This is a genomic window from Thalassoroseus sp. (genome assembly GCF_984380535.1).
Window position 1 is genome coordinate 1 of record NZ_CFHRBF010000024.1, and the last position, 57,671, is coordinate 57,671.

47 protein-coding genes (1 of these 47 running past the window's edge) are annotated in these 57,671 nt (G+C 54.8%); 22 read left to right on the plus strand and 25 right to left on the minus strand.

The features are described from left to right. Window positions 1-1,029 (minus strand): phenylacetate--CoA ligase family protein (locus AC5DDB_RS26850; RefSeq protein ID WP_491742851.1); only part of this gene is annotated, 1,029 nt, incomplete at its 3' end. A 170-nt stretch (window positions 1,030-1,199) separates the two neighbouring features. Next, window positions 1,200-1,871, minus strand: coding sequence for a hypothetical protein (locus tag AC5DDB_RS26855; RefSeq protein WP_491742852.1), 672 nt, complete (start codon window positions 1,869-1,871; stop codon window positions 1,200-1,202). Between the two features lie 285 nt (window positions 1,872-2,156). Here AC5DDB_RS26855 and der point away from each other — a divergent pair, with 285 nt between their 5' ends. The 4 genes from der (at window position 2,157) to AC5DDB_RS26875 (ending at window position 7,163) form a co-directional block, all read left to right on the plus strand. Next, on the plus strand, window positions 2,157-3,515 hold the full coding sequence (der, locus tag AC5DDB_RS26860; protein WP_491742853.1) for a ribosome biogenesis GTPase Der: 1,359 nt from the start codon (window positions 2,157-2,159) through the stop codon (window positions 3,513-3,515). Window positions 3,516-3,868: 353 nt separating this feature from the next. Then, window positions 3,869-4,738: a pantoate--beta-alanine ligase gene (gene panC / locus AC5DDB_RS26865; RefSeq protein WP_491742854.1), complete on the plus strand. Its 870-nt coding sequence runs from the start codon at window positions 3,869-3,871 to the stop codon at window positions 4,736-4,738. A gap of 41 nt (window positions 4,739-4,779) precedes the next feature. Then, complete coding sequence (locus AC5DDB_RS26870) at window positions 4,780-6,366, plus strand: prolipoprotein diacylglyceryl transferase family protein (RefSeq protein ID WP_491742855.1); 1,587 nt, start codon at window positions 4,780-4,782, stop codon at window positions 6,364-6,366. A 221-nt stretch (window positions 6,367-6,587) separates the two neighbouring features. Continuing rightward, window positions 6,588-7,163, plus strand: a complete 576-nt coding sequence (locus AC5DDB_RS26875; protein ID WP_491742856.1) for an RNA polymerase sigma factor — start codon at window positions 6,588-6,590, stop codon at window positions 7,161-7,163. An 11-nt stretch (window positions 7,164-7,174) separates the two neighbouring features. On the opposite strand, the gene AC5DDB_RS26880 is transcribed toward AC5DDB_RS26875, so the two are convergent. The 6 genes from AC5DDB_RS26880 to AC5DDB_RS26905 form a co-directional block, all read right to left on the minus strand. After that, window positions 7,175-8,923 (minus strand): serine/threonine-protein kinase, encoded by a 1,749-nt coding sequence (locus AC5DDB_RS26880; protein WP_491742857.1) that lies wholly within the window; start codon window positions 8,921-8,923, stop codon window positions 7,175-7,177. A 3-nt stretch (window positions 8,924-8,926) separates the two neighbouring features. Further along, window positions 8,927-9,766, minus strand: a complete 840-nt coding sequence (locus AC5DDB_RS26885; RefSeq protein ID WP_491742858.1) for an MBL fold metallo-hydrolase — start codon at window positions 9,764-9,766, stop codon at window positions 8,927-8,929. Between the two features lie 54 nt (window positions 9,767-9,820). Next, the gene (locus AC5DDB_RS26890) at window positions 9,821-10,786 is read right to left on the minus strand and encodes a hypothetical protein (RefSeq protein ID WP_491742859.1); all 966 of its coding nucleotides are present in this window, start codon (window positions 10,784-10,786) and stop codon (window positions 9,821-9,823) included. Window positions 10,787-10,856: 70 nt separating this feature from the next. Then, window positions 10,857-11,906, minus strand: coding sequence for a Gfo/Idh/MocA family protein (locus AC5DDB_RS26895; RefSeq protein WP_491742860.1), 1,050 nt, complete (start codon window positions 11,904-11,906; stop codon window positions 10,857-10,859). Between the two features lie 82 nt (window positions 11,907-11,988). Further along, a complete protein-coding gene (locus AC5DDB_RS26900; RefSeq protein WP_491742861.1) occupies window positions 11,989-13,008 on the minus strand; it encodes a hydantoinase/oxoprolinase family protein in 1,020 nt (339 codons plus the stop codon). Window positions 13,009-13,019: 11 nt separating this feature from the next. Then, the gene (locus tag AC5DDB_RS26905; protein ID WP_491742862.1) at window positions 13,020-13,946 is read right to left on the minus strand and encodes an ExeA family protein; all 927 of its coding nucleotides are present in this window, start codon (window positions 13,944-13,946) and stop codon (window positions 13,020-13,022) included. 40 nt (window positions 13,947-13,986) lie between these two features. Here AC5DDB_RS26905 and AC5DDB_RS26910 point away from each other — a divergent pair, with 40 nt between their 5' ends. After that, complete coding sequence (locus AC5DDB_RS26910; RefSeq protein WP_491742863.1) at window positions 13,987-14,694, plus strand: 16S rRNA (uracil(1498)-N(3))-methyltransferase; 708 nt, start codon at window positions 13,987-13,989, stop codon at window positions 14,692-14,694. A gap of 1 nt (window position 14,695) precedes the next feature. On the opposite strand, the gene AC5DDB_RS26915 is transcribed toward AC5DDB_RS26910, so the two are convergent. Together AC5DDB_RS26915 and AC5DDB_RS26920 are read right to left on the minus strand one after the other, a co-directional pair. Continuing rightward, complete coding sequence (locus AC5DDB_RS26915) at window positions 14,696-15,478, minus strand: hypothetical protein (protein WP_491742864.1); 783 nt, start codon at window positions 15,476-15,478, stop codon at window positions 14,696-14,698. A gap of 20 nt (window positions 15,479-15,498) precedes the next feature. After that, window positions 15,499-16,146: an RNA polymerase sigma factor gene (locus AC5DDB_RS26920; protein WP_491742865.1), complete on the minus strand. Its 648-nt coding sequence runs from the start codon at window positions 16,144-16,146 to the stop codon at window positions 15,499-15,501. A 152-nt stretch (window positions 16,147-16,298) separates the two neighbouring features. On the opposite strand from AC5DDB_RS26920, the gene argB reads away from it, so the two are divergent. Together argB and AC5DDB_RS26930 are read left to right on the plus strand one after the other, a co-directional pair. Then, a complete protein-coding gene (argB, locus tag AC5DDB_RS26925) occupies window positions 16,299-17,198 on the plus strand; it encodes an acetylglutamate kinase (RefSeq protein WP_491742866.1) in 900 nt (299 codons plus the stop codon). 109 nt (window positions 17,199-17,307) lie between these two features. Then, window positions 17,308-18,522, plus strand: a complete 1,215-nt coding sequence (locus tag AC5DDB_RS26930) for an aspartate aminotransferase family protein (protein ID WP_491742867.1) — start codon at window positions 17,308-17,310, stop codon at window positions 18,520-18,522. A gap of 98 nt (window positions 18,523-18,620) precedes the next feature. On the opposite strand, the gene AC5DDB_RS26935 is transcribed toward AC5DDB_RS26930, so the two are convergent. Both AC5DDB_RS26935 and AC5DDB_RS26940 read right to left on the minus strand, forming a co-directional pair. Then, entirely contained in the window at window positions 18,621-20,465 is a 1,845-nt protein-coding gene (locus AC5DDB_RS26935) for a 30S ribosomal protein S1 (protein WP_491742868.1), read from the minus strand. 251 nt (window positions 20,466-20,716) lie between these two features. Next, window positions 20,717-21,649: a formylglycine-generating enzyme family protein gene (locus AC5DDB_RS26940; protein WP_491742869.1), complete on the minus strand. Its 933-nt coding sequence runs from the start codon at window positions 21,647-21,649 to the stop codon at window positions 20,717-20,719. Between the two features lie 160 nt (window positions 21,650-21,809). On the opposite strand from AC5DDB_RS26940, the gene AC5DDB_RS26945 reads away from it, so the two are divergent. The 3 genes from AC5DDB_RS26945 to AC5DDB_RS26955 all read left to right on the plus strand — a co-directional run bounded on the left by AC5DDB_RS26945 (window position 21,810) and on the right by AC5DDB_RS26955 (window position 24,670). Then, window positions 21,810-23,126, plus strand: a complete 1,317-nt coding sequence (locus AC5DDB_RS26945; RefSeq protein WP_491742870.1) for a DUF58 domain-containing protein — start codon at window positions 21,810-21,812, stop codon at window positions 23,124-23,126. A gap of 119 nt (window positions 23,127-23,245) precedes the next feature. Then, window positions 23,246-23,863: a peptidylprolyl isomerase gene (locus AC5DDB_RS26950; RefSeq protein ID WP_491742871.1), complete on the plus strand. Its 618-nt coding sequence runs from the start codon at window positions 23,246-23,248 to the stop codon at window positions 23,861-23,863. A gap of 93 nt (window positions 23,864-23,956) precedes the next feature. Beyond that, window positions 23,957-24,670 (plus strand): Imm5 family immunity protein, encoded by a 714-nt coding sequence (locus AC5DDB_RS26955; protein ID WP_491742872.1) that lies wholly within the window; start codon window positions 23,957-23,959, stop codon window positions 24,668-24,670. Window positions 24,671-24,758: 88 nt separating this feature from the next. Here AC5DDB_RS26955 and AC5DDB_RS26960 read toward each other — a convergent pair whose 3' ends face one another. From AC5DDB_RS26960 to AC5DDB_RS26970, 3 genes are all read right to left on the minus strand, one after another. Then, window positions 24,759-26,051: a Gfo/Idh/MocA family protein gene (locus AC5DDB_RS26960; protein WP_491742873.1), complete on the minus strand. Its 1,293-nt coding sequence runs from the start codon at window positions 26,049-26,051 to the stop codon at window positions 24,759-24,761. A gap of 161 nt (window positions 26,052-26,212) precedes the next feature. Continuing rightward, complete coding sequence (locus AC5DDB_RS26965) at window positions 26,213-27,040, minus strand: aldo/keto reductase (protein WP_491742874.1); 828 nt, start codon at window positions 27,038-27,040, stop codon at window positions 26,213-26,215. Between the two features lie 45 nt (window positions 27,041-27,085). Further along, window positions 27,086-28,432, minus strand: a complete 1,347-nt coding sequence (locus AC5DDB_RS26970; RefSeq protein WP_491742875.1) for an O-antigen ligase family protein — start codon at window positions 28,430-28,432, stop codon at window positions 27,086-27,088. Between the two features lie 241 nt (window positions 28,433-28,673). Here AC5DDB_RS26970 and AC5DDB_RS26975 point away from each other — a divergent pair, with 241 nt between their 5' ends. Beyond that, a complete protein-coding gene (locus tag AC5DDB_RS26975; protein ID WP_491742876.1) occupies window positions 28,674-29,483 on the plus strand; it encodes a hypothetical protein in 810 nt (269 codons plus the stop codon). Window positions 29,484-29,493: 10 nt separating this feature from the next. Here AC5DDB_RS26975 and crcB read toward each other — a convergent pair whose 3' ends face one another. Then, window positions 29,494-29,904 (minus strand): fluoride efflux transporter CrcB, encoded by a 411-nt coding sequence (gene crcB / locus AC5DDB_RS26980; protein ID WP_491742877.1) that lies wholly within the window; start codon window positions 29,902-29,904, stop codon window positions 29,494-29,496. Window positions 29,905-30,109: 205 nt separating this feature from the next. Here crcB and AC5DDB_RS26985 point away from each other — a divergent pair, with 205 nt between their 5' ends. Together AC5DDB_RS26985 and AC5DDB_RS26990 are read left to right on the plus strand one after the other, a co-directional pair. Beyond that, window positions 30,110-31,519 carry a metallophosphoesterase family protein gene (locus tag AC5DDB_RS26985; RefSeq protein WP_491742878.1) on the plus strand — a complete coding sequence of 470 codons (1,410 nt, stop codon included), beginning with the start codon at window positions 30,110-30,112 and terminating at the stop codon, window positions 31,517-31,519. A 71-nt stretch (window positions 31,520-31,590) separates the two neighbouring features. Further along, window positions 31,591-34,845: an ATP-binding protein gene (locus AC5DDB_RS26990; RefSeq protein ID WP_491742879.1), complete on the plus strand. Its 3,255-nt coding sequence runs from the start codon at window positions 31,591-31,593 to the stop codon at window positions 34,843-34,845. A gap of 154 nt (window positions 34,846-34,999) precedes the next feature. Here the strand turns inward: AC5DDB_RS26990 and AC5DDB_RS26995 are convergent, their stop codons facing one another. After that, window positions 35,000-35,788, minus strand: coding sequence for a VOC family protein (locus AC5DDB_RS26995; protein WP_491742880.1), 789 nt, complete (start codon window positions 35,786-35,788; stop codon window positions 35,000-35,002). A 176-nt stretch (window positions 35,789-35,964) separates the two neighbouring features. On the opposite strand from AC5DDB_RS26995, the gene AC5DDB_RS27000 reads away from it, so the two are divergent. Continuing rightward, window positions 35,965-36,726 carry a BPL-N domain-containing protein gene (locus tag AC5DDB_RS27000; RefSeq protein ID WP_491742881.1) on the plus strand — a complete coding sequence of 254 codons (762 nt, stop codon included), beginning with the start codon at window positions 35,965-35,967 and terminating at the stop codon, window positions 36,724-36,726. A gap of 733 nt (window positions 36,727-37,459) precedes the next feature. Here AC5DDB_RS27000 and AC5DDB_RS27005 read toward each other — a convergent pair. The 3 genes from AC5DDB_RS27005 to AC5DDB_RS27015 all read right to left on the minus strand — a co-directional run bounded on the left by AC5DDB_RS27005 (window position 37,460) and on the right by AC5DDB_RS27015 (window position 41,685). Continuing rightward, complete coding sequence (locus AC5DDB_RS27005; RefSeq protein WP_491742882.1) at window positions 37,460-38,869, minus strand: UTP--glucose-1-phosphate uridylyltransferase; 1,410 nt, start codon at window positions 38,867-38,869, stop codon at window positions 37,460-37,462. A gap of 54 nt (window positions 38,870-38,923) precedes the next feature. After that, window positions 38,924-40,384, minus strand: coding sequence for an extracellular solute-binding protein (locus AC5DDB_RS27010; RefSeq protein ID WP_491742883.1), 1,461 nt, complete (start codon window positions 40,382-40,384; stop codon window positions 38,924-38,926). A 152-nt stretch (window positions 40,385-40,536) separates the two neighbouring features. After that, entirely contained in the window at window positions 40,537-41,685 is a 1,149-nt protein-coding gene (locus tag AC5DDB_RS27015) for an FAD:protein FMN transferase (protein WP_491742884.1), read from the minus strand. A 29-nt stretch (window positions 41,686-41,714) separates the two neighbouring features. Between AC5DDB_RS27015 and AC5DDB_RS27020 the strand changes: the two genes are divergently transcribed. The 4 genes from AC5DDB_RS27020 (at window position 41,715) to AC5DDB_RS27035 (ending at window position 45,715) form a co-directional block, all read left to right on the plus strand. Beyond that, the gene (locus AC5DDB_RS27020) at window positions 41,715-42,860 is read left to right on the plus strand and encodes a formylglycine-generating enzyme family protein (protein WP_491742885.1); all 1,146 of its coding nucleotides are present in this window, start codon (window positions 41,715-41,717) and stop codon (window positions 42,858-42,860) included. A gap of 30 nt (window positions 42,861-42,890) precedes the next feature. Next, the gene (locus AC5DDB_RS27025; RefSeq protein ID WP_491742886.1) at window positions 42,891-43,064 is read left to right on the plus strand and encodes a hypothetical protein; all 174 of its coding nucleotides are present in this window, start codon (window positions 42,891-42,893) and stop codon (window positions 43,062-43,064) included. A gap of 145 nt (window positions 43,065-43,209) precedes the next feature. Next, on the plus strand, window positions 43,210-44,166 hold the full coding sequence (locus AC5DDB_RS27030) for a bestrophin family protein (protein WP_491742887.1): 957 nt from the start codon (window positions 43,210-43,212) through the stop codon (window positions 44,164-44,166). A 217-nt stretch (window positions 44,167-44,383) separates the two neighbouring features. After that, complete coding sequence (locus tag AC5DDB_RS27035) at window positions 44,384-45,715, plus strand: Gfo/Idh/MocA family protein (protein WP_491742888.1); 1,332 nt, start codon at window positions 44,384-44,386, stop codon at window positions 45,713-45,715. 106 nt (window positions 45,716-45,821) lie between these two features. Here AC5DDB_RS27035 and AC5DDB_RS27040 read toward each other — a convergent pair whose 3' ends face one another. Continuing rightward, window positions 45,822-46,424, minus strand: coding sequence for a hypothetical protein (locus AC5DDB_RS27040; protein WP_491742889.1), 603 nt, complete (start codon window positions 46,422-46,424; stop codon window positions 45,822-45,824). Between the two features lie 408 nt (window positions 46,425-46,832). Here AC5DDB_RS27040 and AC5DDB_RS27045 point away from each other — a divergent pair, with 408 nt between their 5' ends. The 3 genes from AC5DDB_RS27045 (at window position 46,833) to AC5DDB_RS27055 (ending at window position 52,302) form a co-directional block, all read left to right on the plus strand. Further along, window positions 46,833-49,844 (plus strand): MMPL family transporter, encoded by a 3,012-nt coding sequence (locus AC5DDB_RS27045; RefSeq protein WP_491742890.1) that lies wholly within the window; start codon window positions 46,833-46,835, stop codon window positions 49,842-49,844. A gap of 254 nt (window positions 49,845-50,098) precedes the next feature. Continuing rightward, entirely contained in the window at window positions 50,099-51,118 is a 1,020-nt protein-coding gene (locus AC5DDB_RS27050; protein ID WP_491742891.1) for an AAA family ATPase, read from the plus strand. Between the two features lie 443 nt (window positions 51,119-51,561). Then, a complete protein-coding gene (locus tag AC5DDB_RS27055) occupies window positions 51,562-52,302 on the plus strand; it encodes a hypothetical protein (protein WP_491742892.1) in 741 nt (246 codons plus the stop codon). A 2-nt stretch (window positions 52,303-52,304) separates the two neighbouring features. Here the strand turns inward: AC5DDB_RS27055 and AC5DDB_RS27060 are convergent, their stop codons facing one another. The 3 genes from AC5DDB_RS27060 to AC5DDB_RS27070 all read right to left on the minus strand — a co-directional run bounded on the left by AC5DDB_RS27060 (window position 52,305) and on the right by AC5DDB_RS27070 (window position 54,597). Next, window positions 52,305-53,189 (minus strand): alpha/beta fold hydrolase, encoded by an 885-nt coding sequence (locus AC5DDB_RS27060; protein WP_491742893.1) that lies wholly within the window; start codon window positions 53,187-53,189, stop codon window positions 52,305-52,307. A gap of 120 nt (window positions 53,190-53,309) precedes the next feature. Further along, window positions 53,310-53,723 (minus strand): hypothetical protein, encoded by a 414-nt coding sequence (locus AC5DDB_RS27065; RefSeq protein WP_491742894.1) that lies wholly within the window; start codon window positions 53,721-53,723, stop codon window positions 53,310-53,312. Window positions 53,724-53,769: 46 nt separating this feature from the next. Then, window positions 53,770-54,597: a manganese catalase family protein gene (locus AC5DDB_RS27070; protein WP_491742895.1), complete on the minus strand. Its 828-nt coding sequence runs from the start codon at window positions 54,595-54,597 to the stop codon at window positions 53,770-53,772. A 337-nt stretch (window positions 54,598-54,934) separates the two neighbouring features. Here AC5DDB_RS27070 and AC5DDB_RS27075 point away from each other — a divergent pair, with 337 nt between their 5' ends. Next, the gene (locus AC5DDB_RS27075; protein ID WP_491742896.1) at window positions 54,935-56,761 is read left to right on the plus strand and encodes a phospho-sugar mutase; all 1,827 of its coding nucleotides are present in this window, start codon (window positions 54,935-54,937) and stop codon (window positions 56,759-56,761) included. 10 nt (window positions 56,762-56,771) lie between these two features. On the opposite strand, the gene ggt is transcribed toward AC5DDB_RS27075, so the two are convergent. Further along, a protein-coding gene (gene ggt, locus AC5DDB_RS27080) for a gamma-glutamyltransferase (protein WP_491742897.1) crosses the window boundary here: on the minus strand, window positions 56,772-57,671 show its 3' portion. It continues 774 nt past the right edge of the window; 900 of the gene's 1,674 nt are visible here — the last part of the coding sequence; the start codon falls outside the window, past its right edge — the gene reads right to left on this strand; its stop codon occupies window positions 56,772-56,774.

Consider the following 57,671-nt stretch of genomic DNA (forward strand, 5'->3'; position numbering starts at 1 on the left):
TGGGAAGACATTGTTCCCGCGGATTGTGACCATGTCCTCTGCCCGTCCGAGGATGCCGCCTTCCAAATGAATAAAGTTGCACCCACTTTCGGAGGGGCCTTCGGCAGCTTGGACCAAATCACCAGTGCGATAACGGATCAGCGGCGAACCAAGTCGACCGAGGTTCGTAATGACTAACTCGCCTTGTTCGCCGGGTGAGACGGGTTCCATTGTCTCGGAGTCAAGAATCTCTGCGATGCATTGGTGTTCGAGCATCGTCAATCCGCCGCGACGATCCAGCGGTTCTACGGCCAACGCGCCGATTTCCGTCATTCCCCAATGGTCGAACAGATCCGCTCCCCACGCCGATTCGATGCGTTGTTTCGTGGCGGGAATGCTGGCACCGGGCTCGCCGGCGACAATGAGTTTCTGCACACTGCCGCCTGCTAAGTCAACGCCTTGCTCAGCCGCGACTTCCGCAAGTCGTAGCGCATACGTTGGCGTGCAACACACAACGGTCGCTGAGTTTTCCGCGATGAGTTGCAGGCGGGCTTGGCTGCTCATTCCGCCACCGGACAGACACAAGTTGCCAAGCCGTCCGGCTCCTTCGAAAGCTGCCCAAAACCCAATGAACGGTCCAAACGAGAACGGAAACGCGAACACGTCATGTTCGGTGATTCCCGTGAGCCGATAGATACACGCCCAACAGTCCATGAACCAGTTCCAACTGGCGGGGGTATCCAACCAACGCATCGGCCGCCCCGTTGTGCCAGACGTCTGGTGCAACCGCGAGTAGTCCGATTTCGGATAGGTCAAATTCGTACCATAAGGCGGGTGAGCCGTTTGGTCGGCTACGAGTTCTGACTTCGTGCAGATGGGCAGACGATGCAAATCATCGACCGTTCGAACGGTATTCAAATCGACCGATTCGTATTTGCGAGTCCAAAACGGATTCTTGCCTATAACTTCATCAAGCAACTCTCGCAAGCGTTGCGATTGCAGGTCATGAATTTGTGAACGAGACAACTGTTCGGGCAGCAGGTCCGGCATGGATCAATCTTGCGGTTCGCGGTGGGCGAGCGTCGGCTGTGGAATTCAAAGGCTTGGATGAAGCCTAGTATGTCAGCCCACTTCCGGGAGAGCAAACGATCGGCATCAACGAAAACAAACCGGAAGCCGAAGCCGCCGGTTTGTTAGGAAGTTTGAATGAATCTGCGTTTTCAGTTACCTGTTTTCTCTGTCCCGGCGGTTTCCGGGTCCTGGCTGAGATCGATGTCGTTTTCGCTTTCCTCAGCCAATGCACCGAACGAACTGCGGAAGGCGGCGTATTCCGCGTCGACTTTGTCTTTGGGGCCGACAATAGAGATCACATAGATTCCCGAATCGGGAACACCAATGATCGCACCGAGCAGCCGTCCATTTTCGACCGAGCCATTATGGTTCAAAAGTGGTTCCGACGCTCCTTTGAAGTTCCCCGAGACGTCCACGAACACATACCGCTTCTGCGGGGGAATGATTGCCGATCGCGTTTCTTCCGTTTTTTCTTGGGCACCGTCGGTGAATTGTCCGGTCCAATTATTCACGCTTTTCCGCACTTCATCGCCGCCGCCGGACAGCAAATACACTGGTACGGACAAACCGTTTTTGGTTTTGAAGCGTTGCAGCAAAATCGTTTTCTGAGTGTTCGCGGCCGTTTCTGGTTGTTTTAATTCTGCCGTCCAACCGTCCGGCACGCTGATCTGCAGACCGGCATCTTGTTCTGCGATGGCAGCTTCTGAAACGGGGCGTTTGAGGGTGATTGTCTTCGAGTCTTGAGCAGAACCGCTCGTCGCCGCACTCGCCATGATCGTTCCGGCCAACAAAGCCAGAGAGAGTCCCGACCGAATCCGCATGTTCATTTGTTGCTGCCCCGCAAGTTGATCACGCGCGAGGAGATTTTCCTCGCATGAATATCGTAAGCCGTGCCGTTCACGGCGGTTCGTTTGGTGCTCCATTCTCACCAATGACCAAGCGAGTTGCAAACAAAGAATCGTCCAAACGGAAACAAATGCCCATTGGAGGCCGGTTCGGTGGGATTCTCGCGGCTGAATCGATTCGTTATGATTGGCAACGTTCAGTGATTCGGAGACTGTCCGACACTTGATTTGTCCAGACTCCGTTTTGATGCGACCAGTCTTATGTCGATTCCTCGTGTGGTCATCGTTGGACGCCCCAACGTTGGCAAAAGTTCTATTCTCAATTGGTTCGCCGGGAAACTGGTGTCGGTTGTCGATCCGACGTCCGGCGTGACCCGCGATCGCGTGACGTACTTGATGCACCATCGCGACCGGTATTTCGAAGTGATCGACACCGGCGGGATGGGCGTCGAAGACACGGACGACCTCACCGCCGATGTCGAACGACAGATCGAAGTCGGTTTGCAAGATGCGGATTTGATCCTATTCGTCGTCGATGGCAAGACCGGCGTTGTGCCGTTGGATCGGTTGGTAGCCGACCGATTGCGGAAGGTCGAGAAGAAGTGCGTGTTGGTCGTCAACAAGTGCGATTCGACGAAACTCGACGCCGAAGTTCCTGAGTTCCTCGGGTTGGCGCCCGATGCCCCGGTGATCGTCACGAGCGTCATCGGCGGACGGAACCGTAGAGAATTGTTGGACGTGGTTGTCGAAGAGTTGCCCCCGGCGGACGAAGACGAGGAACAATCCGCTCAGTCGGAAACGACCGATCCGCTGATGAAGTTGGCGATTGTCGGGCGGCGGAATGTCGGCAAAAGCACGTTCATTAACTCGCTCGCCAACGAAGAACGCGTGATCGTCAGCGAAGTGGCAGGCACCACGCGGGACAGCATTGATGTGCGGTTCGATGTCGACGAGCAATCCTTCCTGGCGATCGACACCCCCGGCGTACGGAAGAAGAAAAGTCTCGCGAACGACATTGAATTCTACGGTCTGGTGCGAGCTCAAAAGAGCATTCGCCGAGCGGATGTGGTGTTGATGTTCTTCGATGCGTCGCAAACGATTTCCAAAGTCGACAAGCAACTGGTCGACGAAATCCACGAACGCAGTAAACCGTGTATTTTCGTGGTCAACAAATGGGATCTCGGTCTCAAGGAAGACATGACGACCGAAAAATGGGCGGAGTATTTGTTCGAAACATTCGCTTCGATGCGGCATGTGCCGGTCGCGTTTATCACTGCGATGGACGGCAAGAATATTCGCCAATTGATCAACTTGGCCCAGTCGATTTTCAAGCAGGCCCACGAACGAGTCGGCACCGGCGAGTTGAACCGCATCGTCCAAGCCGCGATCGAGAACCGCAACCCGCCCTACCGTCGCAATCGTCGTCCGAAAGTCTTCTTCGCCACGCAAGTCGCGACCGATCCGCCGACAATCGTGCTGAAAGTCAACGACCCGCGGCTGTTCGATCCCTCATGGAAACGTTACCTGCTAGGGTTTCTGCGGGAATCCACACCATTCGAGGAAGTGCCCATCCGCTTGTACTTCCGTTCGCGTGTACGCGAGGATGAAGACGAAGCGTAAAGTGTTTCATAGGGTGCGTTGTATAGGAAATTGCATCTGTCAGAGATGGCGTGTGCCACTGCTGGCTTGTCCAGCAGTGTTTTCAGCGGTTCCTGAATGGCTGGTGACTCGCACTGCTAGGCAAGCTAGCAGTGGCACACAACTTCTTTCTTTGTAATAGTTTGTGTTCCTTGTAATCTCACGAATGCGCAATCGTATTTAGCGCATCAAGTTGAATGGGGCTGTGCTGGTGGTACTACCCGACGCACCCGACGATTGGGGCAAGGCCTTCGCGTCGCTGTTCCCCTGAATGATTGAACCGACTAAAATTCGGGCATCGTAAAAACCTTTCTGCTTCTTGATCGAAAACCTTCATGCCCGACGAAACGCCTGAGTTAATGGTCCTTGAACAGCCGGACGCGGTGCGGGCACGGATTGTGTCGGCGCAACGGCAAGGCGAGCGTGTCGGGTTGGTTCCGACCATGGGAGCATTGCACGACGGGCATTTGCGGTTGGTCGAGGAAGCCCGGAAGACGTGTGATTTCGTCGTGGTGACGATTTTCGTCAATCCCACGCAATTCGCACCGAGCGAAGACTTGGAAAAATATCCAAGGCCGTTTCGAGACGACGTCGAAAAGTGTCGGGCGGCGGGTGTGGACGTGATTTTCCACCCTGCTCCCGAGGTCATGTATCCGAAAGAGTTTCAAACCACCGTTTCCGTCGGCAAACTCTCGCGGGTGTGGGAAGGTGCACATCGCCCCGAGCACTTCGATGGCGTAACGACAGTCGTGCTGAAACTCTTCTCGATCGCACCAGCGGATATCGCGTTCTTCGGCCGCAAAGATTATCAGCAACAACTGATTATCCGGCGAATGGTGCGGGATTTGAATTTGCCAATCGAGATCGAAACCGTCGACACCGTTCGCGAACCTGATGGATTGGCGCTGAGCAGTCGAAATGTCTACCTCTCCGCCGAGGAACGCCAGTCCGCATTGGCGCTTTCGGAAGCCTTGCACATCGCACGCGATCGGTTTGCAGCCGGGGAGACGGATGTTGCTCGTGTTCGGCAAGCGATGCACGACCGGCTTCAAACGGACCAGCGGATTCAGCTCGATTATGCGGTTATCGTGAACCCAGATACGCTTGAGGAACTGACAGAGCCCAAAAGTGAAATGGTGGCTTTAATCGCGGCTCGAGTTGGGCAAACGCGTCTGATCGACAATTTACCCATCACACGTTCGTAGCGGATCAGAACTGAACAGTACAGAACGGAAGCACTCCTGACATGCGACAAACGCTTTTTCGAATTCCGATCGACGTGGGAATTCCGTTCGGCTCGTGGGAACTGCCGCTGTTCGGGATCGGGATCCTGTTGGTCTTGTGGTCCCTATACGGCGTGGTGCGAGTTTGGCAGTACCGGAAAGATTTGAGTTTGGAGACGCTGGGGTTGCCCGCTGTCATTTGGCTTGTCGGAATTTTTGTGATCGTACAAGCTCCCAGCTGGGCGACGCGGCCGTTGCATCAGCGTGTCGCTGAGTTATCGGCACAGATCGATTCTCCACCCAGCGGTGTCCCAGTTGCCGCGCTGCTGGTCGAGCTTGGTGATGCTCATCTCGATCTGCGTGATTACAAGGCCGCGAACGCCGCGTATTCCGTGGCCATTCAGACGGACCCGAATTTCGCGGACGGTTATCAACGCTTGGGGTGGATACTGGCGACCGCGCCGGATGCCGATATCCGTGATGGAGACCACGCTTTGCAAGCCGCTCAACGTGCGATTGACGTCGCGCGAGTGCAAACGGCTAGCATGTACGACACGTTGGCCGCTGCCTATGCGGAAAACGGCGACTTCAAGAACGCACTCGCCGCCGGGAAGAAGGCAGCGAACATTGCGTTTTTCTCCATCGATAGCCAAACCAACGTCGCGGATGTTCGCGAGCGAATTCAGTTGTATCAATCCGAGCAACCGTATCGAATCAGCCGAATTGCCAAATCGTTTCCTCAATCGTTACCCGTGTACGGGTACGGCTTCATGCTCTTTATCGGCTTCGTGTTGTGCATGTTTCTGGCAACGCGACTGGCAAGCCGAGTTGGAATTCCCCGTGAGTTCATCTGGGATATCGGTGTCTTCGGACTACTCGCGGGGATCGTCGGAGGCCGATTGTTCTACATTGTGCAGTACAGTGATCGCGTTTTTGGAGGGAAATCGGGAACCGAGTTATTGATCGCCCCCTTCCAATTGCAAGAAGGCGGATTGGTTCTGTTGGGGGGGGTGATCGCCGGTTCGTTGACCATGATCTGGTACTGCTGGAAACAAAAAGTGAGCCCGCTGCTCCTCGCAGATGTTGCCGTCCCGGCGTTCTTTCTTGCACTTGCGTTTGGTCGTCTGGGGTGTTTGATGAACGGTTGTTGCTATGGCGACCGTTGCGAACTTCCGTGGGCTATCCAGTTTCCGATGGGGAGTGTTCCCGATATGGCGATGGTGCACCGCGGATTTCTCAGCCCCGATTCGACCGAGGTGATTTCACTGCAACCGTCTCAGCTTTACAGCACAGTCAATGCATTGATCTTGTGCGGCGTTTCGTTGATCGTGTTCCGCTACCGCACGCGGAATGGACTGGTTCTGGCGGTGGGAATGCTGTTGTATCCGATTGCCCGTTTTATCATCGAATATTTGCGAGGTGATGAAATGGGCAAGTTCGGGACTTCGTTTACAATCTCTCAATGGGTCAGCATTGCCATGTTTGTCTCTGGTGTTATGTACACGTTTTGGCTGTTGAAGCGACCCGGAAAATTAACGACTTCGCGAAAATTATCCTCCCCGCCCGAAAATGTGATCAAGAAACCGGTAGCAGGAGCGTCTATCTCATAGCAGACCGTCCGGCAGCATTTGTTGCTTCGAACACTCCCTGCGAAAGTCGACGACGTAAACAAGGTGAGACTCCTTGACAGTATTCACTGGTCAAGGGAGGATGGCTTGCTCGCGAGCAATTGAACTCTAAAGTCAGTTGAGATGACAACTCATACTCTGGCGGTCAGCGGTCGTTTTCTGCCGAACTTCGCCAGGGATTCCTGTAGTCCGCAACGGTTCCCGTGAACGCAGACGACCAGCGACTGATCACGGAATGTCTGGAAGGCCGAACCGAAGCGTTCGGCGACTTAGTGCTGCGCCATCAGAATCGCTTGCACAATACGCTCGCCAAGATGCTTGGCTCGGTGGAAGACGCCCGCGATATCTCGCAAGAAGCGTTCGTGTTGGCTTTCACCAAGTTGGACACCTTTCGTGGCGAGTCCGCTTTTTATTCGTGGTTATTTCGCATTGCGTACAATGTGCTTGTCAGTCGAAAACGAAAAAAGCGTCGGGCGACGACTTCTCTCGACGCTGCCCGCGAAAAAGCCGGAGTCGACCCGACCGATTCCCACCCGGAAACGCATCCCTCGCATGCCATGGAACTGGCCGAGCAACAAACGCAGGTTCGGCGAGCACTTGCGGAGTTGTCGGAGGAATACCGCGAAGTGCTGGTGCTCAAGGAAATGGAAAACCTCAGTTACGAGGAAATCGCCGAGATTGTCGGTTGCCCCATCGGTACTGTTCGCAGCCGCATTCACCGGGGACGTACCGAACTTCGTGAGAAACTTCGCATCATCCTGCAGCCTGACAGCGTTTGAGCAACGACGATTCAGTCGGTCTCACTGCGTTGGCGTTGTCGCCAGTATTTCCAGCCCGGAACGAAAAAGCACCCTGCCGACACAATCCCATAAAGCGTCAAACCAAGATCCGGCCAGCCCCGCGAAACGGCGAGCATCCGCAAACCGGCCATCCCGACACCGGTGAAATACAAAATCAACGCTTGCACGTAAAAGTGTCCGGATAAAATCCCGGCTTTGATCACGAACACCATTGCCGCGATCAATGGCAACACACACGACATCGACAACACCGGCAATTCGAGCACCGCTTCCACCCAAAACAAGAACGTGCTAACGCCGATCGCACCCGCCCACACATGCGCGACTTGTCTCTCCACAAAAGTTACCGGTCCCGAGAGGTGTCGCAATCGCCAGAAGCAGGCCGCCCAAATGCCAAGTCCAACGGTCCAAAGCAATACGTACGGCCAACGGGCCGTCACATCGGCGATCTGAAAAACGTTGGTCACCACGCACAGCCCCAGCAAGACCAAGCTGTGCCACATCCACAACAAGCCCCAGTTTTCCAGAATGCCCGCGTGGTGGGTCTCACGAAACATCCGACTGAGCACCTGCGTGAAATGCGACGAACGAACCGAAGGGACTTCACCTCGCCTGGCAGAGATCAAGTCACTACGAAGCGCATAGACCGTTGGATATCGCAGGTCAGTCGGTTTCTGCAGACACTTCAGTGTGATCATCTCAAGATCGGAGTCGACACTCTTGTTCAACAACCGCGGCGGAAGCGGATCTTGTTCAAGTACCGCCAGCACAGTATCGACTGGCGAGGCTGCTTGAAACGGAGCGCGACTAGTCACCATCGCGTACAGAATTGCCCCCAAGCTGTAGACGTCCGTCGCCGCGCCGATTTCTCCCCGCCGACCAGCAGCCTGTTCGGGAGCCATGTACGAAGGTGTTCCAAGTATTGCACCGCTCTCGGTCAGACTCGGTTGAGGGCCACTAACAATATCTGACGGTTTCGAGACTTGTTTCGCGAGGCCAAAATCTGTGATGAACGGTCGGCCTTGACGATCCAAGAGAATATTCGATGGTTTGAGATCCCGATGCAGAATCCCCTGCCGATGGGCGTGTTCGATCGCTTCGCAGATCGGGATCATCAATTCCATCGCTTCATGATTCGACAGCGGTCCGTCGATCAGTCGCTGCGAAAGCGTCGGTCCATCGACGTAACGCATACTGAAAAATGGCTGCCCTTCCCACTCGCCGACTTCATAGATTGGCACGATATTAGGGTGATCGAGTTTGGCGATCGCCTCGGCTTCTGCGCGGAATCGTGAGAGTTCCTCATCGGTTGCCATATTCCCGCGCAGAATCATTTTGAGGGCCACGATCCGACCCAAACTGATCTGTCGAGCGCGAAAGACAACGCCCATGCCGCCGCGGCCGATCTCCTCCAATAATTCGTAGTCTCCGATACAACCCAGTGACACATCGGGAAGCACTTGGAGTTGACGGTTTCCTTGCGATGGCGTCGGAGTCAGCGGCGAGACACTCAACGTCACTTGCAGATCACTGTTGGCGAGCCTTCCGAATTCATCGGCCACCATCGCGGTGGCGTATAGCTCGCGTAACTCTTCGACGTATTCCGCATGCTCGGTCGCGACTTCCGACCAGTTCGGCTGGCGATCCCCATTAGCCTGAAGTAGCGATTCCAACAGACTCCATAACACGGCTTCACGTGAGGAATCGGTCTGCTGATTGGCATCGGAGTTGGGGTTCACTGTTTACATCCAGAGATGAACTCGTTCCTGCAATTCCGGCGACATGCGTTTTTCGACCGCACGTTTGACCTGTCGTTCGTGATACCGGGTGCTAAAGTGCGACAGAATGATCAATTCATTCTGAAAACGATCGGCGCGTTCTAAAATGTCGTCGAGGTGTGTGTGACCGTGCTTATGGATTTTCTCTTTGCGATGTTCGGGACGAAAAAAAGTCATCTCGGTAATGAGTACTTGCGCTTCATAGATAGCGGGGTCACTATCGAGTCCGGCAGGAGATGTATCGCCAGTGTAACAAACAAGCGGGAACCGAACTTCCTCGCTAACATCTTCGCCAGAAAGTCGAATGTCGCGAATTTGATCTTGTGGCAGTCCTTGATATTCCGTTTTTAACTTACGACGTCGATCCCAAACGATGAAACCAACACTAGGGACCGTGTGAGTCGTGGAAAAAACAGTGACGACATGCTCTCGCGAGAGTTCGATTTCATCACCGGGTGAGACACCAACAAGTTCACACAGCATCCGTCCCCGGTCGAGTTTTTGCCAAGCACGGAGCATGCGTGAAACATTCTCGACAACGTCTGCAGGAACGTAGATTGTCGGTGGTTCCATTTTCATCATTTTGCGGCGTGCCACTAGCACTGGCAATGCCGCCATGTGGTCTAGGTGCGGATGGGTGATGAAATACGTACCGGTTCCCATGAACGCCCACGGACTCGCTCCCAAGTCGAAGCCAAGTTTCAATTCCGGAATCCGCCAATAAGTCTGAACGGCCGCCCGCGAATAGCCTTCAATCGTCAATGCCTTGTGCTGCAAAGTCAGCAACGGGAGATTCTCTAACATAAAAACAACTATACTTCTTCGGGGCTAGCATTCGCAGCGGAGCGTGTGTGAGTGTCATTGGCCGCTAAAATCGTAGCCTAGTAATCGTTCAAGCGAAAAAATAAACATGCCCGCATTGGCCAGGCTACCATAGTTAAATGTGAACTTGCCTTTAGAGCTGAACCACTTGGCTTCGTTCGTATGAATTGCAAAAACGCCATTGTTGATCGAAAGATTCTTGATGGCATGCGCGGGGACTCGCTCCGTCCGGCCTTTGAAACAGAACTCAATGAACTGAGGTCCGACACGCACCGCGTCGTTCTTGTTCACGGGAAACTCGACATAACCATACTCATCGAGGTCTTTTTGCAAGCGATCAGTCAGGTGGATGTTCCAAGCATATTCGCCCATCCGGGCCAGGTGAAACGGTGATTTGGCTTTTGGGTTCCCGGTCTTGGAATGATAGTTTCCGTTGAGTCGCATCAGCCGCCCTCCGGCACCATCTTTCCAAGTGAAATCATAGTTGGTTCCTGTGTAAATACCATTGGTATAATTGCGAGTTTGGGCGGCATTCAAAGTGACAGCATCTTCGAATACCAAAATTTGCTCTTTGATAGGCGAATTCCAGTTACCCTTGATTTTGAAAATCGCAATTCCATGTTCGCCAACGTAACTACATTGATGACTAAACCGAACAACGAAATAGGCGATCAAGCCAACAAGAAGACCAAAGCCCCCGGCGAGTACGACCGTTTCCGATTCGAGGCCGCCGAACGTCGATGCTGCGATGACTAGTATTAGTAATGCAACACCAACTGCAATCATGCCTGCAATCAAAAGTTGAACTAAAGCAGACCGTGGCTGCTGGCCTTCCTTGAGACTCGACCAAACGCTGATCACGTTTCCAATTTCACGAGGTGGTGGTTCAAAGAAGACCATGTTCTCCGGGACTGGCTCTCCGGCGTGTGTGACCGCGTCCTCAGATGGCTCCCACCACTCCGGTCCGTGATCGTCGTCATCAAATTCATCGAACTGACTCATAGTGTTCTCAGTCCTTGTTTCTAACGGTGACTCGGAGTGGTGCGAATGTCGCGCGGATACGTATCGAATGTCACACGAGACTGACGACTTTGTTGCTAGCGATACTCTCAGCCTCCGCATAACAGAGTTTCAATGCATCGAGAGCAAGTTCGCCACTTAAAGCTCGTGGTGTTGTCTTTGATTGGAGACCGTCGACGGCAGCCTGAAGTTCGGCCGTGAATGCGGAGTACCATTCGGTACCGCCGGTCAGTTCGGGTTCGGTAACGCTGCCATCTTGCTGAACGAGCGAAAGCGGTCGGTCGATCACCCATTCCCCGCCGATTGTACCTGCATGGTACAGCACGGTGGCATTCTCTAAATACAGTTCGAATCCGTGGGCAAACTGCAATCCTTGGGCTGCGATACCACCACTCACACACGAGACGGCTAAGTCTGGCGTTTCATAGATGTATTGAGAATGAACGTGGTTCACAAACCCATCGACTAACATCCCCCGTGAGAACACGGCTTGTGGGACGCCGCAGAGTAGTGAGAGAAAATGATTGTCATGAATGTGCAGATCGATTCCCCACCCACCGAGATTTCGGAAGTCGCTCATGTCGTCCGACCAGTCCGGCGGACAGATCACCCGACGGAAGTGAGCCGCCTTAAGTTTTCCGTACCGTCCACTGCGAACGGCGTCGGCAGCCCAGCGAAATTGCGGAAAAAATGGTAACACCTGACCGACCATGAGGGGCACGTTCGCTTCATTCGCAGCGGCGACCATTCGTTCGGCAGCATCGAGTTCCACTGCAATTGGCTTTTCGACGAAGACGGCTTTGCCCGCTTTCGCTGCCGCCACCGCAACTTCTTCGTGCATCTCCGGCGGAAGACAGATATCGATCAGATCGATATCCGGATCGGCCAGCATCTCGTGAAAGTCGGTGTACTTTTTGAGATTGGAGGTGTCAATTTGGCCGGCGGGTGGTCCGAAGTTACCTTGAATGCCGGTCCAGTCACCATCGAGTTTTTTCTGGCTCCGTGTGCAAATTGCGGATACCTTCCCACCGTTAAGATGTTCGGCGGCGGTGAAGTGGGTGTACCCCATGAAGCCGATGCCCACGATACCGATGTTAACCATGTCTCTATCCGTTTCCGATGAAGTCGCGTATTGTCTCTGGAGTGATCTTGAGAGACAATTCTGGCGGGTCGGTTCGCAGGCGTCAAACGTCGCGTTCGACAGCCAACCGAGCGACCGCAAATGCACACGCGGCTTCAGAAACACGATCGGCGAACATCCGAGCCAGATCCGTGTGTTCGCAGGTTCGGAGTTGTGGATGAGAAGTCGCAAGACGTCGAGCCAGAAACGAACCCGATCCAGACGTTAGCACCTGGGTCGGAACGCGTTCTTGCGACTGTAAGACCTGATCAATCGCCGCTCCGATCATGATCGCTTGCTTGTTCGCCAAGTGACGGGCAATCTCGTCGATCTCGTCCGGCGTGATCTCGGTCGTGTCGGCACACAGCATTCTTGCCATGCGGTCGACACTGGCCTTACGCGTGAAGGGGCGATTGTTGGCGGTATCGGTGTCGTCTTCGTCTTCGGGAAGATCGCCGGTGAGAATGTAGATGTCCTGCGTTGTCGCGAAGAGTTCGGCTGCGAGTCGACAACATCCGTCGCGGAAAGGAATCTCGTGAGCCAATGAGACGAGCGGTGTACGACGAACGCCGGTGTAAACCAACTCGCCGGAGCAAAGCCGATCGGTGTCGGTCAGTCCAACCGGAGTGGGCACGCCGTCTGTTAGCGGAATGACGTCCGTCGTCGTGCTGCCGATGTCGAGGAGAATCGCGAACGACGGGGTCGGAAGGATCCGTCCAACCCACGTCGCCAACGCATGCCAATTGGCGGCAGCGACAAGCAGCGGGATATCACGGGCAACTTCTGGCGTTACAAACTCCGCACCGGTTTGCCAGACGACGATCGGGCGATCTTCCGCCACGGTTTCGACGGCCGTCAGAATTCGGTCGACGCCTTCTGCTTTCGTGCGAAAGCAGTCAGCGAGTTCGCCCGTCATCGTGATCGCAAAGCGATCGGGTGTCGGAAACTGTTTCAGAAGGTCCCGGAGTGCATCGGCCAAACGGTCGGGCTGTTTCCACATGGGAAAGAACATCGAACGAGCCAAACCGTCGGCGTCGGCAGCTTTGATGTTCGCGCCACCGATGTCTAAGCCGAGCGTCCGCATAAATGACTCAATCAACCAAAGTGGATCGGCTGAGAAACCCGTTCTGTTTCCGGCTGCAATTCGGCTGCAACTTGTTCGAGGACAGTTTCATCGACGAAGGGCAACTCGTCACTCATTGCAGCCAACATCGACAAGTCCGCCAAGCGATCGATGGCACGCGGAATGCCCTCGGAAAGTTCCGCCAGACGCCGTAAGGCTTCCGGGGTGAACGTAACATCCGTCCGTCCGCATTGGGTGAGAATGTCGGTGATGTAATCTGCTGTCTGGATGGTATCGAGCGGCAGCAAGTCAGCCCGCAAGTCGATTTGTTCGGCCACACGGGCAGCTTCAATTGGCAAGCGTTCAGATCGTGTGGCGAGAATCACGGTCAGTCCGCCAGAGACGTTGTCTGCAAGCTGAACCAGACGTTCCACGGCTTCCAATCCGCCGCGACCGGCACGCTCCAACCCGTCAAACATGATGACAGCTTGATGCTCGAACGCCAACATCGACAGCAAATGGTCTTCGACGGCACGCCACGCGGAGTAGACGTCTGTCGGAAGCGGAAAGATGCCGAGTTCCTGGGCCAGCCGACGTGGAATCTCGTCGCCTGTCAGTCCCGGCAGATTCAGCAACACACTTTGGCGTTGGGAACGACGGACTTGATCGTCGATAATCTTCAAAAGCATCGACTTTCCCGTCCCCGGGCCACCGCATAGTAGACCGCAGCGACGACGTTCCTCGATCAGATATAACAACCGCGACAGGGCCTCTTCGTGAACTTCGCTTTCATGGAAGTGCCGAATGTCGTGGGACTTCGAGAAAGGAGCCGTCTCCAACCCCCAGTAGCTGGCGTACATTCCAAACCCTCGAATCGGGTTAAGCGTCTTCAAATCGATCACGCCGATGGCATCCAAATCCATCGTATTGGTATAATCGGTACAAATTCGCGCGCCCATGAACTTCTTCCCCTGATTCCCACGAATTGACCAGAGATTGATGGATCGATTTTTTGCCGCAGAACTGAACCAGTCGGATGTGTCAGTGACGCTCGATGAAACAGAGTCGCACCATTTGGCCAAGGTGTTGCGGAAGAATCTCGACGATGTGGTCGAACTGTTCGATGGACACGGGGCCAGTGCAACGGCTGTGGTCGAACGAATCGAGAAACGCAAAGTCCACCTGCGAATTCGTGACAGGTTGGAATTCGAACCAGTACCCGCGTCCACATTGACGCTTGCGGTGGCTCCGCCAAAGGGCGACCGTTTCCGCTGGTTGGTCGAGAAAGCGACCGAGTTGGGCGTCGATCGGTTAATTCCGCTCAATACCGAACGCAGTGTGGTCAATCCGCGAGATGCGAAACTGGAGAAAATGCGACATGCGGTGATCGCCGCTTGCAAGCAGTGTCGCCGAAACCGATTGATGGAGATTGCCGAGCCGATGACGTGGAGCGAATTGCGGGAGCATGCCATCCCGCAAAGTTCGACTTGGATTGCTCATCCTGGCGGGCAAGAATGGAGTGAACTTTCTTGGAAATCTCCTGAGACCAATTACCTATTCATCATCGGTCCTGAAGGCGGACTGACGGATGCGGAAGTCGAATCCGCGATTGCCGCCGGTGCAAAATCGATCTCCCTGGGACCGAGGATTCTTCGCATCGAAACCGCGGCCATCGCGATCGCGGCGGTCTTGGGAGCAAACCGATAGTTTATCGCGAGACGACAATGGCGTCGTTGAGTGTCAACAAATCAGGTGTCTCGTCGGCGGACGCCGGATCGATTTCCAAGATGCCCACGACATCGAACGGGCGGCCTTCGATATAGTTGGTGGTTGATCCGTCACGTAATGTCACGCGAATAATGTCACACATCTTCGGATTTGGCCCGAAGCAGCAGAACTGATTATCGCGTGCCAACCAAAACCCCGTCAGGTCGGATTCCTCGAAGCTTGGTCGCATGAATCCACGAATACGGATGCGATGTCCAAACAACGGTTGAAGCTTCTCGACGGCCGGAGTCGTTGCATCCGGTCGCGGTTGATAGACAAGATCATCGTAAGATAGACAGACTGCGTTCTCTGGGCCGACTGTGGTCAGTTGGCGGTCAAACGCAATCTGCATTGAAACGGGATCGGCGTGTTGTTTCGCCGAATGAACGATGCGGTTCGAGTCAGGTTCGGTCACCGTGAGTAACGTAACTGGGCGGACTGCAGGAGTCGGTTGTTGCAGTCCCCACCAAAAACCCAGGAGAAACACAGCCGAAATCGCGGTTGCTGTTTGCAGAACAACGCCCCATCGAAACGGCCGCGACGAGGCAAGTTTTACCGTCCGCGATTGGGCCAACCGCTTGGCTTCCTGACAGAGTTCGCGTTGTACGCGAGTGACGAATTCGTCGGCCGGTTGGTCGGCGGAACTCATACGCGACAATAATCGCTCGACATTGACGAATGTCGAATCCGACTCATTTTGCGGGTTCGGTTGCGATTCAGGCATGAAGAATCAGTTCCCTCCCATCAAGGGCCAGCGAATGGTACCGTGCCGTCGAATTCCAAGTTCATCGATTGGATCAAAGTGGTAAACGCCTTGCGAAATGCGTCTCGGGCACGTGTCAGTCGCGATTCGACGGTTTTTTCTGTGACTTGCAATTCTGCAGCGATCTCTCGCACACTCCGACCATGCAAGTACTTGTCAGCGAGCGTATCTCGATAATGTGGCGGAAGTTGTGACAAAGCTGCATTGACGAGTGTTTCCGTTTCCTCTCGTTCGATCAGTGATTGATCCAGCGGTTCTGACTCCATGCTGGCCAAGTCAGTGAACAAGTCCTGGTCGATCCGCTGCCAAACCGCTTGCCATCGGGCAGATTGTTTTTCCTGGTCGAGTTTGCGACGAATCTCGTTTCGTGCGAGACCTTGCAGCCACGGAAAAATCTCGTTGTTCGCTCGATCCGGGTCATACTTGGGCAACTCACGAAGAGCCCGCATGAGAACTTCTTGGACGACCTCCTCACACAAATGCCGATCGCCACGTAAGCGGTGTAGGCAAAAGGCAAACAAGGGGTGAATCGTCCGCTGAACCAACTGCGCAACGGCCTCCTCTTCACCGGCGAGTGCTCGTGCATGCCAGCTCTGGTCGAACGCAAAGGAATCATCGGGAGAGGACAACAGGGTCTCCCCTCGTGTCAAATTGGATGTCGGAACCGTCCTTGGTTTCCAGAAGTGTATGTCTCGGCGTGCTAAAGATCCTTCGGCGAAAATTGACACCGGACCACCGGACTCTACAATAGGCGGTTTTTCCCGGTCTGGGGAGAGTGGTTGTGGCGAACACCGAAGTCGAAACGCACGACGAAGCCATCCGCAAAGCGGGCGTGCTGATTGAAGCCCTGAGTTGGATTCGGCGATTCCGTGGTCAACATGTCGTTATCAAATTCGGCGGAAGTGCGTTGGAACAGGCTGATGCCGTCCGCAGTTTTCTGACCGATGTGGTCTTTATGGAAACCGTGGGGATGCGGCCTGTGCTCCTACATGGTGGCGGCAAAGCGATCTCCGCCGCAATGACAGCCGCCGGAATCGCACCGCGTTTCGTTCAGGGACGTCGCTACACCGACGACGAGACATTGGATATTGTCGCCGAAGTTCTCGCGCGTGATATCTGTCGATCGCTGGTCAAGTTGGTACGCCAGTCCGGAGGACGAGCGGTCGAACTAAGTTATCTCACGCAGAACGCCCTTGTTGGCGAACGCATTAAACTTCCCGGCGAAAACGGCGAAATGTTGGATTTGGGAGCCGTCGGTCAGGTGGTTTCGATCGATCGTGCTTTGATTGAAGATACCTGTCGATCGGGTTGTATTCCGGTGATTCCCTCGGTGGTACTGGATGCAGACGGGGGCAAGTTGAATGTCAACGCCGACACCGCCGCCGCTGCCGTCGCGGGTCTGATGCAGTCCGAGAAACTCGTGTTTCTTTCCGATGTGCCAGGTATCTTCCGCGACAAAAACGACCCGACCACACTGATTTCCCATTTGACTGCAGACGAATGTCGACAGCTGATTGCCGAGGGCGTCATCGATGCTGGTATGGTTCCGAAAGTCGACGCGGCTATCGAAGCACTACAGGCGGGCGTGAAAAAAGTTCACATTGTCGACGGACGTATGCCGCATTCGGTGCTGCTCGAGATTTATTCGAACACTGGGGTCGGTACGGAAATCGTGCTCTGATTCCACAGCCTGTCTGCTTGGAAACTCGCTGAACCTTTTCGCGTTCGGTCCTGTCCGTTTAAGATCGTTCGACTTTGATCCCTCCTTTTCAGACTCCGAAGGAATCGCCGTGACTACCACCGAAGTGACCAGTTCCAACGTCATCGCCCAATTCGAGCAATACGTGATCCCGAATTACGGGCGTTATCCGATCTGCTTGGTGCGGGGTGAAGGGTCGCGTGTGTGGGACGCCGAGGGAAATTGTTATCTTGACCTGTTTCCCGGTTGGGGCTGCAATGTGCTGGGATATTGTCCGCCGCGTGTTGTTGCAGCGTTGCAGGATCAGGTTTCCAAACTGATTCACGTGCCGAACACCTGGTACACGGAAGCGCAAGGGCGGTTTGCCGAGATTCTCTCCACCCGTGCCTTCGGGAAAGCGTTTTTCTGTAACAGTGGGGCGGAGGCAATCGAAGGAGCGATCAAGCTGGCACGTCTGCATGGCGGACCAGGACGACACCGAATCATCACCTTTGAAAACAGTTTTCATGGCCGAACGTTTGGTGCGATTTCCGCCACCGGCCAACCGAAGTATCACCAGGGAATTGGCCCCCTGCTACCCGGTTTTCGGTACGCGCCGTTCAACGATTTGGAAGCAGTGCGATCGCTTGTCGATGACGAAACCTGTGCGATTCTTGTCGAACCGATTCAAGGGGAAGGTGGCGTCAATTTGCCGGGTGACGACTTTCTTCCCGGCTTGCGACAAATCGCCGACGAAGCAAATTGCCTGCTGATCTTCGACGAAGTTCAAGCGGGAATGGGTCGCACGGGGGCCTGGTTTGCCCATCAACACTGGGGCGTGCAACCAGACATTATGACGCTGGCGAAGGGGTTAGCTGCTGGTGTGGCATGCGGGGCGTTCTTGGCAACCGACGAAGTCGCACCAAGTTTGAAACCAGGAACGCATGCTAGCACATTTGGGGGGAACCCATTGGCAATGTCCGCCGGAATCGCGACGGCGGAAACGATCGAAGCCGAGGGGTTGCTCGATCATTGCCTGCAAATGGCCGATCGTTTCCGAGGCCATTTTGAAGCTCTGATGGCCGAGTTGCCCATCATCGCAGAATTGCGAATTCAGGGGATGATGATCGGACTCGATCTGACGGTTGCTGCAACACCAGTGGTCGGCAAATGCATGGAGCGTGGATTACTCGTCAACGCGACGCACGACACGGTTGTCCGTTTGTTGCCGGCAATTAACGTGACGCCTGAGGAAGTGGATGAGGGATGTGCAATCCTCGCTGATGTCCTGCGTGAACTCGCCGACGAAGTCTCCGTCAGCGGCTGACCAGAAACGGTTCCAACAAAACACAGCCCACTGGACCCGAGTCCGGTGGGCTGTTTGTCATTTGGAGGCTGTGTCGCAACGCCTTCAATTTCCGCAGCTTAGAAGTCGTCGGGGTTTCCGAACAACCCACCGCCGCTGCTGCTGGGTTTTCCGCCGCCCTTCGGAGCGTATCCACCCTTCAACGGACCTTTTCGCTGGCGTTGATACGGCTTGTCGCCGCTGGGAGCCATCTCTTCGTCGCTCTTCTTCTTGAACTCCTCGGGGACTTCCTTGAGGGCCTTCAGCGACAAACTGATCCGTTTCTTGTTCGGATCGACTTCCAGCACTTTGAACTCGGAAGTGTCACCTTCCTTCAGAACGTCGGCCACACGATTGACGCGACGATGATCGAGTTCGCTGATGTGAACCAACCCTTCAACGCCTGGCTCCAACTCGACAAACGCACCGAAATCCGTCACACGGGTGACACGGCCGCTCACCGTCGATTCTGTGGGATAGGTGCTTTCAGCGGTTTCCCACGGGTTTTTCTTGAGTTGTTTCATCCCGAGACCGATCCGCTTACGGTCGGCATCGAGCGAAATGACCTGGACTTCGCACTGTTGCCCTTCTTTGAGGACATCACTGGGGTGACGAATCCGCGTCCAACTGATTTCACCGATATGCAGGAAGCCGTCCGCGCCACCGATGTCGACGAATGCGCCATAGTCTTTGATCGTCTTGATGGTGCCGGTAAAGGTTTGTCCGAGAGACAGTTTCTCCCAAAGTTCCTTTTCCTGTTCCTCACGTTCGATCTTGAGATACTCACGCCGACTGACGATCAAATTTCGTTTCGCCGGATTGACCTCCATAACTTTGACGGTCAATTTCTGACCGACAAACGGTTCGAGGTCCGAAACGTATTGGAGATCGACTTGGCTCGCAGGCAGGAATCCGCGGAGCGAACTGATGTTGACTTCCAAACCGCCTTTGTTGCTTTTCGTGACCGTGGCATCGACGAGTTGGCCAACTTCCACGGCACTCCAGTCCGCACCCACTTTACGTTTACCACGCGGCAAACTGACGTGGATGAGTCCGTTCTCGGCGTCGTAGCGGTCCACCGATACGGTGAGTTCTTGGCCGACTTCCGGTGGCTTCGCCTTGTCGAACTGACGTAGCGAGACCACCCCCGGCGAACGCAGTCCGACGTCGACGAACACGTCGTCATCACTAATCGACTGCACTTTGGCTTTCAGTTTTTGCCGCGGCTCGAGATCTTCTTCCGTCTTCGGGACGGTTTCTTCAGGAGCGGCCGCTGGTGTCGCTGACTCCGTGTCGCCGCCTTCGCTGGCGGTTGGAGGCGGTGTTGGGACATTCGCGGTGGGTTCGCTGGTGCTGCTCGACATCGCCGCCGAGATTTGCGATTCCAAATCTTGATCGAGGTCGTCGGCCTTTGGAATATCGATCGGCTTTTGCGGAGGAACGTGTTCCGCGGAAGGGTTGACGTCTGCAGCGACGGTCTCGCCCTCTTTCTGCTCGACATGCGGCGGAGCAGTTGCTGATTGCACATCGCCTGCTTGCAGATTCGGAACCGCCTTCGCGGAGCCGGAAGAAACACCGACCTGCACGCGAGGTTTTTCGTCTTCGGTTTTGGCCGACTCTTCCGCGGGTGTAGCGGGGGTGTCGGAACTCGCGGTTTCGACGGGTTCTGGCGTCGGTTGAGAGTCCGGGGCGGACTGGGCAACCGGCGATGGCGTGGACTCAGCCGGCGGACTAGGCGGTTCTGCCACGGCCTCCGGTGGAGTGACGACTTGCTCGTCGTTAGTGCCGGTTGGTTCCGGCGTGGGAGAGTCAGCGGTGGGCTGGTCCGTGGGTGGGGCATTCTGCTCCGCCTGCGTATCGGTCGCCGTTTGCTGATTCGTTTCTTGAGTGTCGTCGTCGCGAGGTGATTGTTCGTCGGAGCTCATCGCATTCCAACCTTATTCCACAGTCCTACACATCCTACCGTCAGCCGATACAATCGGCGGGCAACTTGTTTCATATTCCCGAAGGGGTCTTGTCTGAAATCTTTTCCCCGTTACGGGTTGAGGGGTGAAGAATACCCAATGTTCAGAGAAAAAACCATCTTCGGAAGGGAATCCAAATTTTTCTGTCAAGACAGGAATTTCAAGAAATCTGGGAACCCATCGTTCAAGATCAACCTGCGTTCGTTTATCGATCACTCTTTTGGCGAGTTTGAACTCTTGATGCAGCGAAAGCCAACTGCGTCACTTCGTTTGTTTCCGTCAAAGGAAACCCGAGCCGCCGATCGCAGCCCCGGAAACGCATCTCGCCAGGAACCGCCTCGAATAACGTACTGTTCGACTTTCGATTCCGCTGGAGTTTGTCGCAACCATGCGGACCCGTCCTTCGGAGCCGATTGATAATTCTTGTGCCAGTGGTCTGCGACGAATTCGGAAAGATATCCGTGCATGTCGTACAGTCCCCACGGATTCGGCTTCAACGCTCCGACGGGCGGATCGTTTCCGGCAGCGTTCCCCGTATGCCACGCATACGCGTCGAGAATACTCGCCGTCTTGCCGATGTCCCCCGGACGCTTTGCCATGTCGCCGAAGCTGTAAGCCGTTTCGGTTCCCGCGCGACAGCAGTATTCCCATTCCGCTTCAGTCGGCAAACGAATCAATTCATCCTCGCCAATGAGGTTTTCCTGGCGGAGTTTTTTCGTCAGCCGTTCGCAAAAGGTGTTGGCATCCTGCCAAGTCATCATTTCCACAGAATTTCGTGGGCCTTTCCATTTGCTGGGGTTCTCGCCCATCACACGTTCATAGAGATTCTGTGGGACTTCGTACCGTGCGATCGCGAATGGTTCTGTCAGAGTGACCTCGTGCACCGGCTTTTCGTTCGGGCTACCCTTCTCGCTGCCCATCCGAAACGATTTTGGAAATGCCCCCTGCCCCGGTGTGATCGTGACCAATTCGTCGACGAACGTTTTCAGAAGCGGAGATGGTGACGCGGTCGTGGGTTTGTCGTCGGCAACAAGAGTTTGGAGACCGGTCAGCATCACCAAACAGACGAGGCACGTGTCCCGGTACGAGAGCAGGAGTCGACCGGAAAGAAGGTGCTTGAAATTGCGAAGGATAAGCGTCGGCATGGCGTTTATCTTACGCAGACCGCTCGTGCTCGCAACACCCGCGACCGGAATTCACGGAAAAACCATATTGAGATTCCGCGGCGTGAGACTTGCCGAACCCGTCGCGAACTGACACGGTAAAGTGAGTTTTTGCAGATTCGTATCCGAATTGGCACTCGCAATGCGTTGGTATTTGGTCGTTGTTCTTCTGCTCGCAATTGGTCTGATTTTCCAATTGGGGCTGCTCGTATACGCCATGTACGCGTTGCTGGGCGTGATGCTAACGAGTCGGTTTTTCGCTCGCACCTGGATGGATAGTGTTGCCGCCGAACGGTCATGCAGTATTACGAACGCCGTGATCGGCGACGAAGCCACTGTGACCGTGACCATCAAGAACAACGGTCGCTGGACGATTGCATGGCTGTTATTAGAGGACTCGGTTCCGAAATCCGCGTTAATGCAGCGACCGCCACGGATCGGCATCAAAAGACCGCGTTCGGCGATCATGCGACTCAAACCGGGTGAGACGAAGAAGCTCATTTATCGGGTGCGGTTCGATTTTCGTGGGTATTACCAAATCGGACCCCTGTTGGCTGAAACGGGTGATCTCTTCGGACTTCATCGGCGATATCGCATCCTGACGGAACCCTGTTACATTCTGGTCACACCCAAAGTCGTGCCGATTGCCGGTTACGATATTGCATCGCGACGACCGATCGGCGAAGTCCGCATGACTTACCGTTTGTTCGAAGACCCCACGCGGATTGCCGGTGTGCGTGCGTACGAAGAGGGCGACCCGTTACGGCGAATTCACTGGCACGCCACTGCACGCACGGGAGAACTACACAGCAAGGTTTACGAACCGTCAACGGTGGCGGGAGCGACGTTGCTCGTCGACTTTCATCAGTCGGGTTACAACAGCCGAGCCGAACCGCATCGTTCGGAGTTGGCCGTCACTACGGCGGTAGCACTTGCGAATCAGGTGTATCTTCTTGGGCAACAATTTGGATTGTACTCGAATGGACGCAACGCGGCTGACCGCATTCGTCAACACGGACACCGCTTAGAATTTCGCTCCCGGATTGCTGCTCGAACGGAAGCCTCTGAGGAGACGAAAAGCGATCGGCTTCGTCCGGTCGAGGTGCGTGCCGCCCGTGGTCCCGACCAGTTTCAACGGATTCTCGAAACACTCGCTCGGCTAGAGTTAACCGACGGTCTAACGTTTTCCGAGTTGGTGGTGGAAATCTCCGGACGACTCCCACGCGATGCAACGGTGATTGCGATTTTACCCGACGTGTCCGAGGAAACTGCGATCGCGTTGGGCACGCTCAAAAGGAGCGGTTACTCGGTGACCGCCGTCGTGGTGACTTACGACGAACACCACTTCGCCGCTTGTGGAGGACGACTCATCGCCGAAGGGATCGATGTGCGGCGGGTTGACGATGAAGCCATGCTCGCCGCTTTGTGTTCACAACGCATGATCGGTGCATTCGGATAGTGTCGAGTACGTCGTGACGCACCACGATTCGATGCGGAGTTGCAGTGCATCGCGACGCATTCTACAACTAAGATTTCACGGATACTCAAGACAGCTCAACAATCACAGGAGGAGAATGAATGTCGAAATTTCTGAAGTTTGCAACAGCCCTCGCCATCACCGCGTTAGCTTGGCAAACAGTGAAGGCAGCCGAAGGCGATGGACCGGCCCCCGAGGAATTCCAGGTCAAATTTGAAACGACCGCCGGGGATTTCATCGTCGATGTGCATCGTGATTGGGCGCCACGGGGTGTTGATCGGTTTCACGATGCCGTCAAGAAAGGGTTTTACAACGAGTGTCGGTTCTTCCGCGTCGTGCCGGGCTTCGTCGTGCAATTTGGCATGAACGGCAACCCGGACATTCAGGAGAAGTGGGCCGAAGCTCGCATTCCTGACGACCCGCCGAAGCACTCCAACGAAGAAGGCACGCTGACGTTCGCCAACTCGGGACCCAATACCCGGACCACGCAACTCTTCATCAACTTGGCCGACAACGCCCGACTCGACAACTACGGCGGCTACGGTTTCGCGGCGTTCGGGAAAGTCTCGAAGGGCATGGATGTGGTCAAGAAGATCAACGCCCAATACCGCGAACAACCCAGCCAAGCAATGATCACCCGTCGCGGCAACGAATACCTCAACCAGAATTTCCCGAAGCTTGATTACATCAAGAAAGCGACCATTGTCGAGAAGAAGTGATGATGTGATGAGGTCTCGTGTGATGATGTGACAGAAACCGCCGGTGCAAACCGGCGATGTCGAGATAGTACCTATTACACCACCAGACGGGATATGCGTTTTTCAGAATTGCTTGAAAAAGCCGAGAATCACGTCCGCACTTCGCCAACCGGAATGCTCACACTCGGTTGGCGTCATCGTATCTGGGATGCGGTCTTGGAAAAATATCCCGAGGATGCAGACCGCCGATGGATGCTGCTGGCTTATCTTGCCGTCGAGGAGACCTTGCCAAGTTGGCAGTCCTGCACGAGCATTCCAGTGAGGCATCAAGATCTCCCAAACCGGGCACTTGATACGATTCGGCAGGTCATTCGAGATGAGATTAGTGATAAGGACGCATGGCGTATCTATGAGCATTTATTCGGAATTGATCTGGACGAATTCTTAAGTGACCCATCTGTCATGGCAATGACAGAAAACGATCTGGACGGGTGGTTCCCAATGGCTGGTCCAGCAGCGGTTGTGGCCATGAGAGTCTGTCTAGAACGTGACATGGTGCCGTCACATCTGGAGTATTCGGAAGGATGGAACCCTTATACGATGGTCGACGAAGATTGTGATGCTGAGACGTATGATGTCCACTATTTCGTCATGCAAAATATTCGCGGTCTCTCACCGTTACCAAAGTTATCACTGACGACTGCAAAAATCGCAGATTTGGCAAGGGCTTTTTGGTTGCGCTGGTTGCAAACCTTGCTGCCCAAGGTGCTCATCGATTCCACGAAATTAGATGACCGCGTAGCTCAACTAAAAGCGATTGGCCATTAAACTTAAGTGGAAACAGAAATAAGCCGCCGGTTTCGAACCGGCGGCTATTGTCACATCATCACATCAGACCTCATCACTCGATCACCGATCAGGCGGCGTCGGGATCGGTGTCTGGGTAGGGATCCCAGTCGATTTGGTCGGCGGAGACCATTTCGCCCTTGGCTTTGTCCCAAGACATCATGCGGCCGCTTCGCCAGGATTCGTTGGCCAAGTTCACCGCAACCACGCCGGCCAAACCCAACTCCGGTGGGCAGTTCAGCGGTTCGCCGTTTCGGAGATGGTTGTGCAGGTTCGTGTGGTGCAAGTGGATGTCTTCGGCACCGGTCTTTTTGTGCTCGGCGAGGACTTTGCCGTCCTTGTCTTTCGCGACCCAACCGCTGCCGGTGAAGTACAAGGTGCCACGATATCCACGGATGAGGTGATCGACACCCACGCGGTTGCTCTGCGTACCGAGGACGTAGACCGTCATGCCTCGGGGGTATTCGCAGATCATCTCGAAGTTGTCCGGCAAATTGCGACCGTCCGGCCATTGCCAGATCCCACCCATGCCGACGACGCGGGTCGGGTAGAGCAAGTTACACGCTTTCATGATCCGCGTGATGCGGTGGATGAACAAGTCCGTCGCCACCCCACCGGAGTACATCGAATAACAACGCCATTCGAAGTAGTGATGCGGGTTCCAATCGGTCTTCGGTGCTTTCCCGAGCCAAGCGTTCCAATCGAGATCGGCCGGTTTCGGCGTGTCGTCGTTGATGCTCGGGTTCCGCCACGGTCCTTGTGAACCGTAACGCCGGACGTACTCGATCTGAGCCTGCACGACTTGGCCGAGTACACCGTCTTCGATGGCTTTGGCGGCGGAGGCGTAGCTGTCGTCCGACATGCCCTGCACACCGACTTGGAGAGCCAATCCGGTTTCCTTCTGCTTCTCAACAACTTCAATCGCTTCGGGAATGTTGTGCGTCATCGGCTTTTCGCAGTAGACGGCTTTCCCGGCGTCGAATGCGTCGATCGTCATCTTGCTGTGCCAGTGTTCTGGCGAGGCGATGGTGACGTAATCGACTTCTTCGTCAAGGACACGACGATAGTCTTGGTAGGCGTTCTCGGCACCGACACGGGCGGCACCTTCTTCAGCACGTTTCTTCCAGCAGTCGGCCACGGAAACCGGTTGCAGGTTGTCCGGTTTGGTCAACTTCTTGATGGCGTTCAGGTGGCCGGTTCCCATGCCACCGACACCGATGAAACTCGTGCGGATACGATCATTCGCACCGAGAACACGGGCATAACTGGCGGCAGTCATACCGGCTGTCGCGGTTGCAGCACCCGCAGCTTGTAAAAACGTACGGCGGGACACCGGGGATGAATTCGGTTTCGGTTCGCTCACGTTGGAGGCTCCAATAAAACACATTAACGTTCAAGCATCTGTTCGTATCGTAACGCGAGATCCGGATCGTGTCGAGAATGAGCGTATGTCGAGGAGTGACGAATCGAGAGATGCGGTAGACGCCCGTTTTCTATCATCCAAAGATGCGGGAAGCGGAACGGTCACGGAAACCGGCCTGCGTGTTCGCGGACACGATCCCCGTGGGCGGCGAGTTCGGCATGACGTTCTTCCGAGAGTCCTTGCCATTCATCCAGTAATGATAGATTCTGTCTGAGTTCCTCAAGATCATTCGGGGCCATCAGCGTGACACTCACTGCAGACGGAGCCAGGGCAAAGCGATACCAATCGATCGCAGGGGGAATCACGAAGTCCGGAGGATCGGTAGGAGTGGGACGTAACAGCGCTCCCCAGCGGAGAGCCGTGAAAGACACGATCGGCAAACGTCCTTCGACGCTGGGGAAAATATCATCTTCCGCACCGCGATGAGCGGCATTGTATCGGACCATCAACATATCGAGGTGCTCGGAAGTCTCGACGAAACTCGTCGCCAATGGTCGCTGATGACTCGTCAACCCGATCGATTTGATTCGCCCTTCCGACTTGAGCATTTCCAGATAACCGGCGGCTCCGTCGGGTTCGTGGATACGGTCCCAATCGTGCTGATCTTCGACGTAATAATAGGTGACGACATCAATCACATCGGTATTGAGTTCCGTGCAGATCTGTTCGAACTCTCGTTGTGCGACCGCTGCGCTCCGAGATTCCAACTGCACCGCGATTTTGACATTGTCGCGTTGCGACCCGAGTTCCGCGATTGCCCGTCGCATGCCGTTCTCAGTGCCGCACCAATTGAGATAATTCACGCCACGTTCAATCGCCTCGTGAACCGCCTCCGCTGGCAAATCTGTGTTGCCACGTGATGCCAAACCCAGTCGGCAAACAGATCCCAACGAAGGAAACTCGACGGTTTTCGGAAACACTTCGGACATGACAGGGCTCTCGGTTCATTCTCGGCATCGAATACCGGGAGTTTATCAAACCGTCGCCAATGCGTCTTCTTCGTGGTAGTCCCAGTCGTATTCCGCTTCGTCCCCCTCCGCCTCGTCTTCTTCATCTTCGAGGCTATGGTTCGGCCGGCGAGATTGGTGTTTGATCACGATCGCACCAAGGAGCGTGACGTAATACGGAATCTCCACGGCTTCGACCGTCACAAATTGTGCCGAGACGATAAAACCGATCAAAGAACTGATCACCATTGACGCAATCGGTTTGAGCCAAGGGTCGGCATCGGGTGAGTTGGCCAACCGTCGACTGAGTCGCCAGAGACCTTTAATGCACAGAAAATAAAATGCGATCAGACAGATGATTCCCGGGAAACCGAGCTCCGCACCGACCTCGAACCACAAGGAGTGTGCGGCTTTTCCTTTTTTGAATCCGAACGTATGAGCCTTGAGTTCAAAATGATCCGGCCCGATTCCAAATAGCGGGTTTTCGATCATCGCCTGCCAACATGCCGTCCAGAGTTCCAGACGACTTTCCGCGGAGCGGTCACGGTTTCTGGCTTCGGCGAAAATCGTCATGAAGCGTTCAGTGACTTCCTCGCCCGCTAATCTGACACCCAACGCAATGGCCAACCCAAGCATGACATAATGCGTCGATCGCTTCGGAATGAGGAGAAACGAGACGCCGCCAGTGATACACAACGCTAGCATTCCGCCGCGGGAATAACTGAACATCACGGCGTTGACCATCAAAAACCAGAAGAAGAACGCGATGCCTTTCTTCCACAGTTTTTCTTCATATAGACCGAGGAAAAATGCCAGTCCGATGGCCGCGTTGAGCGAAATCGCGTAGCCGTTGTTATCCAGCCCAGCGAAGCCTTCTTCTTTCAATTTGTTGTAACCGCCGAAGTAGTACAGGTTCATTTGCAGCGCAATATAACCCTGGCAAATGAGAATCACCCATGCGAGGATACGGACCTGTTTTGTCGTGCGGACCGTCGTGATTCCCACGATGAACGGCGCAACAATTTTGCCGATTTGCGATGCGAAGTACCAACCGGCTTCCGGGAATTCGCAAGTGGCAGCTCCGAAGATGCTGGAAAACCAAAAGCCTAACAACGCCAGGGTGATGCCCTTGGCTTTGCCGAGTCGCCAGTCGCCACAACCGCGAAGTCCCCAACCGATGAGCATCGAAATTGCCACGATGCGACTGTAGTTACTCGCGGGGACCGACCATGACCACAGGGCTTCCGGCTTGAGAATCGCAAGGGCCACATACGCCAGCAAACCGTAGAACGGTACCACCAACCCGGCAATGGTGCCGAACAGCGTCAGCGAATAGGTGACGAGAATACCGATCATGAGCGAAGGGCGGCCCAAGTGGGAATCGAGAAGGAGACGGTCTCATCCCAAGTTTGCGGTCCGTCCCCACATCAGCCGGCAGTCGCACATCTGATCCGTTGATTTTCAGCAACTCGGTTCCAAACTTTGCGGATTGAAACAATTGTGCGGACGTTTCAATGATGCGGGTGATGTGCGAAAGCTCGGCATCCGCGGTTTATTGTTATTGTTATGATGTGAAGCGACTTTTAATCGTCTGTCGGAACTTGAGGTTCTTGAGATGAAATCGACAACGGCCTTGTTCGGCATATGGATGCTGTTCGGCAATACGACCGTAGCGTTCGCCGATCTCAATCAATACCGACTTCGGACAGTTGAATGGCTGGTCGATAATGCCGACGTAATCGCCGTTTTCCAACTGTCTCCGTCGGATCCACCGAAGTTGTTGCACACCTACAAAGGCGAGACCGCTCAAATTGAGTTTCCGCTCAGCCCTTCCGCATTCGACGGCTATTACTATTTCGAAAGACCGGCAGAAGGACCGATTCGGCTGTACTTCATTCGTGGAACGAACGAGTTGCTCGAGGAAATCGAAATTGGACGCCGCGTCCCCAGAGATTCGCCGAAGTTGATGGATGTTTACTACGGCACGACTCAGTATGGCAAGGTTCTGCTCTCGGAGCAGATGCTGCTGCAAACGGTTTTGGCACGCTTGGCTGCGAAACCGACGCCGATCATCAAGCCCAACGTACGGGTCGCTCATGCCCGCAAGTCGGGAGTTAACGCTCCGTCAGATTTTCCGTTGGAATCGGGTGGCGAAACCTATGTGTTGATTGTGCCATTTACTTCGGAGCGGCGAGATCACTTCCTCAACGCGTTGAAGAATGGCAAAGCACTTGAGAAAATTCGAGCGATTTGGGGATTGCATTACTTTGATGATCCGTCGTCCAAACAAGCGATTATCGAGGCCACTCGACTGACCAGCGTGGAACCGACATACCTTTTTAATTCCGATGGACGTGTCGAAATCGGGCAAGAAGACGTTGTTCGGGCAGCGAAGGAAGCTCTTGAGTGGTTGCCGCGAAAGTGACGGACGAAGACTAACCCCAGATTCTGCAAGCAAGTAGTCGTCCACAAACGACCGCACCGAACCCGATGCACAGGTTTCCTGCAACATATGCGAATGCCAACGGCCAACGCGATTCTCGCATGAGTTCGACGGCTTCGAAACCGAATGTCGAGAATGTCGTCAGCGATCCGAGCATGCCGGTGACGAGCATCATTCGGACCACATCGGGAAGCGGTTGCCGACCGGATGTGCGGGGGATGTCCTCGACCCACGCCATCAGGATTCCGATCAGAAGACATCCCAACACGTTGACCAGAAGCGTGCCGATCGGCGGAAAACTGGGTAGCCAACGCCGGGCCATTCCTGTCAGGGCAAACCGGGCAATTGCACCGAAGAAACCGCCCAAGCCTACGGTCAACATTTGCAGAAACGGGTGCGTCATGATCGGATCGGCTTGTGTTTAGGCGTTCATTGTCAGTGATTTTGGGCAAATTGTACCGGATCACGTCGACTACGGCAGCGAGACGATCCGGTCTTTTAACGTTTTTACAATTTCGCTAGACTTTGCGAATAACGCTCAAGTTCGACCTCGCCTATGAGCGTTTGTTGACACGGATTGTTTTCAGGATGGCGGGAAGGAATCTGCCATGACGTTTGCTTCGCTGACATTTCTGCACATCGCCGATGCCCGGTTAGATTGCCCTTTGGAATATGCCGGGGACGTTCCGACGCACCTTTTGGAACACTTCGAAGATGCCACGCTGACGGCTTTCGAATTGGCAATCCACACCGCGATCGATCGGCAAGTCGATTTCGTGTTGCTGAGCGGAGCAACGTTCATCGAAACGGACCTCAGCCTGCGAGCTCGCATTGCATTGGTGGACGGTCTGCAAACGCTTGCCGCTGAAGACATTCCGGTCTATGTCATTCCCAGCGATGAAGCACCTCTCCCGACATGGCGGGCAATTCCCGAGTTGCCGGAGAACGTGACAATCTGCGAAGCCGGTGCCACCCTGCCCGTTTATCGGGATCACGAGTGCATTGCAACGGTGTGGACAGGATCAGAGTTAGAACATGCAGTTCCCTACGTTAACGGTCACACGAACGGGGCGACCAACGGACACCATCGGCATGTGTCTCCGTTTCAGATCGGTGTGATCACGTCTCCATTATTCGTCAAATCGCTGGGACGTCAGAATACTGTCGCGGAGACAGGCTCCAAAGAACCTGCGGACGAAATCGACTGGCAACGACCGTCCTGGGCTCGTCGATCCAGCAATATCGAAGCCGAACCCACTCCATCCGTTGAAGAACCGGAAGTTGTCAAGGAGTCGACACGGTTCAATTTCCTCACCTGGGCATCTCAAGGGGAACGGTTCCGGTCGAACTTGAAGCGACAAAACCAAGGTCTTTCGATTGTCGATCCGCTGACGACTCAACCGTTGAAGTCGTCGGAACGAACCCGATGCGGCGTCAAACTCGTCGAGGTTCGCCCTGACGGTCAACGTCATGAAACCGTGTTACCGACGAGCAGCGTGCAATTTCAGAACTACAGTATTCAGGTTCCGAAAGAGATCACACGGGACGATCTCGTAACGAAAATGGCTGAAGCTCTGTTAGAACCCTCGACCACTAACGACGAAGATATCTTACTGATCCAGTGGGAACTTCGCGGCAATGGTTCGTTGTGGAATTCGCTGCGAGACCGAACGACACGTCAGAACCTTTTGGATGATGTCGTCCTGACTGCGGAACCACCGGAAGATCCGCATTTGTGCCATGCGATTCAACTCGTGCGAAGCAAGACGGAATCACCTGAGGAAACTCTCACGGGCCGGTTTGCGAGTCGATTGGAATCCCAGGATTCCCTCACCAAAAACGAGTTGACCGCTCGGCTTGCAGATCATTGGCAGGCGGTTCCCGAGGCGGAACAGGTCGTGGGTGGACGGGAATTGTTAGAGAGTATGCTCGATACTCGCGATGACACCGTCATTCGCGAACTCGCCTGGTGCATTGGCAACGACTGGCTCGAACGCGAAGCGAATTTGGACAAGTAACCACAGACGCTGCATCCGGGAAACCCCTGCTGATCTTCCAGCGGGATTGGTGTCATGGAAGGACCCAAACCATGCAATTGACCGATATTCAGATCGATCGTTTCGGTGTCTGGCGACGTCTGGCGATGCCGTTGCGTCCGGGGGGCATCAATGTGGTTTATGGCCCGAACGAAGCGGGAAAATCCACATTACTTCGCTTCATCCGTGGCACACTCTACGGGTTTGAAACGACATCGGTCCGCACCGAACTTGGCAAACATGAACTCGAAAACGAATCCGCGATTCTCGGCGGTTCGGTTCGACTGATGCATGGCGGGCACGAGTTTGAAGTGACGCGTCATGCAGACGCCGACGGCCGAGGAACGCTGTCGGTCGATCGCGTCTCAGATTCGATGGCGAATGTGGCCGGTCGGTCGTTGTTGCCCCGCGAGTTCCAGAACTTGTCACCACAAGACAAGTTGACACATATCCTCAGCGAAACCGGCGAGCAAACCTTTCGGCATGTGTTCGCAATCGGTTTGAACGAGCTTCAAGAACTTTCGACGCTACAAGACGCCGAAGTTGCCAAACGCATCTACGGACTGACTCTTGGCCCGGAAGGTGGAGAACTTGTCAAGCTGCTCTCCGAAGCCGACCAATTTCGACGACAGTTCTTCGTGGCGAACCGTCATCGTGGTGAGTTGCTGCGACAACTTTCGCGAATGAAGGAACTCGACGCAGCGGTACATCGGCTTGGTGATCAGCGACGCCAGTACAACAAACTCCTCGCGAAACAGGCCGAATGGGAAACGCAGATCGAATCGCTCAAGGCAAAACGAGCAGGTCTTCGTCAGCAACTGCAAGGCCACGAGATCGTCAGCCGAGTTGCCACACCCTGGCGAGAATTGCGGGAGTTGGAACGGGAACTGGCAACGCTGCCCAAAACCCCCGCGGCTCCGAAGTTTGATTGGAGTGTCATCGAGCAAATCGATCTCGATTTCGCCGAACTGAAACCACAGTATCGAAGTGCCCGTCGACGAGCGATTTCCGCACGAAAGAAGGCGGAAGCCGCAAAGCCGAAGGTGCTTCACACCGCCGAAACCAGCACGCCGTCTCCCTGGACGGAAGAAATGTTTGTGTTGCAAGGTTTGGTGGCCCAGCGACCGATCATCGCCGAAGCCGCCCGGCATGCGGAACAATCACAAACCGAGGCAACTCGCAAGAAGGCCGAATTCGAAGCGAGACTTCGCACTCTCGGTGCAGATTGGTCGGCTGATCGGTTGGATTCGATCGACGCCAGTCATTCCGCATACCATCGCTTAGCGGATGCCGGGCAGAAGTTCCGCTCGTTGGCCGTCCGCAAAGATCGCATGCAGAAGAAATATAAAAAGACGGCTGACGCATGTCACAAACTCCAAAGTGAGTTCGATGCGGCGATCAGTCAACTGCCCGAATCGACTCTGAAAGAAGCGATCGTCGAAGCAAAACGTCAGTTGGCTGACGGCGAGGGACTGGCGGAACTTCAGCTTCGAGAGAGCGAAGTCGATCAACGCATCTCGAACCTGCAACGCGAACTGGCCCGCTTAGAAAGTCGACCGGATTTGCCGCCGTGGGGACCGGGGTTCCTGTTATTCCTGGGTATCGGCGGAGCGATACTCTCCACGATCGGGTTTATCACCGGACTCACGACCAACGGCATTGCTGGTTTGATTCTGGCGTTGATCGGGCTCGCTGGTTTCTTCATCGCACGAGGTTTCCAGCATCACTCCGAAGGTCATTTGCACGAAGACCTCGCAGAATTGCGGATGCGTATTCGCACCCACGAGGCCGAACTGCGGGACATCCACGAAGTGATTCACCATCGCCTCCCGAATGGTCGGATGGATTCTGGTCATCCCGAAGGGCCACAAGCTCAGTTGATTGCTCGGGCATCTCAACGACTCTCCGAATTGAAACGACTGGTTTCCGTGCAGCGGCGGTTGAAGCGGGATCGAAAAAAACTCGGTCGCATGCGGAAAAGTATTCAGGCGGTCGGACGGGAACACGATGCGGCTCGCCAAGCTTGGTGTGACGGTGTACGACAAGTTCGACTGCCCGAGACGGTGAACGTCGACGACGCCTTACGAACCTGGCAGCAGGTCACCGAGGTGAGAGAGTTCAAGTACGCATGGGACCTCAGTGAGAATGCGGCCCGCGATGCCCAACGTCGCCTGGAGCAATACCGCGGGCGAATCGAAACGACCGGCCGCCAATTCAATCGGCACAAGGAAGACTACGCCCATCCGCTCGATGTACTCTCACGATGGGAACGTGAACTCACGCAATTACAGAGCAAACCGCAGTCCGCACCGGCGTCCATCGCGACGCCCGAAGTCGACGACAGTGAGCGTCAAAAACTGTTGAAAGTTGCCCGCAAGTACCGCAAGGAGGCCATGCAACTCAAACGTCGCATGATCGCCTTGCGAAAACGACGACGAGAATTGTTGGCCGACATCGGCGTATCGTCGCGTGAAGAATTCGAGTCGAAGAATTGGGGCGGCGGGCGTCGCGAGGAACTCGAAGAGTTGATCGCGATGGCGAAGTTGGAGCTTGAATCCGCTCGCGAGGAAGCACCGGATCTGGCGATCGTCGAAGAAGATTTACACTCGCACGATGCCAACCTGAGCCGGGAAAGTCGGGAGTCGTTGACGAAGCAACTCGAACGCGTCGAGTCCGAACTGCAACAACGCAGCGAAGAACTGGGCCGCGTCAAGCAGGAGTTGGCCACGCTCGCGGAAGACCGCACCGGCACCCGCTTGCGACGCGAATTAGCGAACGCCCGCTTGCAACTACAGCAAACCGTTTCGCAATGGGTCGCAACCGAGACAGCCGCGGATGCGGTTTCGGGATTGCGGTCGCATTTGGAACGAGATGGCCAAACCCGTACGCTGAGTCTCGCATCGGAGTTCCTGGCCGAATTTACCGAAGGACGTTATCGACGTATCTGGAGCCCCATCGATCGACAACATTTGCTCATTGAGGACGAAGCCGGGCAGAGTTCTGCAGTCGAAGTCCTCAGCAATGGAACCCGCGAGCAACTGTTCCTGTCAATACGGTTGGCACTCGTCGAACAATTCGCGGAGGATGGAATCGAGTTGCCTCTGATTCTCGACGATGTGCTGGTGAATTTCGATCACCAACGGACCGCCGCCGTCGTGGAAACCCTGCACCGTTTTGCCGAACGCGGACACCAAGTGCTGTTGCTGACCTGTCACATGCATCAGGCCCAATACTGCGAGTCCCTCGGCATTGAACCCATTTGGCTCCCCGGACACCATCCATTACTCGAAGCCAATCGCGTCGCGTGAGACCCGGTCAACGCGAAACTGGTCCCGTGGAACTACACAGCTCTCAAGCTGAGAGGGACTTGCAAGTGAGGATGGCAGATCGAGGATAGAGGATGGCAAACCGAATGCGATCCTCGATCCTCGAAACCGACCGCTTTAGAGACTAGGAATTGCCCTAGTCGTCCACGGGGCCGTTCATTTGGATGATGTTGAACATTGCCCCCTGACAATCGGCGACGACACCCAACTTGCCAACCGGTAGATCCATGACCGGTTGGATTAAGTTGCCACCGAGTTCGCTGATCTTGGCGGTTGCCTTCTCGATGTCCTCGACTGTGAAGTACACACTCCAGAACGAGGGAATCTCTCCCATTTCTTGTCGCCACGGCAAGATTCCGCCGTTCATTTGCTCGCCGTTTTTGATGATGACGTAATCGGTCATCGATTCATCTTCATCGAAGGTCCAACCGAACACCTTACTGTAGAACGCCTGAGACGCTTCGATGTCTCGGCTAATGAGTTCGTTCCAACCCCAGGTATTTGCATCGTTAACCCAGCCGGAACCCGGGTGATCGATCGGTTTCCACAACGCGACCATCGCACCTTCGGGGTCGGCGATGACAGCCATTTCGCCGGCCGTCATCACTTGCATGGCGGGCATGGTGACCTTACCACCGGCTTCCGGGACCTTCGCGAGCACCGCATCCAAGTCCGGTGTGTGGACGTAGCTGTTCCAATGTGGTGGAGCACCACCCTCTCGCATCTCGCCGGTCATTTCGCCGAGTCCCGCGATATCGTGACCGTCTTTCTTGAAGATGTAATATGGTGGGCCATTGTTCGTGTCTTGTTCTTCTGCCGTCCAACCGAACAATTCGCAGTAGAAATCATGAGCTTCCATCAGCCCGTGAGACATCAAGTCCACCCAGCAAAACTGATAAGGAACATAAGATTCGCGACGTCCCATCAATCGACTCCCAGAATTTGAGTTCGTTCGAGCAACCGTGCCCATTGGAGTCAGAGGCGTGTTTGGATGCAAGTGTACAGTTTGTGAATTCTTGACATGGGGCGTGGTGAACCCAACCCGATCGCTGTATAAAAAGTTTCGCACGCGAGTTTGATCAATTCCGGAGTTCCTGACTCATGTCGAAGATTTGCGTTGTCTGGCTGCAAGTGTTCGTACTGGTTTCGGCCACAGTTTCCGCAGAGGAAATGCCGGTACGTGTGGCGATTTTCCAAGACGAAGGCACCGGGAAAAGCGCGAAGAAATTGACGACAGCGTTGGAATCGCTGAAGGGAGCAACGTTCGAAGTCCAGCAAATCTCGGCCAAGCAAATCCGCGACGGTGAGTTGTCGGGCGTTGATGTGCTGATTCACCCCGGCGGCAGCGGCAGCAAACAGGGTATAGCCCTGGGGAAAGAAGGCCGCGAGACGGTTCGGACGTTCGTGCAGAACGGTGGCGGATATCTCGGGATCTGTGCCGGTGCCTACTTAGCGACCAACGATTACTCGTGGTCACTGAATCTGATCGATGCGAAAGTTCTTGACCGTCTGCACTGGGCACGTGGCACCGGCGAAGTGAAACTGCAACTCTCCCCCGCAGGCTCGGAACTTTTCCGCCGGGAGGGCGACGAACTCACGCTGTACTACGGACAGGGGCCGTTGTTGGCACGCAGAGAATGGGACGACCCCGCCGTGCCCAATTACGAAAGTCTTGCCATCTTCGCCACCGAGATCGCCAAGAAAGGCGCCCCGCGTGGCGTCATGGTCGGCACATCCGCCGCCGTCCGCAGCCAATTCGGCCAAGGCCGAGTCTTCTGCTTCAGCCCCCACCCCGAATCCACCAAAGGCCAACACGACCTAATCCCACTCGCGGTCCAATGGTTAGTCAAAGAAAACCCGTAGGTCAGGCTGTGCCTGACGCAAAGTGTTTCTAGGTCTGCGACCAGTCATCTGATGTACAGTGTGATGCTTCTCGTATGGTGTTCACAAAATCGTCAGCCTCAATCTGACGCAATTGATTGATCGCATGGTGGGTTTTCTGATGGTTCAATAACTGTTTGCCCACAGTGAAAACAGTTTCGTGATGCAATCACAATTCGCTTTCCCGAAGCAAGAGACTTTCCGCAATGACTGCATGTTAACTGCGGAAATTTCCGGTATTCTTTTTCCATACGTGACAGTAAGAAAAAGAGCAACGGTAGCCCGAGCGCGAACCCACCGGCGGCAATGAATTTTGGTAACGGAGAAGTTGTGAAGAACTTGACGACTTCTGATGTGATCAACGCGAGAAACAGACAACCGAAGAGCCCGCCAACACTCCAAAACAAGAGTCGAGCTGCATTTCTTTCATGGATTTCAGCAGCATGCAGAAATTCTTTGAGTGAACACGACATTGCGACGCCCCTGATCTGGCGGTATCTGTTCTTGTGTGTATATGGTGGCGTGTGGACACACGGCTGTCAATTTGATGCAAAGAACGACAATGTGTTGTGTCAGCAGCAGTCGTAGGTCAGGCTGTGCCTGACACAATATGTGCTAAGATCTGCAACCATGGATTGTCAGGCACAGCCTGACCTACAGGTTACTGGCGTCTGCTCTGCAGCCCTGAAATAGAATCTTTCTGGGCTGTCCTACGCTAACCAAAATAAGACTGTCCCGCGAATTGAGTCTTCGACTCAAACCGTGCTTTCAGTTGTTCTTCATCCAACGCGAACAGTGGGCCGATTTCGATGGTGGCGGATTCGGGGACGGGTTGGTCGGCGGCTTGGAGCCATTCTTTGCCGATGCGGCTGATGGCGGCGCGGGCGGTGGCGGGGGAGTCGTCGCCTTCGGCGTTCTTGACGGGATTGAATTCGCGGGCGCGGTCGGCTTCCATCACGAGCGCGGTTTTCGCTTGCGGGAGTGCGTCGAAAATGAAGCGTTCGAACTTGATCGCGTTCGGCGATTCCGGTTCAACTAGGTTGCCGTTCTCGTCGAGGTGCGGGACTTTCTTATGAGCTAAGTGGAACGGCAAGGCGGCGTCGCTGACGATGAGTCGCTCCAGAAAATCGCGAGAGAACACGTGCACCGCAATGCTGCCACACCAGAGTTCGAGATCGCCGTTCGAATCGGTGCGGGCGGCAACATCGGTGGGCAGATCGCTGTACTCGATGATCTGCGTCACGCCGTCAACCGCGACCACGATTCCCATTTTTTCCTCAGCCGAACGCTTCGGCACCACCTTGCTGGACATCTCCGAACCCCGCAGTTCGTGGAAACCCAGAAACGCGGGGTCGCAGACTTTCACGGTTGGGTTGTCGACTTGATGGTAAAACAGCCGATCGACGCCGCGTCGCTGCATGTCATCCAGGCAGCCACTTTTTTCCAAGGCCGCGAGCATTCCGCCGTGACCGTCGGGGCTGGTGCACAGTCGGTACGGTTCAGCCATCAGCAGTTTTTTCGACTCCGCATCGACGGCGGGCATCGTGCCCTGTTGAAAGAAGCGGACGGCACTGGGGTCGAGACCGAAGAACTCCTGCGATTCCCAAAACGCGACGGTCTCCGCGTGCGTGGCTTCGCTGGTCATGATGTAGAACGGAATGATCGCACCGGCGTCACGAGAACGAGCGGCGACTTGCTCGGCGAAGATTTGAAACAGCGTGGAACGGCTGACCGGGCCGACAGGGAACATGCCTTTGGGGTGCGGAAACCCGAGCCGCGTGCCCTGCCCGCCGGCAACAAGAATCACACCGACCCGCCCGGCTTTCAACAAATCGTTGCCGGCGTTTTCGGCGGCTTGAAAGGCTTTCAATTCTGACGCCGTATTCGGCAGTCGAACAATCTCGGCCGGTGGCGTGGCACGTTGAGCCCGCGCGGCAGGCGTATCCGTCTCATCCGCCGACTTCGCCGAAAGCCAACGATTAAGCATGGGAAAGTCGATCGCTTCCAACTGCGTTTGCAACGCGGTTCGTTGATCGGAATCCAAGGTTTCCCACCATCGAAGCACATGGGTTTGACCATGCTCCGTTAACCGCGATTGAAGGGCGTCCGGTAGAGAGTGGGACATCAATTTTCGGCTCCAAGTTAGGATTCGAAGAAAAAGAAAGCTCAACGTCGACGCTCACGGGGCCGGGAAACCGAGACCCCGCGTATAACTTTTGCGGACGGCTTCGGACCCTAGCTCCTGGGTGATGACACGCCATTCCTCGGCGACTTGTTGGAGAACGTCTTGGCTGTCGACATCACCCTCCCAAACAGCGTTTAGTCCGACCGACAGTGAATCGCGGAACCGTTTTCGGCCGATCACCGGCAACTCCTTGATGCACTGGCCCGACGACAAACTGGTCCTGACGGCATTCATCCACCCACCCTGCTCTTCCGGTCGCAATGTCTGACCGGCGAACATTCCCGGCGTGTCGACCTGTGATTCCCGAACAGGGCTGCCGAATGGCGGTGGAAACGTTTGGGCGGATTCTTTCGCAGTGAGTTGTAACGCAAGGTCCCAAGCAGCCTGCGAGCTGGCGGAACTTTTGGAAACCGCGACGCATAGCCCTGCGAATCCGGTCAACGTCACTGTATGCGGACTGTCTGCCGGTGATGATTGGAAGGTCGATTTCGATTGATCGTATGTTTGCACGCTGCCGGGGAGCGGTTCGATCGTGAGGGCAACATCCTCCGCCCGTGTGTTGTCCGATGGACTTTCTTTCGTCTGCGGCCCGAATGGAACCGGTTGACCGTTCGGTGCGGACTCCAAAGCGATTCCCATGGCTGCCCGCCCTGCGAGTAACTCTCGGCGACAATCCGCAGGCGAATAATTCACCACATCCTTGGCAAGATGCTCTCGGGCTTGCTGCACAAGTTCCAAGGCGGCGACGAAACCCGATGTCGCGATGAGCGGTTCCCCGGTGCGGATGTCGAACTCGAACGAAAGTTGATCAGCCGGTTTCGCGACTGCAGCGGCGCGGGCGAGGAATGTCGTCGCTCGCCACTCGGGAGACCACGGCTCGACTGCGGTCAATCCTGGTGCCCACTCGTCGAGCGTGGCCAATAACTGCTGATATTCGGTCCAAGTTTTCGGCGGTTCCAAGTCTTTGGCTGCCAGCAGGTCCGCACGGTAATACGCGACGAGAACCGGCATTGAAACCGGAATGATGCGTGGGGCACCTCCAATTTGTGCGGTATGTTCCCGGATGCCGTAGAACACATCGAGCCATCTCAGCGCCGAGCCATCTTGAACCGACGTCGGTAGCGAAGCGAGCCGGTCTTGTTCGGTCCATTGTGGCAATTCCGTCAACGGAATCACCGACACATCTGCGGATTGCTTCGGCGCCTGCAAGGATTCATCCGCGATGATGTTCGCTTCTGCGCCGGTTGCCCCCCGCCACTCCGCCAGTGTCAAATCCCAGTATTCGGCGAAGTTCGTATCGGGCGGCACACGGATCGTGACCGATTGCCCTTGGAACACCAGTTTAGGCGGTTCGGTGGCCTCGTCGGCATCTTTCGACGAACAACCGATCAGCATTAACAGGCAGCCGACCAACGGCCAGCAGATCGATTTTCGGTTCACTTCACGGATTTTCACGACGGAAATTTCTCGAAGGTCAGGTCAAGCCTGACGTGATCGTAGGTCAGTTAGAAATCGACGGATACAGTCTGGCGGACCGCTCCGGCAATATTATCGTGACAACCGAAATTCACTCCGGCAACCGGCCTGACGGAAAATTCGGCAAGTCTTCATCGATCAGGCGTTTTGCAACAGTAGTCACGAAATTTCGTTGACGCTCGCTGACGAATTTCGGGGACATCGGGCTTGGATCGGGAATCGTTGCGGGCGATGAATGCCTCGACGTTTTCCAGTGATTCAACGAACTTCCAAGCGGCATTCCATTCCAAGACGCTCAATGCCGACGCGAGACTATCCGCTTGCATGCCGGTCGGTGCGATGACGGTGACCGTGCTGCGATGGGTCAATCCAATGCCGGTTTTAGGATTTACGATGTGGGAGTACCGCACGCCATCGATTTCCACGAATTGGTAGGCGTCGCCGCTGGTGGCCACCGCGATGTTATGCAGGCAGAGAACGGTTGGTTTATCGGAAGTCGTTTTCTGGTCTGCGTTTTCGTCAGAAACGGGAGCCATGGCAATTCGCCAGCCGGTTTCGCCCGGTGGCGGATCGCCAACGACCAAGTCACCACTCGCATCAATGAGCACACGCGTGACGCCATGTTCCTTTAAGACTCGTCGCATTTCGTCGCCCGCGTATCCTTTGGCGATTCCACCAAAATCCAACTGCATGTCCTCGACTCCCAGTTCAACGGACTGCTGTTCTGCATTAAGCGTGATCTGCTGGTATCCGACCCGTTTCTGAGCGGCCTCGAGTGTCGCTGCGTCCGGCAGTTTCTGGTGTCTTCGGGCGGATCGCCATAGTTTGACGACCGGGCCGACCGTCACATCGAAGGCTCCGTTGGATTGTCGAGAAAGGTGATTTGCCGCCGTAATGACGGTCCACAAATCGTCGCTGACCGGGATTGGCCGTCCGGGGCCTGATCGACGACCGAGTTGGCTGAGTTCGCTGTCAGGGTCGTAATCGCTGAGGGCATTGTTGATCTCGCGAACCCGGTCGAACGCTGCCTTTGCTGCTGAGTTTGCACGCGGTGCGTCCGGTGCGTACAATCGGAGTGTGAAGACAACCCCCATCCGGACTTCACGGAACGTGAACTCCTGAAGTGACGTGGTCGGGGGCGTTGGATCGTTAGCCGCCTGAATTGGGTTCGTTAGTAGTGCCAGCCAGAAGACGAATCCCCATCTCAACTTAAAGTCATTGGATTTCCCTACCCGACGGTCGTTTCGCGTGCTCGAAATTAACGCGAGTGGGCAATTCATCTGTTTTCTCTCCGAGGGTTTCATCAGTTATGAACGTAACCGCCTGTCGTCAATTGATGCAAGCATTTGCTGGCATCGCATGTTTTTCCATTGTCTCTGTGGGCTTCGCCGAGGAAATCGCGAAATTCCCGGATGCCTCTGAAAATCCGGAAGTCGCCGAAGCGAAAACCGCTGAGGAGATGAAAGCGTACAGCCAAACCATCCCCGGCACGACCGTATCGTTCGATATGGTGCCGATTCCGGGCGGAACGTTTCTGATGGGCAGTCCGCCGGATGAACCGGGTCGCGAGGAAGACGAAGGCCCACAGGTCAAGGTGGGAGTTAGCCCATTCTGGATGGGACGTTGTGAAGTGACCTGGGATGAATATGAGATTTGGAATCTCGATCTTGATGTGCTTCGTCGGGAGAAACTGAAGCTTCCGTCAACCGATCGCGATAAAGTTGCCGATGCGGTCACTCGACCGACGAAACCGTACACCGACATGACTTTCAATAGTGGTCACGATGGTTTTCCCGCCACCGGAATGACGCCGTTGGCCGCCCAGATGTACTGCAAATGGCTCAGTGCCAAAACCGGTCATTACTACCGTTTGCCGACCGAGGCGGAATGGGAATTCGCCGCTCGTGGTGGCACGACGACCGCGTATTCGTTCGGTGATGATCCCGGACAACTTGGCGAGTATTCCTGGTATCTCGGGAATTCGGGTCTCGAACGGGAAGTGAATTACCACAAAGTCGGTCTGAAGAAACCGAATCCTTTCGGTTTGTACGATATTCACGGCAACGTCGCGGAGTACTGTCTCGATGAGTACGACGCCGACTGGTATCAGAAACTCAGTGTGATCGCCAAAGAAAACGGTGGCGTGGTGATGAATCCGCTCAACATTCCCCGCACGGAAGAAGTTCGCGTGGTGCGAGGTGGATCATGGACGCAATGGTACGATGGCGAACCCGAACATCACCGAAGTGCCGCTCGTTACGAATCGATGCCGGAAGATTGGAAAATCCAAGACCCACAGATTCCACAAAGCGTGTGGTACTACACCGACGGGACCCACGTGGGGTTCCGAATCGTGCGACCGCTAACGCCGCCTACGGAAGAAGAACGCTTGAAGCTGAAACTCGACCCCGTCGTGCCCGAACACGCACGAATTCTGCAACGAGCCAACAACTAGTGTGATTGACTGCTTAATCGAGACACTTTTGTGTCTCGTCGAAACCGGAAGGCCACGGCTTTCCTGGCCCTACTCGGCACACGGACCCGCAATCGGGGACGTGTGCCGAGTTTTTTGCTAGAACTTTCGCATCTTCGTGATCGAAAGACCGGGATGCCCGTTTGGCTGGCTCATGTCTACCTTGAGCAGTGGGCTTTCGAGTGAATTCGAATGTCATTTTCGACGACGGATTCTCGACATCTGACACTTGCGATTCTCGCATGGTTGCATACAACCATTGTGTTGCACATTCCCAGAACGAGTGCTTGTTCTGAGTGTCGTTTTCTTCCAACCCCCCGGAACCTCACGGATGATTCTCAACAAGAACATCAATCTCCTTCCGATCCTCTTCTATACATGGAGGAGCTTGATTTATTTCCTGCTGTTGTCTGTCAGTGTCTATGTGCTGCATCACCATTTAGAGCTCAAGACGTTGACGATCCCATTTGAATCGGTCGCGTTACTGAGTACGGCACTCGCGATTTTTTTGGGGTTCAAAAACAACAGTGCCTACGACCGGTGGTGGGAAGCCCGGAAAATTTGGGGGTTGCTCGTCAATTACAGCCGAGCGTGGGGACGTGAAGTGGTCACGCTGAGTATTTCGCAGGACAATACCGACCACAAGGAATTATGTCAGTGGCAGAAACGGGTCGTCTACCGACATATTGCTTTTCTACACGCATTACGCGTGTTTCTTCGACAACGACACGCCTACAACGAAATCGGCGAAGAGTGGGTAGTGACTTCGAACGATTACAACGACATTCGTGATTTCGTCTCCCCGGAAGAAGCAACGGAAGTTCTCAGCAAACTGAACCCCCCGAACTATCTGCTGATGATTCAAGGGCGTGAGTTGCAATACGCTTACGAACGCGGTTGGCTCTCGGATTACCGCTTCGTTCGACTCGATGAAACTCTGATCGAGTTCAATAACCATCAAGGCATGAGCGAACGGATCAAGAACACGCCGTTCCCGCGTCCTTACAGTTTCTTCTCACGAGTCTTTGTGTACTTGCATGGAACACTCGTGCCGTTCGCCTTTGTGGAGACTCTCGGTCTGTACAACATACCATTGGCGTTGATCATCAACTTCGTGTTCCTCAGTCTCGACCTGATCGGAGAATACACGGAAGACCCCTTTGAGAATCGACCGGTGGACACGCCGATCTCGTCGATTTGCGTGACGATCGAACAGAATCTCAAAGAGATGCTCGACGAAATCGATTTGCCACAAAAATTGGAACCCATCAAAGGCGTGTTATTCTAGATCGGATCACGGTTTTCGGTACTCCTCAAGTCAGACACCGCATCGATCGACAACGTATTGGTCGAGCGTTTCGTAGGATTCGATTGTGAATGACTGTTGAAGCCGGTATTCTGACAAGATATCTGTCAGCGCTCCTGAGACGATCAACTTGCTCCGCTCCACAACGGTTTTCCGCGAGGCGGCATCGTCCATCCAACCCATTCGAGGAGAGTCACCCATGACCGAAAAGACAAATCGTCGCGAATTTTTGTCCCAATCCACGGCGGCCGCCGTGGGAGCCGGTGTGGTCAGCCAAATTGTGCTGCCACGCGGCGCGTACGCGGCCAACGGCGATGAAACCATCCGTATTGGTTTGGTGGGTTGCGGCGGACGCGGCACCGGAGCAGCTTCGCAAGCACTTTCAACTCAAGGCGATGTGCAGTTGATCGCGGTCGCGGATGCGTTCGACGATCAAATGAACAACACGTTGAATCGGCTCTCGAAGCAACACGGTGAGCGGGTTTCAGTCGATGAAGCCCACAAGTTTACTGGATTCGATGCCTATAAGAAGCTGATCGATCTCGACGAAATCGATTTGGTCATCTTGGCGACTCCTCCGGGATTCCGTCCGATTCACTTCGAGTATGCCGTTGAAAAAGGCAAGCACGTCTTCTTCGAAAAGCCGGTCGCCGTCGATGCCAAAGGTGTGCGGAAGGTTCTCAAAGCCGTCGAAGAATCGAAGAAGAAAAACCTCAAAGTTGGTGTCGGTCTGCAACGTCATCACCAACCGGCTTACTTGGAAACCGTCAAGGCACTCCAAGACGGTGCCATCGGCGACATCCTTGCTCTCCGCGTGTACTGGAACAGCGGCGGGGTTTGGGAACCGCGTCGGAATCGGGATCAGGTCAAAACGGAAATGGAATACCAGATGCGTAACTGGTATTACTACAACTGGTTGTGTGGCGACCACATCACCGAACAACACATTCACAACCTGGATGTCGGTTGCTGGGTGAAAGGCGCTTATCCGATTCGTGCGTATGGCATGGGCGGTCGAGAAGTTCGCGATGCTCCTCGTTATGGGAACATCTACGATCACTTCGCCGTCGAGTATGAATTCGCCGATGGAACGCGGATGTACAGCCAATGTCGTCACATTCGAAACTGCTGGAACAGCGTTTCCGAACATGCTCAAGGGACCAAAGGGACTTCGAACATCGGCAGCAGCTACACCACGCAGGACGGCAACACCTGGCGGTACCAGAAGAAACAACGTCGGGAAGATCCGTACCAAATCGAGCACGACGATCTCTTCGCCGCCATTCGCAACGACACGTCGTACAATGAAGGCGAATATGGTGCTCATAGCACGATGACGTCGATCCTCGGACGGATGGCGGTTTACTCTGGTAAACCAGTCGATTGGGATAAAGCTCTCAACGAAGGGGCCGATGCCTACCCGTGGGCGGAAGAATCGCTCACTTGGAACACCACGCCACCGCATGTTCCAAACGACAACGGCGAATACGAAATTCCCGTTCCTGGTGTGACCGACGTGTTCGAAGCGTAAAACAATTTCGAACTCTAATGACTTTAGAGGCCCGTCGAATTCATCGGCGGGCCTTTTTCATGGCACCATCATGTCGCCCGTGAAAACTTGCGGTGAACCCAACGGTTTATGGGGTCGAACGCTCCGGCAGTTCTTTCCTTGCCAGGAAAGCTGCGAAGACCGGATCGGTTTCCATCAGTTTCTCAAGAGACTCTTTCTCTTTTTGCGGGTCGATATCGCGTTTGATCTGCCGAACGACAAGTTCGCTTCCGCGGGAACTAACGAGGAACAGCCGGCCTTTTTTGAAGTCGTATGTCTTGTCGTTGATGCGAATCTCGCCTGTGGGGGGAACTTTCGCTTCGCATCGCCACTCGATACTTCGGCCGTCATGATTCTTGAGAGACCCGACGAATTCCCGGGTCCAAGCGTCTTTGGCTGAATTCCTTGAGTTGCTCGAACCATCGAAGTCAGCGAGGATCACAAAGACAACGTGCTTCTTCTGGTCGGCGTCGAAGATACTACCGACTGAGGCTTTGGCGGCTTCCAAAGTCGCCTGTGGATTGAGCGTTTGCAGTTGAACCCAACTGAATGATCCGGTTCCGCCCCCCCATTGTTGTGGACGCGGCGGAGTCTTCGAACTGGCTTTCTCTTCGCAACCGGTCATTACGACCAACCCGATCAACACCAAAAAGCGAAAACCCATCACCATTCGTCGATTGATTTGAGCCATCGCAGCACCGTCTTTCTCAAGGAATTCGAGACACGGAACAAGTGGACGATCGAACGTCGATCGAACGCCTGAGTGTGTACGGGGTGAACAAATTTTTCAAGCCCAGACTCCCGTTGCCCAGATTCGGAATTTCGCGTTAGAATGTGCGGGCTCGGTTGAGTTCTCCGGCGGGGTACGGATTAGCCGCCATCAAAACACTGATTCTCTTGCAGCAAGGACGAGCAAGGTGACGATTTCAGATGACATGCCGACGTGTCTCCCCACTCTATACACGCGGGCTAACCGGGGAGCGGTAACGAACGTGGCATAACACGTTGTTCCTTCACCTCGGCGTTCACTTCACCGCTTTCGGAGCAGGTAGGCTACCGAAGCGATTCTGAATTCCGGACCAGAGCGGCCTCGGCACGGATGCAGTTTCCCCATACCAACCAGTCCTCAGAGCAGGACGGCGGAATCATCGGCTGCACACTGCGGCACGTCACGAGAGCGGTTTCCCGCTATCCGAAGTTGACGTTATGCCTGGTGATGCTGCTGACGTTCGCTGCTGCCGGTTATACGGCGATGTGTCTCGACTTCCGCACACAACGCGCCGACTTGATCGATCCACGCGCCGAATATCACAAACGTTGGTTAGCGTACACCGAACAGTTCGGCGATCAATCCGACATCGTGGTCGTCGTTGAGTCGAACCATTCGGAACTCATTCGGAACGTGCTCGACGACATCGGCCCTCGGCTCGAACGCGAACCGGAATTGTTCGGTGGCGTGCTCTATCGGATCGACACTTCGCGTCTACGCCGAAAAGGTCTGCAGTACTTCACACCTAGCGAACTGCAGGCTGGTCTGCGAAACCTGGAGCAATACGGTTCCGCGATCAGTGGTCGGTGGGACCAAACCCGGCTGGATGTGCAGTTCTCGACATTCGCTCGCGACCTCAATACGCAGGCCCGTCGACAGGATCAACTGCCGCACCAAGTCGTGACCAAAAACGACGAGACCGACCGGTTATTGAGCCGGATCGATCAGCTGACGGCAAGCTTGAACGGAAGCCTCGAAAACGCTGGCGGATTCGAAAACCCCTGGCCGCGAATTATTCCAAGTGCGGTTCCTCTCGCAGCCGGGGAAGTCACGTACCTGATGAATAAACGGGGCACGATGGGTTTCGTGCAGGTGAAACCGAACGCCACCCCCGATTCCAGTTTCGACGGTGCAACAACCGCCGTCACGCGGCTTCGGGAGATCATCGCAGAAGTTTCCGAACGGTACCCCGAGACGCGAATCGGACTCACCGGGATCCCCGTTCTGGAAAACGATGAGATGCGACGGTCGCAATCGGATATGACCTCCGCTTCGGTGGTGTCATTTATCGCGGTTGCGGTATTGATGTTCGTTGGTTTTCGCGGGCTCCGACACCCGTTGTTGTCCCTGATCATGTTGCTTGTCGGCATGACGTGGACGTTCGGTTATACGACGCTTGTGGTCGGCCATTTGAATATTCTATCGGTGTCGTTCGCCGTCATTTTGATCGGCTTGGGAATCGACTTCGCGATTCACTACCTAGCACGATATTTGGAAATCCGGCAAACCGGGAAAGATCTTCGACCAGCACTCAAGGAAACGTCCTCGAGTGTTGGGACGGGCATTGTGACTGCCGCCCTGACAACAGCGATGGCGTTTTTCTGTGCGACCTTCACCGATTTCCTCGGCGTCGCGGAACTGGGCATTATCGCTGGCGGCGGGATTCTCATTTGTGCGGCATGCACGTTCCTCGTGTTGCCGGCACTGGTGGCCTTGTCCGACGGCGATCTCGAACCGAAACAACTCCCTGCTCCATTCGATTTCCGTCTGCTTCGCAACTTCATCGCCCGCTTCCCACGGATCGTCACCATTGCATCCATTGCCTTGGTCCTTGGCTTTGGTTCGCAAGTGATTCGTATGGAAGACGGATTCGAATGGCGGATCAAGTACGATTCGAACCTCTTGAATCTGCAGGCCAAGGGCATCGATTCGGTGGACGTGCAGCAACGCATGTTCGAACAGTCCGACCATTCCTTGTTGTATGCAGTCTCGGTTGCGGACTCCGCCGAAGACGCTCGGCGATTGCGACGAGAATTCGAAAAATTGCCGACGGTGGATCGCGTCGAAGATTTAGCCTCGCGATTGCCAACAACATCGATCGCGGAAACAAGTCCGTCGATTCTCGCGTTTCGTCAACGTTTGTCGCGGCTGCCCCGTCAAATTCCGATCATGCCGCAATTGAACCCGGCATCGGTCGGTCGAAATATGGAAGCCACGCTGCAGGCATTGCAACGGGTGAAACATCCGGACGCGACAGCTGCGGCGGAGAAGATCGATCAGTTTCTCGATCGCTTTGAAGCGTTGACATTGGAAGAACAATCGCAGTTTTTGCTGGCGTTTCAACAACGAGCAACCGGCGCGTTGCTGTTCCAGTTGCATGGGTTACTGGCAGCGACCGAAACCGCTCCACTTGGTTGGAATGATCTTCCGGTCCAACTGCAAAATCGCTTCGTTAGTAATCCGCCCGAAGGCGAAAGTGCGAAATGGCTGTTGCAGATTTATCCCAAGAACGAAATCTGGGATGCGGCCCCGTTGGCAAGTTTCGTGCAGGATCTGCGTTCCGTCGATCCGAATGTCACCGGGACACCGCTGCAGAACTATGAAGCCTCGCGTCAGATTCAATTCAGCTATCAAAATGCCTCGCTGTATGCGTTGGCGGTGGTGCTGATCGTCTTGCTGATGGATTTTCTGAGTAAAGAACAGAAATTCCTCGTGTTGTTGCCGCCGTTTGCCGTCGTGGTGTTTGCGGCGATGATGTTGCAAACGCGACAAATCCCAGTCAGCCCGACGATTCTGATTGCAGCTTACCTGGTGATGATCGTCGCAAGTGCTTCGATTCTCGATTACACGAATCTCCGAGACGCATTATTGGCAATGGTCCCGCCCGTGGCCGGTGGGCTGTTGATGTTCGGTCTCTTTGCCGTCTTCGGTTTGAACTTGAACCCGGCGAACCTCATCGTGCTTCCGCTCGTGTTGGGAATCGGTGTCGATGACGGCGTGCATGTGGTTCACGATTTCCGTTTGCAACGCGGACGGCGGTATCGCACATCCGCCAGTACCGCGAACGCCATCACGTTGACTTCGCTCACAACCATGGCCGGTTTTGGCAGCATGTTGATGGCGGCTCATCGTGGGTTGGCAAGCGTTGGCTTAGTGCTGGTGATTGGGGTCGGCGGGTGTCTGTTCGTTTCACTCGTCATGTTGCCCGCGGTGCTGACGTGCTTGTCGACCAGCGAGGTCGATTCTGACAGTGACGAGGGCGATTCGGAACTCGAGAACACACAAGAAAACAAGAACCAACAACAATCCCGCAATAAAAACAATCGTCGCAGAGCCGCATAACGGCGACGTTGGGATGACGTAACACGGGCATGGCTTTTCGCTCCAGACGTCTCCCGCTGAATTTGACAATCGTGACAAGGCCTCCGAGTTGATTCCCGGAGGCTTTGTGCGTTGTGGTCGGCTTGCCTACAATTAGCGTAATTGCGCGGAATGTTTTCGTTGTGAGGCAGCGTGAACGGTGTGTCGGCAGATTTCAGTTCACATCGTCCCCGCGGACCTCATCACATCATCAAGCAAACAAGGACCGCACCATCGTGGCCCAGGATAAACGCGATTTCGACGAGTTTTTGACCAAGCTCAACAAACATCACGAATTGATGCAGGAAGAACTGCATAAGGTCATCGTTGGCCAAGAAACTGTGATCGATCAAATCCTCGCGGCGATCTTTACCGGCGGGCACTGTTTGCTCGTCGGGGTGCCGGGGTTGGCGAAGACGCTGTTGGTCAGCACGATCGCGCAAATCCTGGATGTGACTTTCAAACGGGTGCAGTTCACACCAGACCTGATGCCGTCGGATATCACCGGGACGAATGTCTTGGAAGAATCCGAAGACGGCCGCCGGAATTTCCGCTTCGTGCAAGGACCGATTTTTGCGAACGTGGTGCTCGCGGACGAAATCAACCGTACGCCACCAAAGACACAGGCCGCCCTGCTCCAGGCGATGCAAGAACGCGAGGTGACCGCCGGTCAGGAGACGTTTGCGTTGCCGGAGCCGTTCTTCGTGATCGCTACCCAGAACCCGATCGAACAAGAAGGAACGTATCCATTGCCGGAAGCTCAGCTCGACCGGTTTATGTTCAACATCAAAGTCGACTATCCCACGCTCGCCGAGGAAGAAAAGATTCTTTCGAGCACCACGGGTACGGAAACGCAGCAGGTGAGAAAAGTGTTGTCGGCGAAAGCAATCACGTACTTGCAGAAACAGATCCGGCAAATCGAAATTGCGCCGCTTACTGTCAATTACGTGGCCCGTCTGGTGCGAGCCACGCGACCCCAAGACGAAATGTCACCGAAGTTTGTCAAGGAGTTGGTTGACTGGGGAGCCGGTCCGCGGGCGGGGCAATACTTGATCGCAGGTGGCAAGGCTGTGGCTGCAATGGACGGCCGGCCGAGCGTCTCCATCGAGGACATCCGCAAAGTCGCCATTCCTGTGCTCCGTCACCGCATCTCCACCAACTTCCAAGCCCAAGCCGAAGGACTAGCGACTGAGGACGTCATCGAGCGCTTGCTGACCGAAGTCTCGGAGCCGGAAATTCCGAAGTACGGGAAGTGAAAGTAACATGTAGCCCGATGTATGAGGACCGGTCTATGAAACTCATCGGCATCGAAGGCTGTTGGCGCTATCCACGCAATGGAGTGGTCTGGTGTTGTTGGATGGACGGTCGATTCCAACTTCGGTCGCGAATTGAGGTTGGCGTCCAGTACGGAACGTATCAAATTTCGCAGAGACCTCCAGAACGATATCTTCGAATTCTTCGGCTCCAATCTCCGCCAAAGACTGGTTGCTATATACAGGTTGATTTTGATGGGAGGCTACATCGCGAAGTATGGTTCCTCGAGGAACTTTCAAGATCCCATATGACGATTCGATATTTCGAGATGAATTTCGTTGAAGGCGAACTGGTTCTCAAAGCGGTCGTATGCGTCTTAGACGACGTTAAGTTTTAGACATCTTTCGCGTATGTCGTCCGATCTAACTCGAGTAGAGGCGCAGTTGTGATCCCCGAACTTCCTGGTTCCGCTCAGCCTTTGGTTGTCTCCTATATGGGGGTGCGGCGGGCGATTGGGGTGAGCGGGTTGTTGTTGCCGATTGTGTTAGGGCCGATTGGGTGGCTGATGGGCATCGACATTCAAGACAACATGAGCAGCTATTACCATACGCCGCTGCGTGATGTTTTCGTCGGCACGCTCTCCGCGATTGGAATCTTCTTGTTCTGCTATCGCGGGAATGATTGGATCGAGAATTGGACTGCGAACCTGGGGTGCGTTTTCGCGTTGGGTGTTGCGTTATGTCCGCTGGATGCCAAAACCGATCCCTTGGAACCGGTAACGATTGCCGGTTACTTGCATGCGTTTTTCGGTGGAGCGTTTTTTACGATGTTGGCGTTTTATTCCCTCGTGCATTTCCCAAGTTCCAAACATACCAACCGAGAACAAGAACCCCACTCGCCGCAACGCAAGTTTGTGTACCGCACGAGTGGCGTCGTGATTCTATTGAGCACGGTGACGATGGGAACGTTTCTATTTCTGTTCCCCGCACGTTGGCAGCAAATCGGTAACGACTACAATGTCATCTTCTGGTTGGAATGGATCGCCCTCTGGGCTTTCGCGGCTGCTTGGCTAACGAAAGGCCGAGTCATCTTTGCCGACATTGCGATCGATTTAATGGCCTTCACTCAAGATCAACTTCTGAAGCGTCAACCAATCCGCAAACGGTTTCGCTCAGTTGATGAGTGAAATCATTTCTTAAGATGTTGATTGAAGAAACTCACAACGCGAGCTTGGTTCTCCAATGTTTGAAACTGTGGTCCGCCGTGACCGGCCCCTTTGAGTGTGTGGAAAGTCACAGGCACGCCAGCTTTATTAAGAGCGGCGGTTAGTAGTTCGCTTTGGTTGTGACGGACGACTCGATCTTCGTCGCCGTGCAGAATCAAGAATGGCGGATCGTCTTTCGAGACGTAGTTGATAGGATTGGCTTTCGCGGCTTCGGCTTTTAATTCTTGAACCGGTCCGCCAATCAACTTCGCCTCGGGCGAATTCGGGTTGTTGTGGCTGCCACCCATCTGCGTGAGATCTGTCGGGCCGAACAAGTCGACAACTGCTTGTACCGCGCTCGACTGATCTGCGTTTCCAAGTGTTCCTTCCAACTCTTTCACGTCGCCGGTTGTTCCTAACAGTGCCACTAGATGCCCCCCTGCTGACGCCCCCGCGACACCGATTCGCTCCGGGTCGATATTGAACTTCTTGGCGTTCGCCCGCAAATAGCGAATGGCTGCTTTACAGTCTTCAATTTGTGCTGGGAACGTTGCGTGTTGGCTGAGTCGATAATTGATGCTCGCCACCGTATATCCATGCTGCAACAATGGCAACATCGGGCGGGCACTTTCTTTACTCCCACCCTGCCAACCTCCGCCGTGAACCCAGACCACAAGCGGTTGTGGCGAATCGACGTCTTTCTGTATGTAGATGTCGAGCTTCTGTCGTTCGTGTCCGCCCTCGACATACTCCAAATCACGCTGGATCTGCACGTTATTAAGCACCCTTGCTTGAGGCCTTTGGGCATATGTCGTTGTCAACGAGAAAAGAGCCAAGCCTGCAACTAGCGACAATGTGAACTGATTCACGAAACACGATCCCATTCTATATAAGGCAAAAAAGGCCAGACGATTGACGTAATCGTCTGGCTCGTTTTCAAGCACGCTTGATGCTACCACGTCGGTCGTGGAATGGGAAACTCCGTCGACCTAACGGACTGCAGCAACCTGTCGGTTGACGGAATTGTCATTCCCCCTTGGCACATGGAGCAGAGAGAAGGTGAGGTCTCCGACCGGTTCGGTAAAGAACGAAACCGTGACGGCCACACCATATTTCCCCTCGTGTCGAACTGGCTCTGCAAAGACGGATTGGACAACCGGATTGCGTTCGTCTTGTCGAACCAGACTACACAGAACGTGTCCTTGGTGTATTCCAGTTTCAATAAAACCGTGAAGTTGTCGTCCTTCTCGATGAATCGATGAAAGCGTTCCCTCAACCAAAGCAGCGGTCGAGTTGCTTGGGTCAGGCGATGCACTCACATCACTCTGGCGACCTAGCATCGAGGCTAATGCACCTGTGCTGGCAAGAGTCGCGATTGCCTCCCGGCGGATCATGTTTGTCATGATTATTCGTTCCTATCGTTATGTCCTAAGATGATCACCCATGAAACTACTGCTGGCTCTTTTGAACGGGAGCATTAGGAGACGCCTTGCCCAAATTCGGTTTGTCTCCGAGGGGTTTCATTCGGACAACACTGTTTTCGCCTCGACCGTCGAACGATTTGCCTTTCGTCCACGGACCTTCGGGAATCTGGAATCCAGAGTTCTCGGTGGCGTACGATTGGAAGGCGTAGTTGAAGTCTTGGTTTTCTTCGCTTTGAGGGAAGTTGTTGGGAATGGGATGGTTTTTCGCTCCGCCCAGTTCTTCCCAAGCTGCCAGCCATTGGTTTTGATGCATCGTGTCGCGAGCAATCATGTAGCTCAGCATGTCTTTCATGCCGGGGTCGTCGGTCATCTTCCACAGCTGACAGGCCAGCATCCGTCCCGTGGATTCTGCCGTGGCGTTTGCCAACATGTCGGCTGCAATATTGCCCGACGCGTAAACGTGAGAGCAATTGAACGGCACGCCTTCGGCATCGACCGGCATCGCGGCCATGCAAGTCCCGATGGCGTGTTGAATATTCATACCACCCAACGCTGCATAGACGACGGGGTCTTTGGCGGCTTTGTCTTGCTCGAGTGGAGCCCCTTCAAGATTCAGTGCAACCGCTGTTGCGAGCATTTCGATGTGGGCCATCTCCTCAGTTCCGGTTTCGAGAAGCATGTCTCGGTATTTCACCGGTCCTCTCGCTCCCCAAGCTTGGAAAAGGTACTGCAGACAAACCCGAATCTCTCCCTGAATCCCACCAATCGCTTGCTGCAAGGCCTTTGCAAAAATTGGGTTGGGTTTCTCAACGCGGACCGGGAACTGTAGCTTGCCACCGTCGTGATAAAACATGCGGCCTCCTTCGCTTCTCAAAAATCCGTAAAAAACTAAACTCCGACGTCAAACCCTCCGATAGCACTCGCTGTTCCAAAATGGCTTTTCTCCTTCGTGGGTGTTGCAAAAATTCACATTCCCACGGAAGTTTCGCCTCAAAACCCCTGAATCAATTCTTCAATGCGCGGGGGCTAGTGAAAGCGGACTGCGAAGGCGATGATGAGTGTGGTCAGAAAGCAATCACTTTGGCACTTGTCGATTCACGATCGGGTACGATCGAATCGTCCACACAAACATGCTATGGTGTGCGGGACATTCCGGAATCTTTGCATTTCAAGTCTGGTTCAAGATTTCTATGACGAGCTCAGCGAATTCGACCGAGTGGGAACAAACATTGTCTGAGGGAGCCGAATCCGGCAAGCTCTCCGCTGGTGCGGTAGAGAACATCACCCGCTGGATGACGGAACCGCAATACGCGGCCTATCGCGATCCGGTCTTGCGGATGATTGAAGTCAAGGATTTCGATCGGCTGGATTTGCTGTTCTGGGAGGTGATTCCTTTCGGCACCGGCGGGAGACGCGGATTGATGGCGGAGGTTGGTTCCGCCACGGTCAACGAACGAACGATTGCCGAGTCCGCGAACGGCATGGCTGTCTATTTGAAGCAGCAAAGCGGCGAGTCCGGCGGCAAGGCGGTGATAGCTCACGATACCCGTCACCGTTCCCGCGAGTTTGCCGAACTCACCGCCCGCGTGTTTGCGGCCCACGGTTTGAAGGTTTACCTGTTTGACGATTTCCGTTCGACCCCGGCGTTATCGTTCTCCGTGCGACATCTCGAATGTAACATCGGAGTGATGATCTCCGCGTCGCATAATCCACCGTCCGACAATGGTTTCAAAGCCTATTGGAGTCATGGCGGACAGGTGCTGTACCCGCATGACAAAGGCATCATCGATTGCGTCTACCAAACCACCGAAATTCCGATGGTGGATCTCGAGGAAGCGATCAAAGCCGGTGAGATCGAGATTGTTGGCGAGAAAGTCGACCAAGCCTACGCTGAAGCAGTGATGGGCCAAAGCCTGTCCGACAACCGTGACATCGCCGCGATGTTTACGCCTTTGCATGGCGTGGGGGCGACTTCGGTGTACCGCATTTTGCAGGATGCCGGTTTCTCGGGCGTGCAGATTTTCGAACCGCAAGCCAACGCGGATTCGGACTTCACCAACGTGCCCGATCATCTGCCAAACCCCGAACGGCCGGAAGTTTTCGATCCGGCGATCGCCGAAGTCTCCGGCACGGATATTGGGTTGATCCTCGCTTCCGACCCCGACGCCGACCGACTTGGTGTGAGTGTCAAGGACGCGAACGGCAGGTTCCAACACCTCACCGGCAACCGCATTGGAGCATTGATCGCCGACTACGTGACGGGCAAGAAGCAAGGCAAAGTCGCTGGCGGATATGTGGTCGAGACTCTCGTTACCACGCCATTGATCGCCAAAATAGCCGAAGCTCGTGGGTTCCGCGTGATCAACGATTTGTTGGTCGGGTTTAAGTATATCGGCCAAACGATGGACGCCGAAGGCCCGGATCAATTCGTCTTCGGTGCGGAAGAATCGCTCGGATATCTCGCGGGGCAATACGCACGGGATAAAGACGCGGGTGTGGCGGCATTGTTGCTATTGGAGTTGGCCGCTGAACTCCATGCCGAAGGCAAAACCTTGCTGGATCGTCTCGACGAATTGTTCAATGAGTTCGGCTATTTCTTCGAGTGTCAGAAGTCCCAGGTTCGCACGGGATCGTCCGGGCAAAAGCAAATTGTTCAAATTCTGAACGAATTCCGCACCAATCCGCCCAGTGAACTTGGTGATGTCACACTCACTGCCGTTCGCGATTATAGCGCCGGTGAACGTCGTACCATTCCGGGGAACTCGGTCGAAAGTGCGATTGCCAAACCCGAAGGGAACCTGTTGTTCTTCGAAGGACAACGTGGCGAGGAATCGTATTCGATCGCAGTACGACCTTCGGGAACGGAGCCGAAGATCAAATACTACTTCTTCGCTCAAACACCGAAGAGTGCCATGACTGACTTGGCTCAAACCAAGCAAGACACGGAAACCGTCGTGAATTCCATGCAAAACGCCCTCGTCGCGTGGGTCAACGAACGCGTGCCGGAAGCGGATTGATTGACGACACTCAATAGCCGACGGCGGCGCCGTCTTTGCGGGATTCGGTGCCGCCGTGCAGTACGCCATTGTCCCAATCGATCCAGATGCCCTGGTAACCACCGAAGCTTCCCGGGGCTTCGGTGAGTTTGTGTCCGCGGCGTGTTAGTTCGTCACGCACATCGGTCGGAATACCGTTTTCGATCGCGACCCGTCCACCATCCGGTTCCTGCGGAACTCCCGTAGGAGTCGCGGAACCGAAGTGTTGGACGCGTGTCGCATCGCCGGCAGCTTGCACGTTCAAGCCAAAGTCGAGCAGGTTGCACAACACCTGCACATGCCCTTGAGGTTGCATGTCGCCGCCCATCACGCCGAAGCAAAAACATGGGCGGCCATTCTGTGTGACCATCGCCGGAATAATCGTGTGAAACGGACGCTTCCCGGGTTCCAGGCGGTTGGGGTGCTCATCATCGAGGGCGAACAACGCCCCTCGATTCTGCAGCACAAATCCGACATCCCCCGGCACGACCTTCGAACCGAAGCCGTAGTAGTTGCTTTGAATTAGTGAGCAACAATTGCGATCCTTGTCGACCGCCGTCACGTAGACGGTGTCACCCCGCGAGATTTTCGGATCACCCGCGGGCACATCTGTCGCGGCTTTCGACATGTCAATACGTTGGCGTTGAGCGTCCGCGTAAGACTGGGAAATCAGTTCCGCGATCGGTACATCCGCGAATGCCGGGTCAGCGTAGAACCGGGCACGGTCTGCGAAGGCTAGCTTTTTGGCTTCGATCAACAGATGCACGAAATCGACGCTGCGTCGCCCCATCGCTTGCACATCGAACCCAGACAACAGATTCAGCATTTCCAAAGCGGCAATGCCCTGCCCATTCGGCGGGAGTTCCCACACGTCATAGCCGCGATAGTTCGT

Bases quoted from the DNA above. Each gene is read 5' to 3' on its own strand.
- AC5DDB_RS26855 (WP_491742852.1), bottom strand. From the start codon at position 1,871: ATGCGGATTCGGTCGGGACTCTCTCTGGCTTTGTTGGCCGGAACGATC.
- der (WP_491742853.1), top strand. From the start codon at position 2,157: ATGTCGATTCCTCGTGTGGTCATCGTTGGACGCCCCAACGTTGGCAAA.
- panC (WP_491742854.1), top strand. From the start codon at position 3,869: ATGCCCGACGAAACGCCTGAGTTAATGGTCCTTGAACAGCCGGACGCG.
- AC5DDB_RS26870 (WP_491742855.1), top strand. From the start codon at position 4,780: ATGCGACAAACGCTTTTTCGAATTCCGATCGACGTGGGAATTCCGTTC.
- AC5DDB_RS26885 (WP_491742858.1), bottom strand. From the start codon at position 9,766: ATGTTAGAGAATCTCCCGTTGCTGACTTTGCAGCACAAGGCATTGACG.
- AC5DDB_RS26890 (WP_491742859.1), bottom strand. From the start codon at position 10,786: ATGAGTCAGTTCGATGAATTTGATGACGACGATCACGGACCGGAGTGG.
- AC5DDB_RS26895 (WP_491742860.1), bottom strand. From the start codon at position 11,906: ATGGTTAACATCGGTATCGTGGGCATCGGCTTCATGGGGTACACCCAC.
- AC5DDB_RS26900 (WP_491742861.1), bottom strand. From the start codon at position 13,008: ATGCGGACGCTCGGCTTAGACATCGGTGGCGCGAACATCAAAGCTGCC.
- AC5DDB_RS26905 (WP_491742862.1), bottom strand. From the start codon at position 13,946: ATGGGCGCGCGAATTTGTACCGATTATACCAATACGATGGATTTGGAT.
- AC5DDB_RS26910 (WP_491742863.1), top strand. From the start codon at position 13,987: ATGGATCGATTTTTTGCCGCAGAACTGAACCAGTCGGATGTGTCAGTG.
- AC5DDB_RS26915 (WP_491742864.1), bottom strand. From the start codon at position 15,478: ATGCCTGAATCGCAACCGAACCCGCAAAATGAGTCGGATTCGACATTC.
- AC5DDB_RS26935 (WP_491742868.1), bottom strand. From the start codon at position 20,465: ATGAGCTCCGACGAACAATCACCTCGCGACGACGACACTCAAGAAACG.
- AC5DDB_RS26940 (WP_491742869.1), bottom strand. From the start codon at position 21,649: ATGCCGACGCTTATCCTTCGCAATTTCAAGCACCTTCTTTCCGGTCGA.
- AC5DDB_RS26945 (WP_491742870.1), top strand. From the start codon at position 21,810: ATGCGTTGGTATTTGGTCGTTGTTCTTCTGCTCGCAATTGGTCTGATT.
- AC5DDB_RS26950 (WP_491742871.1), top strand. From the start codon at position 23,246: ATGTCGAAATTTCTGAAGTTTGCAACAGCCCTCGCCATCACCGCGTTA.
- AC5DDB_RS26955 (WP_491742872.1), top strand. From the start codon at position 23,957: ATGCGTTTTTCAGAATTGCTTGAAAAAGCCGAGAATCACGTCCGCACT.
- AC5DDB_RS26965 (WP_491742874.1), bottom strand. From the start codon at position 27,040: ATGTCCGAAGTGTTTCCGAAAACCGTCGAGTTTCCTTCGTTGGGATCT.
- AC5DDB_RS26975 (WP_491742876.1), top strand. From the start codon at position 28,674: ATGAAATCGACAACGGCCTTGTTCGGCATATGGATGCTGTTCGGCAAT.
- crcB (WP_491742877.1), bottom strand. From the start codon at position 29,904: ATGACGCACCCGTTTCTGCAAATGTTGACCGTAGGCTTGGGCGGTTTC.
- AC5DDB_RS26985 (WP_491742878.1), top strand. From the start codon at position 30,110: ATGACGTTTGCTTCGCTGACATTTCTGCACATCGCCGATGCCCGGTTA.
- AC5DDB_RS26990 (WP_491742879.1), top strand. From the start codon at position 31,591: ATGCAATTGACCGATATTCAGATCGATCGTTTCGGTGTCTGGCGACGT.
- AC5DDB_RS26995 (WP_491742880.1), bottom strand. From the start codon at position 35,788: ATGGGACGTCGCGAATCTTATGTTCCTTATCAGTTTTGCTGGGTGGAC.
- AC5DDB_RS27000 (WP_491742881.1), top strand. From the start codon at position 35,965: ATGTCGAAGATTTGCGTTGTCTGGCTGCAAGTGTTCGTACTGGTTTCG.
- AC5DDB_RS27005 (WP_491742882.1), bottom strand. From the start codon at position 38,869: ATGTCCCACTCTCTACCGGACGCCCTTCAATCGCGGTTAACGGAGCAT.
- AC5DDB_RS27015 (WP_491742884.1), bottom strand. From the start codon at position 41,685: ATGAATTGCCCACTCGCGTTAATTTCGAGCACGCGAAACGACCGTCGG.
- AC5DDB_RS27020 (WP_491742885.1), top strand. From the start codon at position 41,715: ATGAACGTAACCGCCTGTCGTCAATTGATGCAAGCATTTGCTGGCATC.
- AC5DDB_RS27030 (WP_491742887.1), top strand. From the start codon at position 43,210: ATGATTCTCAACAAGAACATCAATCTCCTTCCGATCCTCTTCTATACA.
- AC5DDB_RS27035 (WP_491742888.1), top strand. From the start codon at position 44,384: ATGACCGAAAAGACAAATCGTCGCGAATTTTTGTCCCAATCCACGGCG.
- AC5DDB_RS27040 (WP_491742889.1), bottom strand. From the start codon at position 46,424: ATGGCTCAAATCAATCGACGAATGGTGATGGGTTTTCGCTTTTTGGTG.
- AC5DDB_RS27045 (WP_491742890.1), top strand. From the start codon at position 46,833: ATGCAGTTTCCCCATACCAACCAGTCCTCAGAGCAGGACGGCGGAATC.
- AC5DDB_RS27065 (WP_491742894.1), bottom strand. From the start codon at position 53,723: ATGACAAACATGATCCGCCGGGAGGCAATCGCGACTCTTGCCAGCACA.
- AC5DDB_RS27070 (WP_491742895.1), bottom strand. From the start codon at position 54,597: ATGTTTTATCACGACGGTGGCAAGCTACAGTTCCCGGTCCGCGTTGAG.
- AC5DDB_RS27075 (WP_491742896.1), top strand. From the start codon at position 54,935: ATGACGAGCTCAGCGAATTCGACCGAGTGGGAACAAACATTGTCTGAG.